This window comes from Streptomyces sp. NPDC020489, from assembly GCF_044386545.1.
In the GTDB taxonomy this organism is placed as follows: domain Bacteria; phylum Actinomycetota; class Actinomycetes; order Streptomycetales; family Streptomycetaceae; genus Streptomyces.
Map to the genome: position 1 here is coordinate 115343 of NZ_JBIRUZ010000019.1, position 57671 is coordinate 173013.

General features: G+C 69.7%; 50 protein-coding genes and 5 pseudogenes (2 of these 55 running past the window's edge). 26 read left to right on the plus strand and 29 right to left on the minus strand.

Going from position 1 to position 57671, the window contains the following annotated elements; genetic code table 11:
* From ACH41F_RS37155 to ACH41F_RS37195, 9 genes are all read right to left on the minus strand, one after another.
* On the minus strand, nt 1–350 hold the beginning of the coding sequence (locus tag ACH41F_RS37155; RefSeq protein ID WP_398839496.1) for an acyl-CoA dehydrogenase family protein. It extends 763 nt beyond the left edge of the window; the window shows 350 of its 1113 coding nt (coding positions 1–350); it begins with the start codon at nt 348–350; its stop codon lies off the left edge, out of view.
* A complete protein-coding gene (locus tag ACH41F_RS37160; protein WP_398839497.1) occupies nt 343–1551 on the minus strand; it encodes an acyl-CoA dehydrogenase family protein in 1209 nt (402 codons plus the stop codon). Before ACH41F_RS37160 ends, ACH41F_RS37155 begins: the two co-directional genes overlap by 8 nt.
* Nucleotides 1548–1796 carry a phosphopantetheine-binding protein gene (locus ACH41F_RS37165; protein WP_398839498.1) on the minus strand — a complete coding sequence of 83 codons (249 nt, stop codon included), beginning with the start codon at nt 1794–1796 and terminating at the stop codon, nt 1548–1550. The genes ACH41F_RS37160 and ACH41F_RS37165 overlap by 4 nt, the downstream gene beginning before the upstream one ends.
* Before the next feature lie 6 nt (nt 1797–1802).
* On the minus strand, nt 1803–3107 hold the full coding sequence (locus tag ACH41F_RS37170; RefSeq protein ID WP_398839499.1) for a type III PLP-dependent enzyme: 1305 nt from the start codon (nt 3105–3107) through the stop codon (nt 1803–1805).
* Complete coding sequence (locus tag ACH41F_RS37175; RefSeq protein WP_398839500.1) at nt 3100–4587, minus strand: class I adenylate-forming enzyme family protein; 1488 nt, start codon at nt 4585–4587, stop codon at nt 3100–3102. Before ACH41F_RS37175 ends, ACH41F_RS37170 begins: the two co-directional genes overlap by 8 nt.
* Nucleotides 4584–5765, minus strand: a complete 1182-nt coding sequence (locus tag ACH41F_RS37180; protein ID WP_398839501.1) for an acyl carrier protein — start codon at nt 5763–5765, stop codon at nt 4584–4586. Before ACH41F_RS37180 ends, ACH41F_RS37175 begins: the two co-directional genes overlap by 4 nt.
* Nucleotides 5762–7192: a TrpB-like pyridoxal phosphate-dependent enzyme gene (locus tag ACH41F_RS37185; RefSeq protein ID WP_398839502.1), complete on the minus strand. Its 1431-nt coding sequence runs from the start codon at nt 7190–7192 to the stop codon at nt 5762–5764. Before ACH41F_RS37185 ends, ACH41F_RS37180 begins: the two co-directional genes overlap by 4 nt.
* The gene (locus ACH41F_RS37190; protein ID WP_398839503.1) at nt 7189–7467 is read right to left on the minus strand and encodes an acyl carrier protein; all 279 of its coding nucleotides are present in this window, start codon (nt 7465–7467) and stop codon (nt 7189–7191) included. The genes ACH41F_RS37185 and ACH41F_RS37190 overlap by 4 nt, the downstream gene beginning before the upstream one ends.
* Nucleotides 7468–7712: 245 nt before the next feature.
* Nucleotides 7713–8504: an alpha/beta fold hydrolase gene (locus ACH41F_RS37195; protein ID WP_398839504.1), complete on the minus strand. Its 792-nt coding sequence runs from the start codon at nt 8502–8504 to the stop codon at nt 7713–7715.
* 416 nt (nt 8505–8920) lie between these two features.
* Here ACH41F_RS37195 and ACH41F_RS37200 point away from each other — a divergent pair, with 416 nt between their 5' ends.
* From ACH41F_RS37200 to ACH41F_RS37210, 3 genes and pseudogenes are all read left to right on the plus strand, one after another.
* Nucleotides 8921–10225 carry an acetyl-CoA carboxylase biotin carboxylase subunit family protein gene (locus ACH41F_RS37200; protein WP_398839505.1) on the plus strand — a complete coding sequence of 435 codons (1305 nt, stop codon included), beginning with the start codon at nt 8921–8923 and terminating at the stop codon, nt 10223–10225.
* A gap of 89 nt (nt 10226–10314) precedes the next feature.
* Nucleotides 10315–11751 carry an MFS transporter gene (locus tag ACH41F_RS37205; protein ID WP_391231467.1) on the plus strand — a complete coding sequence of 479 codons (1437 nt, stop codon included), beginning with the start codon at nt 10315–10317 and terminating at the stop codon, nt 11749–11751.
* Nucleotides 11752–11950: 199 nt separating this feature from the next.
* A pseudogene (locus tag ACH41F_RS37210) lies at nt 11951–12172 on the plus strand (AraC family transcriptional regulator); the annotation flags it as partial.
* 29 nt (nt 12173–12201) lie between these two features.
* On the opposite strand, the gene ACH41F_RS37215 reads toward ACH41F_RS37210, so the two are convergent.
* Nucleotides 12202–12312, minus strand: coding sequence for a hypothetical protein (locus ACH41F_RS37215; protein WP_391231469.1), 111 nt, complete (start codon nt 12310–12312; stop codon nt 12202–12204).
* A 427-nt stretch (nt 12313–12739) separates the two neighbouring features.
* Between ACH41F_RS37215 and ACH41F_RS37220 the strand changes: the two genes are divergently transcribed.
* The gene (locus ACH41F_RS37220; protein ID WP_398839506.1) at nt 12740–13156 is read left to right on the plus strand and encodes a hypothetical protein; all 417 of its coding nucleotides are present in this window, start codon (nt 12740–12742) and stop codon (nt 13154–13156) included.
* A gap of 186 nt (nt 13157–13342) precedes the next feature.
* On the opposite strand, the pseudogene ACH41F_RS37225 reads toward ACH41F_RS37220, so the two are convergent.
* Both ACH41F_RS37225 and ACH41F_RS37230 read right to left on the minus strand, forming a co-directional pair.
* Nucleotides 13343–13500, minus strand: a pseudogene (locus ACH41F_RS37225) (IS481 family transposase); the annotation flags it as partial.
* Nucleotides 13501–13566: 66 nt separating this feature from the next.
* Nucleotides 13567–14328: a DeoR family transcriptional regulator gene (locus ACH41F_RS37230; RefSeq protein ID WP_391231472.1), complete on the minus strand. Its 762-nt coding sequence runs from the start codon at nt 14326–14328 to the stop codon at nt 13567–13569.
* Between the two features lie 69 nt (nt 14329–14397).
* Here ACH41F_RS37230 and ACH41F_RS37235 point away from each other — a divergent pair.
* The 4 genes and pseudogenes from ACH41F_RS37235 to ACH41F_RS37250 all read left to right on the plus strand — a co-directional run.
* A pseudogene (locus ACH41F_RS37235) lies at nt 14398–15653 on the plus strand (MFS transporter).
* A 115-nt stretch (nt 15654–15768) separates the two neighbouring features.
* Nucleotides 15769–16755, plus strand: a complete 987-nt coding sequence (locus tag ACH41F_RS37240) for an LLM class flavin-dependent oxidoreductase (RefSeq protein ID WP_398839507.1) — start codon at nt 15769–15771, stop codon at nt 16753–16755.
* Between the two features lie 37 nt (nt 16756–16792).
* On the plus strand, nt 16793–17404 hold the full coding sequence (locus ACH41F_RS37245) for an HAD family hydrolase (protein WP_398839508.1): 612 nt from the start codon (nt 16793–16795) through the stop codon (nt 17402–17404).
* 230 nt (nt 17405–17634) lie between these two features.
* Nucleotides 17635–17845: pseudogene (locus ACH41F_RS37250) on the plus strand (transposase); the annotation flags it as partial.
* Nucleotides 17846–18198: 353 nt separating this feature from the next.
* Here the strand turns inward: ACH41F_RS37250 and ACH41F_RS37255 are convergent.
* Nucleotides 18199–18609, minus strand: a complete 411-nt coding sequence (locus tag ACH41F_RS37255; RefSeq protein WP_391231480.1) for a winged helix-turn-helix transcriptional regulator — start codon at nt 18607–18609, stop codon at nt 18199–18201.
* Nucleotides 18610–18691: 82 nt separating this feature from the next.
* Here ACH41F_RS37255 and ACH41F_RS37260 point away from each other — a divergent pair, with 82 nt between their 5' ends.
* Both ACH41F_RS37260 and ACH41F_RS37265 read left to right on the plus strand, forming a co-directional pair.
* Nucleotides 18692–19546, plus strand: coding sequence for an NAD(P)H-binding protein (locus tag ACH41F_RS37260; RefSeq protein ID WP_391231563.1), 855 nt, complete (start codon nt 18692–18694; stop codon nt 19544–19546).
* A 510-nt stretch (nt 19547–20056) separates the two neighbouring features.
* Nucleotides 20057–20524 carry a hypothetical protein gene (locus ACH41F_RS37265; RefSeq protein ID WP_398839509.1) on the plus strand — a complete coding sequence of 156 codons (468 nt, stop codon included), beginning with the start codon at nt 20057–20059 and terminating at the stop codon, nt 20522–20524.
* Nucleotides 20525–20845: 321 nt separating this feature from the next.
* Here ACH41F_RS37265 and ACH41F_RS37270 read toward each other — a convergent pair whose 3' ends face one another.
* On the minus strand, nt 20846–22531 hold the full coding sequence (locus ACH41F_RS37270) for a CocE/NonD family hydrolase (RefSeq protein ID WP_398839510.1): 1686 nt from the start codon (nt 22529–22531) through the stop codon (nt 20846–20848).
* A gap of 100 nt (nt 22532–22631) precedes the next feature.
* Here ACH41F_RS37270 and ACH41F_RS37275 point away from each other — a divergent pair, with 100 nt between their 5' ends.
* Complete coding sequence (locus ACH41F_RS37275) at nt 22632–23348, plus strand: TetR/AcrR family transcriptional regulator C-terminal domain-containing protein (protein ID WP_391231485.1); 717 nt, start codon at nt 22632–22634, stop codon at nt 23346–23348.
* Between the two features lie 423 nt (nt 23349–23771).
* Here ACH41F_RS37275 and ACH41F_RS37280 read toward each other — a convergent pair whose 3' ends face one another.
* On the minus strand, nt 23772–24521 hold the full coding sequence (locus ACH41F_RS37280) for an SDR family NAD(P)-dependent oxidoreductase (RefSeq protein WP_398839511.1): 750 nt from the start codon (nt 24519–24521) through the stop codon (nt 23772–23774).
* A gap of 129 nt (nt 24522–24650) precedes the next feature.
* Between ACH41F_RS37280 and ACH41F_RS37285 the strand changes: the two genes are divergently transcribed.
* From ACH41F_RS37285 to ACH41F_RS37295, 3 genes are all read left to right on the plus strand, one after another.
* A complete protein-coding gene (locus tag ACH41F_RS37285; RefSeq protein WP_391231487.1) occupies nt 24651–25085 on the plus strand; it encodes an Rrf2 family transcriptional regulator in 435 nt (144 codons plus the stop codon).
* 43 nt (nt 25086–25128) lie between these two features.
* Nucleotides 25129–25281 (plus strand): hypothetical protein, encoded by a 153-nt coding sequence (locus ACH41F_RS37290; RefSeq protein ID WP_391231488.1) that lies wholly within the window; start codon nt 25129–25131, stop codon nt 25279–25281.
* An 886-nt stretch (nt 25282–26167) separates the two neighbouring features.
* Entirely contained in the window at nt 26168–28033 is a 1866-nt protein-coding gene (locus ACH41F_RS37295) for an exo-alpha-sialidase (protein WP_398839512.1), read from the plus strand.
* 113 nt (nt 28034–28146) lie between these two features.
* Here ACH41F_RS37295 and ACH41F_RS37300 read toward each other — a convergent pair whose 3' ends face one another.
* Nucleotides 28147–28614 (minus strand): hypothetical protein, encoded by a 468-nt coding sequence (locus ACH41F_RS37300; RefSeq protein ID WP_391231491.1) that lies wholly within the window; start codon nt 28612–28614, stop codon nt 28147–28149.
* A gap of 197 nt (nt 28615–28811) precedes the next feature.
* Here ACH41F_RS37300 and ACH41F_RS37305 point away from each other — a divergent pair, with 197 nt between their 5' ends.
* From ACH41F_RS37305 to ACH41F_RS37325, 5 genes are all read left to right on the plus strand, one after another.
* On the plus strand, nt 28812–29657 hold the full coding sequence (locus tag ACH41F_RS37305; RefSeq protein WP_391231493.1) for a hypothetical protein: 846 nt from the start codon (nt 28812–28814) through the stop codon (nt 29655–29657).
* Between the two features lie 374 nt (nt 29658–30031).
* Nucleotides 30032–30241 carry a DUF6207 family protein gene (locus ACH41F_RS37310; RefSeq protein WP_391231495.1) on the plus strand — a complete coding sequence of 70 codons (210 nt, stop codon included), beginning with the start codon at nt 30032–30034 and terminating at the stop codon, nt 30239–30241.
* 256 nt (nt 30242–30497) lie between these two features.
* On the plus strand, nt 30498–32129 hold the full coding sequence (locus tag ACH41F_RS37315) for a hypothetical protein (RefSeq protein ID WP_398839513.1): 1632 nt from the start codon (nt 30498–30500) through the stop codon (nt 32127–32129).
* 41 nt (nt 32130–32170) lie between these two features.
* The gene (locus ACH41F_RS37320) at nt 32171–32527 is read left to right on the plus strand and encodes a hypothetical protein (RefSeq protein WP_391231497.1); all 357 of its coding nucleotides are present in this window, start codon (nt 32171–32173) and stop codon (nt 32525–32527) included.
* 421 nt (nt 32528–32948) lie between these two features.
* The gene (locus tag ACH41F_RS37325) at nt 32949–33611 is read left to right on the plus strand and encodes a hypothetical protein (RefSeq protein WP_398839514.1); all 663 of its coding nucleotides are present in this window, start codon (nt 32949–32951) and stop codon (nt 33609–33611) included.
* 83 nt (nt 33612–33694) lie between these two features.
* On the opposite strand, the gene ACH41F_RS37330 is transcribed toward ACH41F_RS37325, so the two are convergent.
* Nucleotides 33695–34015 carry a hypothetical protein gene (locus ACH41F_RS37330; protein WP_391231499.1) on the minus strand — a complete coding sequence of 107 codons (321 nt, stop codon included), beginning with the start codon at nt 34013–34015 and terminating at the stop codon, nt 33695–33697.
* 606 nt (nt 34016–34621) lie between these two features.
* On the opposite strand from ACH41F_RS37330, the gene ACH41F_RS37335 reads away from it, so the two are divergent.
* On the plus strand, nt 34622–37822 hold the full coding sequence (locus ACH41F_RS37335; RefSeq protein ID WP_398839515.1) for an RHS repeat-associated core domain-containing protein: 3201 nt from the start codon (nt 34622–34624) through the stop codon (nt 37820–37822).
* 522 nt (nt 37823–38344) lie between these two features.
* On the opposite strand, the gene ACH41F_RS37340 is transcribed toward ACH41F_RS37335, so the two are convergent.
* Complete coding sequence (locus tag ACH41F_RS37340) at nt 38345–38800, minus strand: hypothetical protein (RefSeq protein WP_391231501.1); 456 nt, start codon at nt 38798–38800, stop codon at nt 38345–38347.
* A 254-nt stretch (nt 38801–39054) separates the two neighbouring features.
* The gene (locus ACH41F_RS37345; RefSeq protein ID WP_391231502.1) at nt 39055–39666 is read right to left on the minus strand and encodes a sigma-70 family RNA polymerase sigma factor; all 612 of its coding nucleotides are present in this window, start codon (nt 39664–39666) and stop codon (nt 39055–39057) included.
* A gap of 329 nt (nt 39667–39995) precedes the next feature.
* Between ACH41F_RS37345 and ACH41F_RS37350 the strand changes: the two genes are divergently transcribed.
* The 4 genes from ACH41F_RS37350 (at nt 39996) to ACH41F_RS37365 (ending at nt 45950) form a co-directional block, all read left to right on the plus strand.
* Nucleotides 39996–41432, plus strand: coding sequence for a hypothetical protein (locus ACH41F_RS37350; RefSeq protein WP_391231503.1), 1437 nt, complete (start codon nt 39996–39998; stop codon nt 41430–41432).
* Between the two features lie 44 nt (nt 41433–41476).
* A complete protein-coding gene (locus ACH41F_RS37355; RefSeq protein ID WP_391231504.1) occupies nt 41477–42979 on the plus strand; it encodes a hypothetical protein in 1503 nt (500 codons plus the stop codon).
* Nucleotides 42980–43100: 121 nt separating this feature from the next.
* Nucleotides 43101–43622, plus strand: a complete 522-nt coding sequence (locus ACH41F_RS37360; protein WP_398839516.1) for a hypothetical protein — start codon at nt 43101–43103, stop codon at nt 43620–43622.
* A gap of 306 nt (nt 43623–43928) precedes the next feature.
* Nucleotides 43929–45950 carry a cell wall-binding repeat-containing protein gene (locus ACH41F_RS37365; RefSeq protein ID WP_398839517.1) on the plus strand — a complete coding sequence of 674 codons (2022 nt, stop codon included), beginning with the start codon at nt 43929–43931 and terminating at the stop codon, nt 45948–45950.
* Between the two features lie 137 nt (nt 45951–46087).
* Here the strand turns inward: ACH41F_RS37365 and ACH41F_RS37370 are convergent, their stop codons facing one another.
* The 3 genes from ACH41F_RS37370 to ACH41F_RS37380 form a co-directional block, all read right to left on the minus strand.
* Nucleotides 46088–46528: a hypothetical protein gene (locus tag ACH41F_RS37370; RefSeq protein ID WP_391231507.1), complete on the minus strand. Its 441-nt coding sequence runs from the start codon at nt 46526–46528 to the stop codon at nt 46088–46090.
* A gap of 8 nt (nt 46529–46536) precedes the next feature.
* Nucleotides 46537–47205 (minus strand): hypothetical protein, encoded by a 669-nt coding sequence (locus tag ACH41F_RS37375; protein ID WP_391231509.1) that lies wholly within the window; start codon nt 47203–47205, stop codon nt 46537–46539.
* Nucleotides 47206–47707: 502 nt separating this feature from the next.
* Nucleotides 47708–48910: an IS110 family transposase gene (locus ACH41F_RS37380; RefSeq protein ID WP_398839518.1), complete on the minus strand. Its 1203-nt coding sequence runs from the start codon at nt 48908–48910 to the stop codon at nt 47708–47710.
* Between the two features lie 490 nt (nt 48911–49400).
* On the opposite strand from ACH41F_RS37380, the gene ACH41F_RS37385 reads away from it, so the two are divergent.
* Entirely contained in the window at nt 49401–50195 is a 795-nt protein-coding gene (locus ACH41F_RS37385; protein ID WP_398839519.1) for an alpha/beta hydrolase, read from the plus strand.
* 260 nt (nt 50196–50455) lie between these two features.
* Here ACH41F_RS37385 and ACH41F_RS37390 read toward each other — a convergent pair whose 3' ends face one another.
* The 4 genes and pseudogenes from ACH41F_RS37390 to ACH41F_RS37405 all read right to left on the minus strand — a co-directional run bounded on the left by ACH41F_RS37390 (nt 50456) and on the right by ACH41F_RS37405 (nt 52690).
* On the minus strand, nt 50456–50884 hold the full coding sequence (locus ACH41F_RS37390) for a peptidase inhibitor family I36 protein (protein ID WP_391243287.1): 429 nt from the start codon (nt 50882–50884) through the stop codon (nt 50456–50458).
* Between the two features lie 119 nt (nt 50885–51003).
* A complete protein-coding gene (locus ACH41F_RS37395) occupies nt 51004–51594 on the minus strand; it encodes a hypothetical protein (protein WP_391243284.1) in 591 nt (196 codons plus the stop codon).
* A gap of 41 nt (nt 51595–51635) precedes the next feature.
* Nucleotides 51636–52202 carry a transposase gene (locus ACH41F_RS37400; protein ID WP_398839527.1) on the minus strand — a complete coding sequence of 189 codons (567 nt, stop codon included), beginning with the start codon at nt 52200–52202 and terminating at the stop codon, nt 51636–51638.
* A pseudogene (locus tag ACH41F_RS37405) lies at nt 52118–52690 on the minus strand (winged helix-turn-helix domain-containing protein). Before ACH41F_RS37405 ends, ACH41F_RS37400 begins: the two are co-directional and overlap by 85 nt.
* A gap of 1152 nt (nt 52691–53842) precedes the next feature.
* Here ACH41F_RS37405 and ACH41F_RS37410 point away from each other — a divergent pair.
* Complete coding sequence (locus ACH41F_RS37410; RefSeq protein ID WP_398839520.1) at nt 53843–53989, plus strand: hypothetical protein; 147 nt, start codon at nt 53843–53845, stop codon at nt 53987–53989.
* Nucleotides 53990–54369: 380 nt separating this feature from the next.
* On the opposite strand, the gene ACH41F_RS37415 is transcribed toward ACH41F_RS37410, so the two are convergent.
* The 3 genes from ACH41F_RS37415 to ACH41F_RS37425 all read right to left on the minus strand — a co-directional run.
* On the minus strand, nt 54370–55575 hold the full coding sequence (locus ACH41F_RS37415; protein WP_398839528.1) for an IS256 family transposase: 1206 nt from the start codon (nt 55573–55575) through the stop codon (nt 54370–54372).
* 842 nt (nt 55576–56417) lie between these two features.
* Nucleotides 56418–57113, minus strand: coding sequence for a hypothetical protein (locus tag ACH41F_RS37420; protein WP_391243275.1), 696 nt, complete (start codon nt 57111–57113; stop codon nt 56418–56420).
* A gap of 269 nt (nt 57114–57382) precedes the next feature.
* Nucleotides 57383–57671, minus strand: partial view of a hypothetical protein gene (locus ACH41F_RS37425; RefSeq protein WP_391243272.1) — the 3' portion only. Its footprint extends 263 nt past the window's final position; only the last 289 of its 552 coding nucleotides appear in the window; its start codon lies beyond the right edge, outside the window — the gene reads right to left on this strand; it ends in the stop codon at nt 57383–57385.

Genomic DNA, 57671 nt, shown 5'->3' on the forward strand with positions numbered 1-57671 from the left:
GTGTCGGTGGCGGCCAGGGCCACGACGGATGTGCCGTCGAGCATCCGCCGGGAGACCTCTGCCAGGGCAGGCTCGCGTCGGCCCGCCTCCGCCAGCAGCGGCAGCACGGTGGCGGCCTGGACGCAGACCGACAGCAGCGGCCCGGTGCCCTCTTCCTCCTCGGTTTGGACGACGAGGTCGCGGAGCCGGTCAGGTATCACCCCGCGTTCGGGCAGTCCCTCCCGGTAGATTCCGCGCAGGACGCCGGTCGCGCCCAGGTGTGCCCACAGCCGGCGTCCGGAGTCCCGGCCCGTGGGCACGGGCTGCGCCACCGGGGGGCCGCCTTCGAGGAGTTCCGCGAGCTCAGGCAAGGCGCACGTCCGCGTCGAGGAGGGTGAGTTTTCCGTCGGCCAGCAGGAGGCGGTCGTTGCTGAAGTTGAGGCTCGCCGACCGTAGGTCGCGCAGGGTGCGCTCCAGTGCGAGGGGTGAGTCGCGCAGGTAGCCGTGGCGCAGTCCGACCGCGTCCACCAGTTCCTGCACCGCCGAGTGGCACTGCTCGGACGCGGTCACCTTCAGGCCGTTGACCAGGAGTTGGACGCGGGGGCGGGAGACGTCCTGGTGCGTGACCGTGTTCAGGGTGTGGGCCAGCAGCGCGGATACGGCCTCCAGGCGGTGCCGTACCCGGGCGAGCCGGGTGAGCAGCAATTCGGAGTCGAGGCAGGCGCCGCCGCGGGTCCGGGCGGAGCGGAGCATGCCGACGGTGCGGGCCAGTGCGCCCTCGGCCGTGCCCAGCCAGGCGGCGCTCCAGCCGAGGTGAGCGAGGGGTCCGAAGGTGTGCGTGACGATGTCGCGGAAGCGGCCGTGCTCGCCCACGACCTGGTGGCCGGGAAGGATGCCGCGCAGGTGGACCGCGCCGCTGTGGCTGGCCCGCATGCCGTGCGGGTCCCAGCCGCCGGCGGAGGCCACCTCCAGCTGGCTGCGGTCGGCGTACACCAGCGAGACGTCCTGTTCGTTCTCGGAGTCCGGGCTGCGCATGGTGACGAGGAAGCCGTCCGCGTGGGCGCCGCCAGTGACGATCGGCGCGAAGCGGTCGAGGAGGAGGTGGCCCTCGCGCTGTTCGAGGGGCGCGGTGGCGGTGAGGAGTGCGCCGCCCTTGCCGGCTTCCGTGGTGACCGACGCCAGGTACACCTCGCCCGCCCCGATCCGGGGCAGGAGTTCGTCGCGCAGTGGGCCGTCGGCGTGCTGGACCAGGGCGGCCACCTGCTGGCAGTGCATCGCGAAGACCATGGCGAGCGACATGTCCTCGCGGCCCAGTCGCCGGGTGGCGGTGAGCATGTCGGCCACGTCGCCGCCGAGTCCGCCCTCGGCGGCCGGCACGAGCAGGCCGAGCAGCCGGGTGCGGCGCAGCGACTCCAGTGCCTCGACGGGGAACACGGCTTCGGTGTCGGTGCGGCGCGCGTGGACCGCGGTCACCTCCGCGGCCTCCTCGACCAGCGGGGCGAGGAGGAGAGGGGAGCCGCCCGTGTCGGCCGGGTCGGTGACCGGGACGGAGGCGGTGGAGGTGGCGGTCACGCGACCGCCTCGGAGGTGCGGGCGGCGTCCACGGCCCGCCACAGCGAGCCGGCGGTGGCGAAGGTCGACTCGTTGAGGTCGTCGTCGGGCAGCGAGACGTCCATCTCGTCCTCGATGGCGAACAGCAGGTCGACCGACTTCATGGAGTCGAGCCCCAGGTCGCGCAGGTCGGTGTCGTGGTCGAGCGGCTGCTCCTGGAGGCGGGGCAGGTGGTCGCGGAGCACTTTCTCGAAGACGGTGTCCATGGCGGTTCAGTCCTTCCGGGTGAGCGTGAGGCGGGAGATGTGCGGTGCGGCGTCGCCGTCGACGGCGACTTCGAGCGGGGCCGGGTGGCCCAGGAAGGCGAGCAGGCTGGCGGACAGCCCGTAGGCGCCGACGTTGGGGACGGCGAGCAGGTCGCCGGGACGCAGCGGGGGCAGCGGGGCCTGGCGCGCCCAGGTGTCGAGCGGGGTGCACAGGGGGCCGGTGACCATGGTGGGCCGTGCTTCGCCGCGCCCTGCGGCGTCGGCGAGCAGGGTCGGGTTGAGCGGCGGCAGGCGGCGCAGGCCGGCCATGCCGCCGAGATGGTTGATGCCGGACTCAAGGACGGCGACGTCCCGGCCGTGCGACCGCTTCACGTCGAGCACGCGGGTGAGGAGGGTCCCGGCGGTGCCCACCAGGTGACGGCCGGACTCGTACGCCGGGCGGGGTGCGCCGTCGCGCCAGCCGGGTGCGGAGGCGTCGAGCAGGTCGGCGAGTCCTTCGCGCAGGCCGCTCAGGTCGGCCGCCTCACCCTCCTTGGCGAAGGGGGCGCCGAAGCCGCCGCCCAGGTCCAAGGTGGTGTCCAGCCTCGCGGTGTGCGGGGCAAGGACGGTGCGGAGGCCGGCCGCCGTGGTGAGCGCCTGCTGGAACTGGGCCAGCAGGTCGGGTACGTGGGTGAGGTTGGTGCCCATGTAGAGGTGCAGGCCGGTGACCTCGACGTGGGGGCGGTCCCCGAAGCGCTCCGGTTCGTCGGTGATCCAGCGCGTGTCGGCGCCGAACTGGGAGGCGACCCCGGTCATGGCGAGGCCCTGTCCGGCGGCGGGGCGGTCGTCGTTGACGCGCAGCAGTGTCCGTATGCGCACGCCCGCTCGGCCGGCGAGCCGGTCGAGCTGGTCGAGGCCGGTGGGGGAGTCGGCGCAGAACTCGCGGACCCCCTGGTGCAGGGCCCGGTCGATGTCCTGGTCGCGTTTGCCGGGCCCGGTGTAGAGGACCTGCCCGGCGTCCCAGCCGGCGGCGAGCGCGGCGTCGAGTTCGCCGGGGGAGCACACTTCGGGCAGGGTCCCCGCGTCCTTCAGGGTGCGCAGGACGTGGGGGTGGGAGTTGGCCTTGAGGGAGTAGTAGAGGTCGGCCGGTTCGGGGAGAGCCTCGCGCAGTCGGGCGGCGTTCTCCCGGACGCGTGCGAGGTCGTACACGTAGGCGGGTGTCTCGGCGCCCGTGGCCAGGGCGGCGGCCACCGCCGCGGGCAGGGCGTCGGGGAGGGTCCCGGCGTCGGGCCCGGCGGTGTCGGGGCGGACGACGGTGGTCGTGTCAGACAAGGCTGGCCACCTCCTGGGCGAGGGCTTTGCGGTCGACCTTGCCGTTACGGGTCAGGGGCAGGGCGGGCAGCGGTACGCAGCGGCCGGGCACCTTGAACTCCTCGATCTCCTCGCGCATGGCCTCCAGGACGTCGGCGGGTGCGCGGGTGGAGACCACCACCAGGCGGGCGGGCGATCCGTCGGTCGGGGGCAGGACTGCGGCCTGTTCCACGCCCTCCACGCGCCGGGCGGCGGCTTCCACCTCGGTGGCGCTGACCCGGAAGCCGCGTTCCTTGTAGATGTCGTCGCGGCGGCCGGCGAAGTGGACGAGGCCGTGGTCGTCGAGCCATCCGTGGTCGCCGGTGCGCAGTTCGGGGAAGAGCCCGTCACGGCGGGGGAACCGCTGGGCGGTCAGCTCGGGGCGGCGCCAGTAGCCGGCCATGACGTGCGGTCCGCGCACCACCAGTTCGCCGATCTCGCCCGGCGGCAGTCGCTCCCCGTCGGCGCCGGCCGCGTAGATCTCGGTTCCGGGCAGGGCCCGGCCGCAGCTGCCGGGGTGTTCCAGGTCCGCGTCCGGTGGGTTGATTGCGGCGCGTTTGCACTCGGTGAGCCCGAACATGAGCTGCACCCGCAGTCCTGGGACGGCGGCCCGCAACGTGGCGAGGGGCTGCGGGGGCATCGCGGCGCCGGTGTTGGTGAGCAGTCGTAGCCGCAGGCCGTGGTCGGGTGAGCGGCGCACCAGTTTGGCCAGGGTTTCGGCGACGGCGGGCACGGAGGCCAGGACGGTGGCGCCCGCCGCCTCGATGTTGCGCAGCAGGGTGGCGCCGACCTCGGCGGGCAGCCCGAGCCGTATCGACGCTCCGCTCAGAGCGCCGAGGAAGACCTGGTAGAGGCCGTAGTCGAAGGAGAGGGGGAGGGGGCTGTAGACCACGTCGTCGGGGCGGTAGGCCAGTTCGCCCTGGATGGCGTGGACGGCGAACAGCGCCTGCTGGTGGGTGCTCACCACGGCTTTCGGGGCGGCCGTGGTGCCGGAGGTGTAGATCAGGCAGACGGGGTCGACCGGGAGGGGGGTGTCGGCGTGGGGCGCGTCGGCGGCTGGTCCGGGGGCCGGGCCGCGCGGGACGTCGGAGAGGCGGGCGGCGGTGATGCCGCGCTCGGCGGCCAGGCGTCGGGCGTCCTCGTCGTCGGCGAGCAGGAGGACGGGTTCGGCGTCGTCCAGCACGTGGGCCAGGGCTCGCCCGCGAGTCTGTTCGTGCAGCAGTGCGAAGGGGGCGCCGAGCCGGGAGGCGGCGTAGACGACGACGGGGACCTCGACGATCGAGGGGGCCACCACGACGACACGTTCCCCGCGGCGGACGCCGAGGGTGCGCAGCCAGTGGGCGGCCGTACGGCTGGCGACGGCTAGTTCGCCGTGGGTGAGGGAGTCCCGCGAGGTGGTGACGGCGGGTGCGTCCGGCGTGTGGTGCGCCGCGGTGTCGATGAGGTCGTGCAGCAGGTTCACGGCGTCTCCCGGTGGGCGCGGGCGGTGATGCGGCACAGGCCGTCGAGGTCGTGGAGGTTCTCGGGGACGAGGTCGGCGGCGTCGAACTCGATGTCCAGCCGTTCCTCGATCCGCTCGACGATGTCGACCATGCGGAAGGAGCCGAAGCCCGGTATCTCGGTGAGGGCGCGGCCCGCCAGCAGTTCGTCGGCCGGGACGCGGAGCACGGCGGCGGCCTCTTCGGCGACGGCCGTGCGCAGCGCGTGTGTGTCCGAGGAGGTGGTGTCCGCAGTCCCGGCCCTGGCGGTGACCGGGTCGGCCTGCCCGGTCGGCGCGGTGAACACGCGGGCGTCGGCGTGCAGGAGTGCGGGGAGCCGTTCCAGTGGGCCGGTGGGCTCCGGTCGGCCGCGCTGGACGCGCCGGTGGGCGAGGAAGGTCTGTTCGGCCAGCTTGCCCCACGCCGTCAGATGCTCCTCGACCGCCGGTGGGTTTGCGTCGGTGGCGCGGCGCGCGGCGTGCAGTCGCCGTGTCCGGGCCAGCAGCCAGGTCTCCAGGGTGAGTTGGGCGAGTGCCTGTTCCCGGTCGGGGTGCTCCCGGTAGGCGCGCACGTACGACTCGACGGCCGCCGCGGTGGCGGGTACGGCCTCGATGGCGTCCTGCGGGACCCCGGCGCGGGTCAGGCCGTAGACGTGTGCGCCGTCGGGCAGTGCTGCGGCGAGCTCTTCCTCGGTGAGGGTCCAGGTGCCCGGCCGGGCTGGGCCGTAGGGGGTGTCGTTGTGGTAGCCGTCGCGCACCACGGCCCGCCCGGAGGGGTCCCTGTCGAGCAGGAAGCTGTGGTCCATGTGGGAGTGGCCGCGGTAGGGCACCCAGGGCAGGTGGTAGGCGTCGGCGATCACGTACGTGGCGCCGGGGCCCGGTGGAAGGGCTCCGGTGCCCGGCGGGAGCGTGTGACGGTGTGTGAGGGACAGACCGAGTGCCTGGGCGGTGCGCTCGACGTGGGCGTCGGTGGCCGCTTCGACGGTCGGCAGGCGGCCGGGACCGTGGTCGCGGGGCGTGAAGTCCAGGCGCGCGCCGAGGACGAGCGGCGACACGCCGTACTCGGCGCGGGCCAGCCAGGCCAGGTTGACCTGGAGGCAGTCCAGTAGCTCGGCGTGCAGGTCCGCCGGCGGGGCGGTCTGCGGGATGGCGGGGGCGGTCATCGCACCTCCTTGAGACCGACGGTGCCGGCGGTCGGCCGTGCGGCGGTCCGGGCGGGCGGGACCGTGAGGGGGCCTGGTGTCGCGTCGGTGTCCGCCGGTGTGGGGAGGGGGGCGAGGCCCGCGACGGCGTCGGCGATCGCCGCGGGGTCGGGTGCGCGGTCGGTCAGTTCGCCCTCGAGGAGCTGCTGGTAGGCGCCGAGGTCCAGGTAGCCGTGGCCGCTCACGCAGACCAGGACTCCGGTGCGGGCTCGGGGAGCGTCGCCGTCCCCTCCGCCGTCGCTCGCCGCGCGGGCGGCGGCAGCCAGGGCGTGTCCGGACTCCGGTGCGGGCAGGGTCATCTCCGCGGTGGTGAAAGCGCGGCCTGCGGTGAGGGCGGCGACCTGGTCCACGGCGGTGGCGCTGACCTGACCCGCGTGCCGCATCGCGGAGATGAGTTTGGCGGCGCCGTGGTAACGCAGGCCCGCGGAATGGGAGTCGGGGATGGCGTACTCGCTCCCGACGGTGTACATGGCCTCGAGCGGGGAGGATCCGGTGGCATCGGTGCGGTCGTAGGCGTACACGCCGCGGGTGAGCTTGGGAGTTGTGCTGGACTCCGCCGCGATCAGGGCCGGTGCTTCGGTGCCCTCGGCGGCGGCCAGGGCGTGGAAGGGCAGGGCGATGCCGCCGAAGTTGGAGCCCGCTCCGACGCAGCCGACCACGGCGTCGACCTCGCCGCCCTGCTCGGCGAGCTGGTCGATGGCCTCGAGGCCGATCACGGACTGGTGGAGGATGCTGTACGTCTCGCCGCTGCCGATGCAGAACGCCGCGCCGTCCGTGCGGGCGGCGTACTCGACGGCCTCGCCGATGGCGAGCGAGAGGCTGTTGCCCGCCGACCGGCCGGAGCGGGCGACCTCGGTGAGGGGGCTGGGGCTGGAGATGACGCGCGCGCCGAGCATCCGCATCAACACGCCCCGGTACGGCTTGCGTTCGAGGCTGCCGCCGACCATGAAGACGGTGCAGCGCATTCCGAAGCGGGCGCAGGCGGCGGCCAGGGCGGTGCCCCACTGGCCGGCTCCGGTGCCGGTGACCAGCTCCCGCACGCCGGCCCGGTGGTAGTAGTAGGCCTGGGCGAGCGCGGTGTTGAGTTTGTGGCTGCCGGAGATGTTGCCGCCCTCGTACTTCACCCAGATCGGCACCCGGGCGCCCACCGCCTCCTCGAAGGCGCGGGCCCGCCACAGCGGGGTGGGACGGAACCGTCGGTAGGCGTCCACGACCTCGTCGGGGATGTCCCAGTACTCGCGTGACTGCAGGCTCTGGCGGACGAGTTGCATCGGCAGGTTCGCCTGGATGCCGGTGCCGTCGGTGGCGGAGTGCTGGGTGCGGTCGGCGGGCAGCGGCTGGTCGAGGTGGGGAAGGACGCTGCGCCAGCGGCGGGGGACCTCGGTCATGCGGCTGCCTCGCTGCTCTGCGCGACGATCGCGGTGATGTCGGCGACGGTGGTGAAGGACCTGCCGACGAACAGCTCGTCGGAGAGGGCGAGGCCGGTCTCCTCCTCGACCTGGACCAGGAGGCTGATGAGGGTGAGGGAGTTGATGTGGAGGCGTTCGCCGTTGAGCGGTTCGTCGTCCGCCAGGCCTTGCGGGTCGACGGGGGGTTCGGAGGCCGACGCGACGACTTTCTTGACGACGCTCGTGAGGTGGGGCGTGGGGTGTGCGTGCTGCATGCCATTCCTTTGCGGGAGCGGGAATTGGGACGGGCGGGCATCCGCCATACGCTGCGCGCATGACCGGACACGGGGGATGACCGCCGACGGGCAGTCGTGTGTGCCCTCCCGGGCGCAGGCAGGGGTGCACTGCTGCACTGCGCCGGAACAGGAAAAAAAGGGGGAGGGGAGAGGACTACGGGTGGTGGCAGGCCGGCCGCGGCCGCGTGGGTGGCGCCGTGAGGGCGCCGGTGGAGCGGGGTGGGTCAGCGGACGGGAGCCGTGACGGCTCTACATCGTTCCGCGCCCGGCGCATGGCGCCTGGACCGGCCGTTGCTGCGAGACGCGGTGAACTCCTGGATGTGCGCGTTGAGTTGCCGCAGGTGCGGTGCGCGCAGAACGCCGAAGTGGTCGGTGTCCAGGGAGCGGACCGAGACGCCCGCGAGGTGCGGTGACCAGCGCAGGGCTTGCTGCGGGTCGTCACTACCGGTGCAGGTGATCAGCAGAGTGCGGCCGGGATGCCGGCCCTCCGCGCGGTAGAGGGTACGGGCCTTGAGGTGGGCGTCGACGGTGCGCTCCGTGCGGGCGAGAGCGTCCGTGTCCATGTGGGCCTCGGCCTCGCTCAGTACCGTGCGGCGTACGGCGTCGTAGACCTCGGGTTCCTTGCCGAGCGGTGCCGGACTGCTGTCGACGAGCACCAGGTCGGGGGTGTGTCCGCCGGGCAGGCGCCGCGCTGTCTCGAAGGCGAGCAGTCCACCCAGGGACCAGCCGACGAACAGGTCGGGACGCGTGGGGAGGGCGGCCACCGCCTTGGCGTAACGGTCGGCCATGTCAGGTATACGTGTGTCCGGCTCCTCGTCCTCCTCCAGGCCGAGCGCCCGTATGCCGTGGACGGGGCCGTGGCGGGAGAGATGGGCGACGAGGCCCAGATAGGGAAGAAGGCCGCCCCCCAGGGGATGAAAGACGACGGTACTGATGTCGCCGGTCCGCCTTCCCAGCGGTAACAGCAGCGGCCTGTCTAAGACGGCCGTCGTTTCGGTCCTCGCGCTGTGGCTCAAGAATTCCCCTGGCTCTTGACCTGCGGTCGGGACCGGTTGGTCTCGACCCGGTGGTGCGTGGAGCGCCGAACAGCCGCGGTGCCTTCGGACGAGGTGCCGTCCTCCGGATGACCCCGGATCTTCGCTGCCCCGAGTTCACCAGCACCGCTTGCATCACACATCAATCAAGGGTAAATGTGACTCAGGTCACAGTCTTTGGTGGAGGGTGAACATGTGATTCTTCTGCGTGTTCGCGCATCGGCCCACGTCACACGCACCGTCTTCCTCGGGTGCCCCGCCCGCCCACCGGCGGGTTCGTGCGAGATCCCAGCCGACCGGACATGAATCGCGCTCACGGGGAACACCTGTCATATCCGGCGCCATCCCGCATCCGTTCGGATCGACACCCCGCCGCCATGCGGCGAAGAAGGGTCGCAATGTCTCACCTCCTCTTCGTGGAGACCACGGGCCTGGGTGTTCAGGCACTCGCCCACGCGAAGCGAAGCGGTCACACCGTGACCTACCTGCACTGCCCCCTCTACGACTTCACCGCCACCCCGGCCCAGCGCGAGGAAGCCATCCACCTCGCCGACCACACCGCCCCCTTCGCCGATCCCCTGGACGGCGATGCCGTGTACGAGGCGCTCCTCGCCTCCGGCGCGGACCCCGAGAGCGTCGACGCCGTTCTCTCCACGCTGAGCTACGGGGCCCAGGCCGCCGCCGACCTCGCCGCCCGCATCGGCGCACGCGGCACCTCGCCGGCCGGCACCCTCGCGGCCCGCGACAAAGGCGAGTGCCGCCGCATCCTGCGCGAGCGCAAAGTGCCGAGCGTCGGATTCCGCGTGGTGACCGACGCCGCCGAAGCCCTCAAGGCCGCCGAGGAGATCGGCTACCCGGTGATCGTGAAGCCGGTTCTCGGTATCGGCAAGGCCGTGACCTCCATCGCCCGGGATCCCTCCGCCGTACGCGCCCACTTCGCCGCCGCGGCTGCGGACCGGGACGAGCTCACCGAGGGCATGGCTCGGCAACTCGACGAGAGGTACCTGGTCGAGGAACTGGTCTCCGGGGACCTGTACTCCGTGGAAGTCGCCGCGTCCGGGGGACGCCTGGTCCCCCTCGTGTGCGCCAGCCGCAAAGTGAGCCAGGAGAACCCCGTACTGGAACTGGGATGCACCGTCCCGTCCGGGCTGCCGGCCGCCGACGAAGCCGCCCTCGGCGACTACGCCGTCGAGGTGTGCCGCGCCCTCGGACTCGACCTGGGCATCTTCCACGTGGAGGTCATGCACACCCCCTCCGGCTTCCGGCTCATCGAGGTCAACCCACGGCTGACGGGCGGCTCCCTGCCCGACACCATCAGCAGCGTCGCCGGAGTGGACGTCTTCGCCCTCCTCGTCGACCTGTTCCTCGGCCGGCCCTTACCCGACGGGCCGCTGCCCCTGGAGGGCGCGGCCTCACACTCGTTCCTCGCCGCCCTGGAGAAGTCCACCGTGCCCGCCCACCTTCCCGACGACTGGTTCGACCCCTTCCTCCAGCGACTGCACTCCGGGTACGCGCGGGTGGGCGCCGGCGACGTGGTGCCGCCCATGCGCACCAACTTCGACTCGTTCGGCATGCTGCGCGCCCTCGCCCCCACGCCCGCCGAGGCCGAGGCGGCATGTTCGGCGGTCAAGACCGACATCGCGGATCTCTTCGGCTTCCCGCTGCTGGCCGAGCGCACCCGCACCCCGGCCCCGCCGGCGTGAGGCGCGCCGACGGCCGGCGGACCACCGCGGGCACGAACAGCAACAGCGCGTCCGGACACCGCGGCCGGACCTCGTCGAACGGAGAAGAAGTGCCTGACGGCCGCAAACACGCCGACGGCGACGCGACGCCGCCCGGCATCCTGCGACCACCAGACACCACCGCCGTACCCAAGGGGCAGGAGCAGGGGAGTCGGCAGGGGAGTGGGCAGGGGAAGGCCGGTAGCCCGGAGGCCTCCGACCGCGTCGACAGCCCGTCGGCGCCGGAACCCCAGGAAGCGCAGGACGTGCCTACGGGGGTGCGGCAGAGGCGAGGCTTCGGGCTCGCCGTGTACCTCACATCTGCGACGCTCGTCCGCTCGGCGAGCGGCGGCGCCCCCGTCGGGCTCGTCTCGCTGACCCTTGCCCGGCCCGGCCACGGCAGCGCCATGCTCGGCGGCATCCTGGCGGCCCTGCTCACGCTGCCCAACGTCGCCGGACCCTGGCTGGCACGCTGGCTGGAGCAGGCCCGCGACCCGAGAATCCGGCTGGCGGCCGCATTCGTCGTCTTCGGGCTGATGCTCGCCGGGACGGGTCTGACGCTGGGCCGGGTGCCCGTCGGTCTGGTGGGCCTGCTGGTCGTCATCGGCGGTCTTTGCGGTCCGCTGATGACAGGAGGACTCAGCAGCCGGCTCGCGCTGATCGTCGGCGACGACACCCGCGCTCAGCGCAGGGCCGAGGGCTGGGACTCCGCGACCTACGGAAGCAGCAACATCGTCGGTCCGGCAGCCGTCGCCGCGATCACCGCCCTGAGCGGGGCCCTGACCGCGGTCGTCGCGCTCGGCGCGGCGGGCGTGGTGGGCGGGCTGCTGATGTTCGCGCTGCCGAAGGAGAACCGGACCGCCGCCGTGAAACAGCGGTCGATGCCGGTACGGGAGGCCCTCGGCGTGATCGCCCGGCGTGGTCCGCTGCGACGGGTCATGATCGCCACGATGATCACGTCGGTCAGCACCGGCGGCGTGATGGTGATCGCGGTCGTCCTCGGCCGCGACCTCCAGGGCTCGGCCGGAGCGGGTGCCGCCCTCGGCGCCGCCTACGGTGTCGGCAACCTCTGCGGAGCGCTGCTGACGGGCGCCTTCCCGCTCACCGGGGAACCGGAGCGATGGGTGCTGCGCCTGATCGCCGCGAACGCCGTCGCCGTCGGTCTCTGCGCGCTGGCGCCCGGTTACGTCCTGGCCCTGACGACCTTCGCGCTGGCGGGGGCGACGAGCGCGGTCCTGTTCACCGCCTCACTGGCCGTACGGTCGGTGTACTCCCCGCCCAACGCCCGAGCGCAGGTGTTCGTGACGATGGCCGGGCTGAAGATGGCCGCCGGATCGGCCGGCACGGCACTGGCCGGCACCCTGGTCGGCATCGGCCCGCGCCTCGCCCTGTGTCTCAACGCCGTCGTGGTCGCCTCGGCTGTCACCATCGCCCTGACCGACCTCCGTCTTACCGGCCGTCGGCCATCCACTGCGGATTCCGATGACACGTCATCGTCGGCGACATAGCGAGAGCGCCGACCGGGCAGGCGCGCGGCGGCGTCCTCGACGCCGTCCGCGGCACCTTCGCAGGGTGCAAGCAGGTTGGAGTGCTTCTCCTGTCCCGACGGGTCCGGCTGGGTGAAGCGCCCGGGGGAGGGGGCGTTGCCGGTGGCGACCCCTGTCGCAGCGGGAGGCCTGCCAGTGGGCTTTGCTGACGCACGTACGGGCAGTCATCCGTCAGAACCTGCACGCCCCCGAGCTGGCGCCGCTTGTGATAGCCGCCGCGCATCACATCTCGCTGAGCTACCTGCACCAGATCTTCAAGAAGGACGCTCCCGGTGAGACGGTCGCGGACTGGATCCGCGACCTGCGCCTCGAGGGCGCCCGACGCGACCTGGCGGACCCCGACCTCGTATCCACGCCCCTCCACACCATCGCTACTCGCTGGGTGATGGCCGATGGTCCGCGCGTCCGACTTCAGGCGAGCCTGCAGCCTGTGCCCGGAACGGCCGGGGTTCGACTTCCCGAAGCCAGGGCCCGCCGCCAGCGGTTCACCGACATCCGGGTCACCCTGAATTGCCGGGCCACCTCCCGGTCACCGGCCCCGGCCTCGATCAGATCAGCGGCCGCAAGCCGGACCCGCTCACGCCGAACTCGTTCCTCAGCCGTCAGTCCTCGCCATCGGGATACTCATCCCTGCGGCATGGCGCGACCCACGGCAGCCGTCACGGCCGCACGTAACCCGCACCCTTAAAGATCTCTTGCTGCAGGCCCCTTTTCCACCGCTGGCAAGGTCTCTCCGGCGTGGTCGGATTGCATAGGAGACCGTGGACGGATTGCGCACGACAGTTGTTCAGGTCCATGGCAACCTCGATCACGCGCGGCCTTCACCCCCGGATCGGCCAATCCGTCCGCTCACCATTGCGGTGAGGGAGGGGGAGAGGGGTGACCAATCGCACATCCTGTGCCGTAACTATTCCCGACCATCGTATGCAATTCAAATAGAGGAATCAGCATGAGGAATCGTTCCATTTTGGCCTTCGCCGGTTGCCTACTGCTGGGAGCCATAGCCACCACCGGCACGGCACAAGCGGCGCCGGCCGAAGAATGGGCGTCCTGCATCACCAATGGTGCTGACGGCAGTTCAAACGTCAGATGGTGGGGCGGCATAACCGAGGAAGTCAGCGTGAGCCTCAACGTCAACGACCTCAGAGCGGACGGAAATCATGTTGCAGTTCGGCTCCTGACCCACGATTCCAACGGAGATCGCCACAACTGGTCGTGGCATCACTGGTACGGCGGCAAGGATACCGGTCACTATTGGGACACAACGGCCCAAGATTCCAGCCAGGGTATTCGCGATGCGGGAGTTCAGGTCGCCCGTTTCGAAGGGGATAACCTCCTCGACTCGTGCACGTCGTGGGGCAACTAACGCTGATGTGATATGCCAGGGGGGCCACTACCTGGTCGCCCTCCTGGCATATATATGGCCACTACGATGCGCGTGGCTGGAATTGACGCCAGGTGCGCGTGGCATTCTCCGGAAAGACTCCCACTCGCCCGCCAATTCGCCCCGCGGTAGCGAGGCAGTAGCTGTCACGGTGGGCCCACGGAGAGGGATGACCTGCCCCATGGGCCGGTCCAGCTGGGCCAGGCGGTTCAGGCCGTGGCGTACCAGGAGCCGGTGCACGGTCGAGGCGGGCAGGCCCAGGCCCGGTCCGAGCCGTGCGCAACGACCGCCGCACGGTGCGGGGTCGTTCGTGGCCTCCTGGAGCGCCCCGCCATCATGAGCGATGAGACGGCCGCCTCGTTCATCCGTGCGTCGACGACCGGGTCGCGAAATCACACGGTCCGGACGACGGTGCCGCCGCCTTCGAGTGCGGTGACCTCGTCGACGGCCGCGGAGGCGTCGGTGACGAGGGTGTGCACCAGGGCCGCGGGGCCGACATGGGCGTAGGCCGTGTGGCCGAGCTTGCTGCCGTCGGCAGCGGCGATGACGCGGCGCGAGGAGGCGATGGCCGCCTTCTTCACCGCGGCGTCGTCCAGGTCGTAGGCGGTCAGGCCGTCGGCCGCGCTCAGCCCGCAGCAACCGATGACGGCGGTGTCGAAGCGGAGGGCGGCCAGGGAGGCCAGGGTGAGGGGGCCGGTGAGAGCCCCCTCGGCGGCGCGGGGCTGGCCGCCGGGCACGACCAGGGTGGCCGGGCCGGGAGTGCCACCGAGCAGGTGGATGGCCTGCAGGGACAGCGGCATCACGGTGACTGGCCGCTCTCGCAGGAGACGGGCGACCTCCAGGCAGGTGGTGCCGCTGTCCAGTAGGACGCTCTCGCCGTCGGCGATGAGCGCGGAGATCTCGGCGGCGATCCGGCGTTTGGCGTCGAGAGCCTCGTGGGCGCGCAACCCGAAGGGGGGCTCCGCGCCCCGGAGCAGCAGGGTGCGTGCCCCACCGCGGACGCGTTCGAGGACACCCTGGGCAGCGAGGGTGTCGAGGTCGCGCCGGATGGTCATCTCCGAGGCGCCGGTCAGCTCCGCCAGTTCCTGGACCGTGGCACCCCCGGAATCCCTGACCACCTTCGCGATCAGCCGGTGCCGGTCTGCGTTGTTCATACCGCGATTGAACACCACCGTAAAATGAACAACAACACTGTTCATTAGCGTGCTTTCCGAACACGACAAATGTTCGCTAGGGTGTTCGGCATGGAACGTTCCCTGCGAGCCGCCCGCGTGGCGACCTACGTGTACTTCGTCCTGTGCGGCGCCTTGATGGGCACCTGGGTGGTGCACATTCCTGCGATCGAGGAGCGCGTCGGCGTCAGTCACGCCACGCTCGGCGGCCTGTTGGTGGTGCTCGGGGCCGGGGCCTTCGTGGGCATGCAGGTGGCGGGCCCTCTCACCGACCGACTCGGCACCCGCACCGTGGTACCCGCCGGCGGCGCACTGTGCGCCACGACCCTGGTCCTGCCCGGCCTCGCCCAGGACCTGTGGACGCTCGCCGCCGCGCTGCTGGTCTTCGGGTTCTGCAACGGCTGCCTGGACGTGAGCATGAACGCCCATGCCGTACACGTGGAGAAGGCGTACGGCCGCCCCGTCATGTCCGGCTTCCACGCCACGTTCTCCGTCGGCGGTGTCCTCGCCGCGCTCGTCGGCGCGGGGGCGGCGGGCATCGGCCTGAACCCGGCCGTGACCATGGCCGTCACGGGGCCGTGAGCGTCGTGGTCGCCCTGGCCGCCCAACGTGCCCTGCTGCCTGCCGCTCCCGCCGTCGGGCGCCCCGGCTCCGCGAAGGAGACCGGCACGTCACCGGCCGTCGAACGCCGCGGCAGCAGGGGTCGGGTCTGGCTGCTGGCGGTCCTGGCGCTGATGGTCATGCTGTGCGAGGGCGCGGCCAACGACTGGAGCGCCCTGCACATGAAGGACGTCCTGGGTGCGCCCGCCAGTACGGCGGCCTTCGCGTACGGCACCTTCGCCGCGGCCATGACCGTCGGCCGACTGCTTGCCGACCGCTGCGCCGCCCGGTTCGGTCCCACGGCGATCCTGCGGTACGGCGCGGCCACGGCCGCCGTGGGCATCACCCTCGTGACCATCTGCCCCTGGATGACGGCCGTGCTCACCGGCTGGGCGCTGTTCGGCCTGGGTCTGTCCGGCTGCATCCCGCAACTGTTCAGCGCGGCCGGGCATCTGGACCCTTCCGCCGCCGGGGCCAACGTCTCCCGCGTCGCCGGACTCGGCTACGTCGGCATGCTCGCCGGCCCCGCCGTGATCGGCTGGCTGACCCACCTCGTCGCCCTCGACCACGCCTTCGTCCTGTTGACCGTGCTGTGCGTGACCACCGCCGTGGGCGCGGGCATCCTGCGCGACCCCGTCGTCGTCCGACAGGGCGGGAGGGCGGACGACCGCACCCGTGAGTGCGAGACGGCAGCCGACACCCGCTGACCGCTTGTGCGGCACGGTCCCTGACAACCGTGCCGCACAAGCCCATGTCTTCCCGGTCGCCATGGGCCGAGGAAGGAAGACCTGAGCAGACCTCAGCCGACCGAAGGAGTCCTCGGTGTCCGAGTCCCCCGCAGTGCCCGTCCGCGGCAGCGTCGGTGTCATGCTTCCGCTCGATCTCCCCGTCGGCGAGGTGCTGCCCTATGTGCGGCGTGCCGAGGAGCTGGGGTTCGACCAGGTCTGGGTCGTGGAGGACCTCGGCTGGCGCGGGGGCGTCGCCCAGGCCGCTACCGTCCTGGCCTCCACCACGAACCTCACCGTCGGGATCGGCATCATGCCCGCCGGCGCCCGCAACGTGGCCTTCGCCGCGATGGAACTGGCCACCCTCGCCCAGCTCCACCCGGGCCGGCTCATCGCAGGCATCGGCCACGGCATGCCGGCCTGGATGCGCCAGGTCGGGTCCTGGCCCGCAAGCCCCCTGACGCTCATCGAGGAGTACGCGAAAGCACTCCGCCTGCTCATCGCCGGCAAGCCGGGTCCCGCGAACGGCCGGTACGTACGCTGCGAGGGCGTGGTACTGACCGAGATCCCGGACATCGTCCCCCCGGTGATTCTCGGCGTCCGCGGCCCCAAGTCGCAGGCCGTCGCGGGCGAGGTCGCCGACGGCCTCCTCCTGGCCGAGCCCGCCGCACCCGGCTACATCACAGCCTCCCTGCGCCACCTGGGCTCCGCCGCGCACCCTCGGGAGATCGTCGTCTACGACGCCGCAGCCGTGGACGACGACGAGGAAGCCGCCCTGGCCCGTGTTCGCTCCGTCCTGGAGTCGGTCGGTGAGCCGCAGTGGGCCGCGCACATCGACCCCCTGCCCTTCGCCGAGGAACTGCGCGCACATCGCGCCGCCAGCAGCGACGCCCGGCAATTCGCCCAGACGATGCCCGCCGACTGGGTCCGTGCGCTGAGCATCGTCGGCACCCCCGCCCAGGCCCGCGCGGCGATCGACGCCCGCCACGCGGCCGGCGCGACCAGTGTCGTTCTCGCCCCGGTGGGCCCCGACCGCCTGGCCGCTCTGGACTCACTCGCCCGCGCTCTGCCGCACCGGCACTGACCCGAACGCCCCCGGACCCCCACGAGAACGGACCCGCATGTCCACCGACCGCCGCCGTATCGTGCTCTTCGACCTCTTCGGGGTCATAGCCCGCCACCAGCGCCCGGGCGCCCTCGAGAAGATGGCCGTCCGCTGCAACACCTCCGTCGACGCCTTCACCACGGCCTACTGGACCCACCGCCCGCCCTACGACGCCGGCCGGCACACCGCATGCGCGTACTGGACCGAAGTGTTGTCCGCGCTCTCCCGGCCCGCCGACGCCGACACAATCGAGGAGCTGCGGCTCACCGACATCGACAGCTGGTCCCGCGTCGACGAGAGCATGGTCGCCCACGTGCGAAACCTGCGGGAGCGCGCCCGGGTCGCCCTCCTTTCCAACATCCCCGCGGACCACGCGGACGCCTTCCTCGCCGCCCAGCCCTGGCTCCATGACCTCGACCACCTCGCCTTCTCCGGAAGAATCGGTGCCGCCAAGCCCGACCCGGCCGCCTTCCAGCACTCCGTCATCGCCCTGCGGTCCGCACCCGCCGACTTCCACTTCGTCGACGACCGCGAGGAGAACGTCCGCGCGGCACAGGCGGTCGGCATGAACGGGCACGTCTTCCAGAGCCAGGACGACCTCGCGGCCGCCCTCGACGCGTGGCTGTGAACCCGACGAGCGACGCTCCCTGTCTCGCGTCGAACCCGGAGGTTCTCGCCACGAGGAACACATACGGCGTGTCCCCCCGCACGCTCCTCCGCTCGGCCCTCCACCCGATGCGCGAGCCGGTCAGATGTCGCCACCGTTGGGGGCGCCACCGGCGTCCACCGTTCCGACGGCGTCGCGAATCTGCCGCCTCAAAGGCGACGGCGTCCACGTTCCCGGAACCGACAGGGCCCGGTTCTCCATTGGCCGGCGAGGGCGGGCCGCTGCAGCAGTTGACCAGGACAGTTCTGGAGTCAGCCGTGGAGGGCGAGATCACCGGCCATCTCGGCTAGGACAAGCACGTCCCGGCGGGCAAGGACGGCGGCAACTCCCGTAACGGCACACGGTCCAAGACGGGTGCTGACGGACGTCGGGCCGGTTGAGACCGACGCGCCTCGCGACCGGAAGCGCGCCATGAATGCCTTCCTCCTGGCCTTCGACGGCCGTCTCACCGCAGGCGAACTCTAGCCACACCAAACCCAGTTACACCGCTCCCTTTACGAACCCGGGGGACGGCCGCGTCCCAGGTCCTGTGGAGCGCACCAGACCTGCTCTGCATCGCCGGCCCGGCGACTTCACCCGCTACGACGTACACGCCCCGCGCGAGCACCGCCGATCGGGCTCCCGTCGTCGTCTCGAACCCACCACGCGGTACGAGCTCAGGCGGTCTCACGACGTAAGAAGGCCACTGCCTGAGCCGCGCCTGTGTGCACTCGAGCGCCGGGGGTTCGATGTCGGAACACCTACGTCTCGGGTGGTCAGTGCGCGGCGTCGAAACGGGCGCGTGCGGTTTGTACGTCGCTTTCGCGGGCGAGCGCCCATTGCCCGAGTGTGATCAGGAGTTCGTGCAGGGAACGACCGAGTTCGGTCAGGGCGTACTCGGCCCGGGGAGGTGTGTCGGCATGAAGAGTTCGGCTGATGAGTCCGTCGCGTTCCAGCGACCGCAGCGTACGAACCAGCATGCGGCGGCTGAGGCCCTGGACCGACCGGTCGAGCTCGTTGAAGCCGTAACTGCGTTGTGCCAGCAGCGACAGCAGCAACGGGCTCCACTTGTCGCCGATCCGGCGCAGCAGCGCCGTCGCCGGACACCTCTCGTGGTCGTCGACCGTGACCGGCACCGTGAGGCCGGCGACGGGTTCGTGTGCCGCAGTTTCGTGGAGGGGTGACATCAATGTGCCTTCTTACGGGACCGACGCGCCGTCACTCATCATCAGGCTACACACACGGCACAAGGAGCTTGTCTTGATCGCAGTGAGCGGAGCCTCGGGAAATCTGGGCCGTTCGACCGTCCGTCATCTCCTCCAACGCACCGACGCCGCACGGGTGTTGGCGCTGTCCCGTACCCCCGACAGGAGCGTCGGCCTGGGCGTGGGCACGCGGCATGGCGACTTCGACGAACCGGACGCGCTGGTGCGGGCCCTGGACGGGGTGGAGCGACTGCTGATCATCAGCATCGCTACCGACGACCGGCTGCCCAGGCATGCCCGGGCGATCGACGCTGCCGCGAAGGCGGGCGTGGGCCACGTCGTCTTCACCTCTCTCACTCGCGCCGGCGACCCGGGCCACCCCAACCCCCTCGTCCCCGACTACGGGGCCACCGAACGGCTGTTGGCGGAATCCGGACTGCCCTTCACGGTGCTGCGCTTCAACGTATGGGTCGAGATGCTGACACTGGTCGGGGTGGCACCCCGGGCCGTGGCCGCGGGCGTCCTGCCCAGCAACAGCCGAGACGGACGCATCGCTCACCTCACTCGCGATGACAGCGCCGCAGTGGCCGCCGCCGTCCTGGCCGAGGGCAGCAGCCAGGGAGAGATCCTCGAGGTCACCGGGCCACAGGCAGTGACCGACGCCGATGTCGCCGCCGCGCTCAGCGAGGCCACCGGCCGCCGCGTGCGCTACGAGGAGGTCTCCGACGCCGATCACCCCCAGCGGCTCGTGGACCACGGCTTGCCCGAGCCCTTCGCCCACGCCTGGAGCGCCGCCGGCATCGCCAAACGTCATGGCTGGTACGACATCACCACCCACACGGTCCAGCGGCTCACCGGCCGCCCGGCCACGTCGATCACCGACTATTTCGCGGCGCACCGCGCCGAGTTGGTCAGCTGAGCCGGGCGCCGAAGTATCTGCACGGCAAGCCCCGTTGCATGAAGCTCATGGCTGGGTGAGGACCGGGGTTCGGAACGGTTCGAAGGTGGTCCGGCCGTACACGGCCCTCTTGAGCGTCTTCAGCAGCCGTCGGGCCTTGGCGCCCACCTGACCCCCGCGTCGCCCGTTGCCAAGCGCGGCAGTTGGCCGGGCGTGGGACATCATCCAGGCGGGGGCACGGCCTCCCGGTTGTGTCCCGGTAAGTGGTGGGGGTGCTGCGCGTCCCGTGGTGTCAGTGGCGGGGGGTTAGGTTCTGCTCGTGAGGGGCTGCCATATGGCGGACCACGGTACGGGGAGGGCGGCGCGATGGGCCGGGGGGAATGCACAGGGCGGGCTGCGCTGGATAGCCGATGACTATCCGATCAACTTCACGCTCACCCTGAGCGAGAATTTTTCGCCGCGCGAGCTGCTGCGCAGCTAGGTGCCCAGGAGCAGCATATTGTCCCGCTGACTCGCTCTGCGGCACATGAGTTGCTGACCAGGGACGAAGAGGACCACATCAGTGAGCTTGAGTTCCTGGACTGGGACGAAGCGGCCGTTGCCCGCCTCATCGAGGGGGGCTTTCTGCCTGTTCCGCCCAGCACCATCGTCCGGGCGGGCGCGGTGGCGGGTTGGGCGTATGCGCTGGAGGAATTCCACCCCCATACAGCCAGCTACCTCGCGGCGCTGTCCCGGCGGGGGCGGGCGTTTTCTATCCACCGCAGCGCCAAGGGGTTCAGCCGGATCGGCTATGCCCTCCACGGCGAGCTGGTGACGTCCTTCGAACCCGGCCTGCCGCACCTCACCCATGGGGCACCAGCCGACGAGGCGCTCGGCTTCGTTCACCACGGACACGAGGCGGGCGATGTGGCCTTCCTCCGGTTCCTGGAGGACGAGCTGTGCCTCTGCCTGGCCTGGGAGGAGACGGAAGCAGAACTGCTCGCAGTCGCATTCACCTGACGCCAGCATCCGATGGCCACGGGGGCTGTTCGTGCCGTGGCCACCACGTGCAGCGCAGCGTCCGGAAGATGGCCGCCCCGCCACAGATCCACACCAGTGAGGGGCATCTTCGTGTGCCTCGCCGGCATCGCGAGGACGCGACGGCGAGTTCCTCGGGCTCGGATCTTTCGTTGCCAACGCCCGCAGGAGGATCGCCAAGCGTGGCCCAGGGTGGCCGCTGCGTAACCCTGACTTGGTTGGCGTGCACGGCGAAGAGGGCAAGGAGGAGCGAGCCGGGCCGAACGGCCCGGTTCGTCGTCTGTTCCCCGGAGGGCTGGCGAATTACCCGAGCGCAGAGCTGCTGGGAAGTACCAGTGTCGAGTGCGTGTGGAGCGTGATGTGCACCGGGGTGAAGGTGGTGGCGTCTACCGGGGTCTCACCGGTGCCGGGATTGCGGGCGTAGCGTGGGTGGGCGCCTCCGCTGATCTGCCAGCGTATGCGGTGGCCGACGGGGAAGCGGTGGGCGGTGGAGCTCATCGGCACAGTGACCTGCGAGGGCGTTTGTTCGGCCGTCCGTAGTCGGCCGAACCCGTCGCAGATGTTGACGGAGCGGCCTTGTGGGTCTACGTCGCACAGGCGTGTGAAGACATCGGCGTGCCCGGTGTCCGTGGAGATGGTCAGCCGTGCGGAGACGGGGCCCAGGATGTCCACGGGCTCGGTCAGTGGTGGACCGGTGAATGTCAGGACGTCGTCTCGGGCCTCCAGAGTGGCGTTGTTCCGGGGACCGGCGGTGCGGGAGAGCAGTGGGCCGCCCAGCGAGGGGGTGGGGTCGGCCGGGTCGTAGCGGAACGCCGCCACGGGTGCGGACTCTGCGGGGGCCTGCTGGGTGAGGTACCCGCCGGGCATGGGGTACCACGAGGTGGCAGCCGCGGCCGGCGGCCAGTCGTCGAGGTCCCGCCAGGTGTCTTCGCCGCCGATGTGCACACGTACCGTGGTGGGACGCAGGCCGGAGGGATCGGCGTACAGGTGGGCGCGGAGCCACGCGAGGCTTTCGGCGAACACCTCGGGCCATCCTTGCTGCAGGGCCGAGGTGTGGGTCCAGGGACCAACGAGCAGGGCGGTCTCACATCCGGCTTGGCGCAGCCGGTCGTACTGCTCGAAGGTCTGGTCGGCCAGTGCGTCGTGCCATCCGGTGATCAGAGCCGTGGGCACGCGGAGCCGCTCCGCGGACTCCGCCAGTGAAGCGCCGTGCCAGTAGGCGTCCTTGGCGTCCGGGCGTGTCATCACGTCTTCCAACCAAGGCAGTTCGCTACCGAAGGCTGACACGTATGCCCCACGGAGGGGCTGTGCGGTGGTGATGTCGCGCAGGCGGCGCTGCAAGCGCAGCGTCGCCTTGAGGAACGGTGCCATGCCCTGGTGCTGGTAGTTCATGCCCACGCCCACGGCGAGGGCGTTCTCCAGGCGAAGCGCACCGCCTGCGTGGAACAGGGCGTAGGGATCGTGCAGCCCTACTTGCACCACCATTGCCTTGAGTTCTGGCGGTGGGTCCAAAGCGAGGGCCCATTGCACGTAGCCCAGATAGCTGGGGCCGACGGTCCCCAGTGTTCCGTTGAACCAGGGTTGTTCGCGCAGCCAGGACACCGTGGCCTGGCCGTCCGCGGCCTCGTTGCGCCACAGATCGAACATGCCGCCCGAACCTCCGGTGCCCCGGCAGCTCTGGAGGATCACGTGGAAGCCCTGTTCGGCGAAGAGCAGGCCGAACTGGGGTGACCACGGCAGACCTCGGCCATAGGGAGAGCGGACCAGGATGGTGGGGAAGTCGCCCTGGTCGCGCGGGAAGTAGTGGTCCGTGATCAACGGGCTGCCGTTGGCGGCCGGCACCGACAGTCCCGGCTCCCATCCGACCTCGTGCCGTTTCGCCGGCAGACCTCGCCAGGTCGCCCTCAACATCCGGGAGGACAGCGGCGGTCTTCCGGCGGGTGGCACCCAGGCTGGTCTGGCTACGGCATCGGGCGTGCGTGATGGCATCGTTCCCCTCCTCTATTCTCGTACGACGTACGAGAATAGAGGATGCTTGGATGACCTGGACAAGAGCCCCCTCAACAACCAGGGGAAGGAGTGCGAGGTCATGGCCAGCGACGGAAAATCCGGTGCCGAGAGCGTCGGTCCCGAACAGCTCTGGCTGCGCCCCACCGAGCCACGCAGGGGCCGCCGGCCCTCCTTCAGTCGGGAGGCGATCACCGCGGCGGCCGTCACTCTGGCGGACGCAGAAGGACTCGATGCGGTCACCATGCGGCGGGTGGCCGCCGAGGTCGGGGCGGGCGTCATGTCGCTCTACAGCTACGCCCCCGACAAGGAGACGCTGCTGGAACTGATGGTCGACCACGTCAGCGGCGAACTCACGGTCACGAACCCACCGAGCGGCGACTGGCGTGCCGATCTGAAAACCGTGGCCCACTTGCAGCGCGCCCACATGCTGCGCCACCCGTGGCTGCCCGCCGCCTTGTCCACCCGTCGCGTTCCGGGTCCCAACACGCTGGCCTTCCTGGAACACGTGCTTGCCGTCCTGCGGCCCACCGGGCTCGACGGTGCGGCGAAGCTCGAGGTCTTCTCCCAGATCACCGCATTCGTGGCCGGGCACGTCACCTACGAGATCGCGCAGGCCGCAGTCTCACGATCACCGGACCAGACCGCGGCCGAGGGCCGCTACCTCGCGGCTGTCGCCGCCGACGGCCGCCACCCGGAACTCGCCGAAGCCCTTTCCGCCCCCGGACGGCCCCTCACTCCCGACGCCACCTTCACCCGGTTCCTCAACCGCCTGATCGACGGCCTCGATACTGACTGATGCGCCACAGCGCGACTGGCGTCCCGCCCGCGGCGCCTGCGAGGAACAGGCCGTCGGCTTGTCCACGGCCACGGCCATTGCGAGGGCTGCCGCCAGCGTTGTTTTCGGCGCGCGGCAGCCCGACTACCCACTGGGTAGGGCCTGCGTGGGCAGTGCGCGGAGACGAAGGCGTCGTGGAGTTTCGGTACGTCGCTCCCAGCGGGCCGCGAGGCGTTTGTAGCAGGGCGAAGGTCTGCCCGGTGACTGGCCGAGCTTGCCCAGGCCCTTGACGTTCGGGAAGCCCATGCAAGAGATCCGTGGCTGGATGCAGCGGCGTCGCAGCTCATGCGCACAGCCTTCGATCAGTACGCCTTGTCCCGGGTCGGCGGCCGTGCGCGCCCCGAAGGTGCGATGTCCCTCGGGGCGCGCGGCAGGGGTTCGGGTTCAGGCGTTGTAGCCACCATGGGCGTCCAGCACCGCGCCCGTGACGTACGACGCGGCGGGGCTCGCCAGGAAGGCGATCGCCGCGGCGATTTCGTCGGGGTGCCCCATGCGTTGCAGGGACAGTGAGCTGACCAGGGCATTGAGGGTCTCGGGGTCCGGCGGTTGCATGCCGCCCTCCATCAGTCCGGCCTCGACGACGTTGGCCGTGATGTTTCGGGGCCCGAGGTCGCGTGCGACGCCCATGGTGTACCTCTCGATTCCGGACTTGGTCGCCGCGTAGTCGGCAAGGCCGGGGGCGCCGACCCGGGAGCCCAGTCCGGAGCTCACCGTGATGATGCGGCCGCCTTCGCGCAGCACTCGGGAGGCGGCCCGGATGGCGGCGATCACGCCGAGGTAGTTGGTGGCGTGCATACGGTCCAGTGCGGCGGTGTCGGCGTCTGGATCGTCCACGGTGCCAGCCACGGAGATCGCCGCGTTGTTGACGAGGATGTCCAGGCCGCCGAAGTGCGCGACCACGTCGTCGATCAGTACGGCCGCCCGGCTCGTGTCTGCCTGGTCGGACTGGAAGGCGACGGCCTTGGCTCCCTTGCCGTGCACCTCGTCGACGACGGCCTGCGCCTGTTTCTCGGACCTGACGTAGGTGAAGGCGACGTCGGCGCCCTGCTCGGCCAGCAGTCGTACGGTTGCGGCTCCCAGTCCGCGTGACCCCCCGGTGACCAGGGCGACCTTGCCCGTGAGTGGCTTGCTCATTCTTCTCACCTCGTTGATTTGCCCTTTCCGGCAGTCGCAACGCTAATTGTTACGACAGGCCTGTTGCAACCTTCGCTGTTACGACGGCGCTGTCGTAACATGAAGCGTTGCGGCCGGGAGGAGGGGTTCATGAGCGCCAACAGCAGGTTGACCATCGCCGCCCACGCGCTGGCCTGGATCGGCCTCTATCAGCGCCAGGGGCATGAGGTCGCCACCTCCGAGCAGATCGCGACCAGCGCGAACACCAACCCCGTGGTGATCAGGCGACTGCTCGGCGAGCTGCGCAGGGCCGGACTCGTGGAGTCCCGACGGGGCGCGGGCGCGGGCTGGTCGCTGGCACGCGAGCTGGAGTCGATGACCCTGCTGGACGTGTACGAGGCAGTGGAACCCGGCCCGCTGTTCGCAATGCACCGCACCACCCCGGACCAGAGATGCGTGGTGGGTCACGGCATCCAGCCGGCACTGCAGGGCATCTACGAGGGCATCGAGGAGACCCTGAGACAGGAGCTGGCCCGCGTCACGCTCGAGAACGTCCTCCGGGACGTACTCGCGGCACCTCGTTAGCGTCCACGTTGCGCCTTGACATCACCCAGATCCGATCCGGTGCATGCTGGATCCCGAACTCCTGGAACGGATCACCGTGCGGCGCGCGGAGCTGGACGAACGTGAGGAACTGCTCGCCAAGGAGTTGGCAGAGGTGCGGTCTGAGCGAGACGAATTCGCAGTCGCGGAGCGGGTTCTTGAGCGGGTGAGCGAGTAGCTTGCCGACGAACGCGCCTGGGCCGCGCCGATGCCTGGACAGGTGGGCGGACGCGCCGTGATGCTGAACCCGCACCGCACCTCAGGCGTAAAGGAGACCCCCTCTTCCGCTGGACTACCAGCGCATTCTCGTGGACTCATGCCAATGACCAAGAAGTCACTTCTCGCCACGCTCATCTGGACCGGCATCGGGTTGGGAGTGATCGGAATCGTCCTGACCATCATCGATTGACTACCGCCGACACAGAAACCCGCCGCTGGCCTACAGGTCGGCGACTTGACGCAGGCCCAGGAAGGAGCGCAGGCGCACTGCGGCTTCGTCGGGCTCATGCGTCGTGACTAGGGACACCGCCGAAATAGCGGAAGCTCGCGACGTGCGCTTCCGTCCACGCGTGCTGGTTCAGGTACACCACCAGCCGGACGAACATGTGCCGCGAGCAGGCAGCACTCTTCACGAACGCCCAGGCCCGATGGCGCTTCCCGGACAGCGGATCGACCCACCTGGGACGCATGCAGAGTCCCGTCCAGCCCCCGCCCGCCACCGCAGCAGCGCGCCGTCCTCGAGACCGTGGCCGCCGCGATGGCGTAGCCGGGCCGTCGGTGCCGTTCCGCCCACCGTTCCGCCCACCGGGCAGCCTCCCTTCTTCGTCCGGGGACGTCCCCGGCGTCGCGCGCCATCAGCGGCCAGCGGGTTCGGGGTAGCGTCGGCGGCAACACGCTTCCCGGGGCGCGTAGAAGCACGCCAACGAAGATCTCTCGCTGCACATCATCGGTGGACTGTGAGGCGTCACCGACACCCTTGACGCGCCCGTCGCACACACTTCCCGCCCTGACGGTCCGTCAGGCATACGATGCCTGATGATCGGATCGGAAAGGGCAGGATCCCCATGTCGGCATGGCTTCAGGCACATCTGGGACCCGCCCTCGCGGCGGCCCTCACCACGGTCGCGCTGGCCGCGTCCCCCGCTCCCGCGCATGCCCGACCGGACACAGTGGCGGCGGAGTTCGAGCAGCGGGTCCTCTTCGATGCCTCCAAGGACCCCGGCTACGCCTGCTTCCGCATCCCGGCGATCGTCAGGACGGTCGAGGGGACCCTGCTGGCGTTCGCCGAGGGCCGCGTCCTCAACTGCGGTGACGCCGCCGACATCGACATCGTCCTCAAGCGCTCCACGGACGGCGGACGCACCTGGGGCCCGCTGCGGGTGGTCGACGAGGGTGGCGGCGACACCCACGGCAACCCCGCCCCGGTCGTGGACCAGAGCACCGGCCGCGTCCTGCTCGCCGCGACCTACAACACCGGCCGCACGGACGCTCAGAACTGCTCGGTGCCCTGCGACCGCGTCCCGCACCTGCGGTACAGCGACGACGACGGCCTGACCTGGTCGACACCGCGCGACCTGCGGGCCCAGCTCCGGCCCGCGCACTGGAACTCCTGGTATGCCACCGGCCCCGCGCACGGCGTCCAGCTCACCCGTGGCCCGCACGCCGGGCGGTTGGTCTTCGGCGTCAACACCGAGACGTGGGACGGCAGTCGGGTCACCGCCGCCCACGCGGCCCTCGCCGTCAGTGACGACGGCGGCGAACACTGGAGGGTCGGCGCCACCGACTCCTGGCTCGTCCCCGCGGACGGCACCGTCCGGCAGAGGCCGTCCGAACTCACCCTCACCGAGCGCCCCGACGGCTCGCTGCTGGTCAGTGGCCGCGAGCAGAACGGCATCGACCCCGGCCACCGCACCCAGGCCGTCAGCCTGGACGCCGGCGACAGCTTCACCGCCCCCTTCACCGGCCTCCCGGACCTGTACGCGCCGCAGGTCCAGTGCGCGACGCTCGCCTTCGGCGAGCGGCTTCTGCTGTCCTGCCCGGGCGACCCCGACCGCCGCCGGACCATGATGGTCCGCTCCTCCTTCGACGGCGGCCGCACCTGGGACAGCGTCGACCGGGGCAGGGTCGTGACCACCGACTGGTCCGGCTACTCCGACCTGGTGCCGGTCGACGACGCCACGGTGGGCCTGCTGTACGAGGGCGGTGCCGTCGACGCCCGTGATGAGATCCGCTTCGCCCGCTTCACCGAGGAGTGGCTGGGGACGCCCCGGGGCCCCGACCCGACCACCGCCGACCTCGCCCCCGGAGCCCGGCCCGCGACCGTGCTCGGCGGCGCCCGGCGGACGGCCGGGACGCGGGGCGGCGCCCTCGAATTCGACGGCGCCGACGACGCCGTACGCCTGCCCCACCGCGATCGGCTGCTCCTCGGCGGGAAGGACTTCACGGCGTCGCTCTGGTTCCGCCACACGGCGACGGCCGGGGAGCAGCCGCTGCTGTGGATGGGCGGGGTGGGCGACAGCCAGCCGCAGGTCTCGCTGCGTGCGGACCCGGCGCGCGGCCGGATCGAAGCCGGGATCACCGTGCGGGAGGGCGCCAAGACCGTCCGCTCCGCGTCTGTGACCGCAGCCGGCGCCCGCAACGACGGACGGTGGCACCGGCTGGTCCTGCGCCGCGGCGGCGCACGTCTGACCCTGTTCGTCGACGATACGGCGACCAGCACGGTGGACGTGTCCGGTTCCGTCAGTCGCAACTCGCCGTTCGGGGTGCACATCGGGCAGCGGATGGACAGCCGCGCCTTCTTCACCGGCGCGATCGACGACGTCCGGGTCTGGGACCGGGCGCTCACCCACGCCGAGATCACCGCCGGTACGGCGTCCCTGTCGGACACCGTTCTGTGGCTGCCCATGGACGAGGTGAGCGCGGGGCAGTGACGGGCCGGAACGTGCCCGAGGACAGACGAGCACGACAACGGACCGGAGTCGGGGTCGGCCGACTCAGTCGGGCACGATGCCGGACGCAGCGACGCGAGCGGAGAGCGCCGGAGTCACCTCACGCTGAGCGGTTCGGCCTCGTGGGCCAGGTCGGTGAGGGCGGCACCACGTGCGGGGCAAGGTGCAGGGCAGTGTCCAACCGCTTGTGGGGATCGAGCTCCTGGAAGATGAAGTGCGTCCAGGAACGCATCCCTGGCGATCACCACAGCATCGGCCTGCTGCTGAAAGCGGTCGGCGCTCTTCTCGTTCAAGTCCAGGTCGCCGGTTGCGGCGACGAGGGCCTCCGCGGTGGCGATGACGTGCACGCTGCCGCACAGCCGTACGCCCTGCAGGGCGCCGATGAGTTCGCTGCTGACTTCCCACGCCTGGGGCAACTGACTCAGCAACACCTTGTTCGCCGACCGCCCGGCCTCACGCCGGAGGTGGGCGAATTGGTAGGCGCGGCCGAACGAGCGCGCGGAGGCGTCCAGCAGCCGCCGGTACGCCTCCGCACGGTCCTCGTTGCTGCCCAGCCGGGGCACGCCTGTGGGCCGATACCGTCCGATCAAGCGCTGGCCATGCTGCCCGTGGCCTTGATGCCAGCAGCGGCCATGCCCGGCGTTATGAAGGTCATGCCCGGTTCTACCACCTGTCGGTTCCAACGCCGGCCGGAACACTACAGCAGCCGGACCAGGCGGGCGGGAAGCAGAGAGGGAGCGGAGTAGGAGAGAGTAGGCAGGTGAGCAAGACAAAGAGCACCAGCAGCAAGGTCAAGCGGATCCGCCGTCAGCAGACCGCTGAGGAGCGCCGTCGCCGGGCGCAGGAGTACGAGGGTGTGCCCGCGGACGTCGTGGAGCTGTTGGAATCGCCGCATGTCCTGCCGGAGTGGAAGGTGTTCTACCGCGCGTTTCCCACGGTCACCGCGGCTGTCGAGGCCGTACGGCGGGGCGACAGCGTGGAGCTCTACACCAGTGAGCATGAGCTGTTGCTGCTGCGGGTGACCCTGGTGGAGGGCGACCCGGTGGTGGAGATGCGCTTGTACGTCCCGTTCGGCACCCGTGATGCGCTGTGGAGCGGGCTGCTGCACAGCGACGATCAGGACGACGCCGTGCAGCGGATGATCAGCGTGCTGCCTGAGCTGCTGCCGGAGGATGCCCGTGTCGAGGGAGTCGACTGCGTTGCCGAAGGGCCGCACCCTGGGGCGAGGTTGCCCCGTTTCGCGTACCGGTACCGGATCCCCGTCTCGGGCGTGGATCGGTGGAATGAGCTGTGGGAGGAGGCCCGCCGCTTCGAGCCCCTCCAGGACGCCGTCGGCCGGATGGACCCCCGTGCCGCTGGCCACGCGGACGCCGTGACCGTTCTGCGGCGGCACGGTATCCCGGCGGTCAGCTGCGATGCCTGCGGGCATGCCGTGACGAACCGTCACCCTGCATGGCCCGGTACGTGGGTTGACTTCCAGGTCGATGAGTACGGGCCACTGTGCCCCGCATGGGATGACTCAGCCCTGGAGACGGAAGACGAACTGGACAGCCTCGCCATCGGCGGCCCTCACCGAGTCGATGAAGCGGCCCTGAACACACGGTAGGCGCAGACCAGCCCAACTCCCACGCCCGTGCCGCCGGTCCCCTCTCCACTGGCCGACGCCTCCGGAGGACGCTCGGCCGCACTGCCGACCGCGTCGGCGGGGTGATGCGGCGAGCCCAATTCGCGCAGACGGCCACCTCGGAACAGGGCATTGCAACTGGGCGGTGAGGGAGGCGGCCCGCAGGGGCACCTCGGCGCGGAAGTCGGGCCGGGTAAGGCGGGCTCCGGCCATGCTTCGCAACAATCAGCAGTGATCAGCACCCTAACCGGCGGCCTGGGTGTCCCAGGCGGGACTCAAAGGGGCCGCCCCCACTCGGTCGGGTGAGGACATGGCAAGGGCGGAACCCTCCCAAGACGCCGGGCGTAGGGCCGTGCATGGACCCCATCAACGAGGCGCACGCGGGTGAGCCCGGCCTCCTGGTCGTCGACGTGGCGGCCGCTGACGACGCCACCGCCGTCACCTGCCAGCGGCTGCTCGCCGAACGGTGGGCGACGGCGGCAGCGGAGCGGACGACGCGGGATGCGGGGGAGCCAGGCGTCCGGCTGTGCTGCTACCTGGACCTGTCCCAGCCAGTCGGCTCATAGCAGCGGGGCTTCTGTCAGCGCCCAGGGCCACACCCCCTGGCCCAGTGCCATCTACCAGGGGATTCATCACGTTGTCAGCCCAACCACCTTTCCTCAAGGGCAAGTTGGAAAGGGGTCCCTGGCGCCAGATTCCTTTGCTTGGTCAAAGGATTCGATGGTTGTCGATCCGGTCCCCCCGGACGGTCCGCCGCCCTATGCTGATGGTTCGTCAACAACACTGTTGATGCGAGGTTTCGCACGCATCGGGGGACGCGGCGTGAGTACCACACCACCGCACGCCAGCGAGGCGACCAGGCTGCTCTGCGCGGGCACCTACCTGGATCCGCGGTACCGCGACCAGGTCATCGAGCAACTGCATTTGAACGAACAGCGGATCGTGGCGCCTTCGCTGGGCCTGGACGCGGCCCGCGTCCTCGCCCACGCCCTGCGCGCCCGCCGGCAGGAACTGCTGTGGGCCGGGCTGATCCTGGGCCTGTGGGTGGTCGGGCTGCCGCTGACCGGCGGACTGCTGTTCATGTTCCTCGTGCCCAGCCTGATGCTCGCCCTCGCCTCCCGGATCCGGGGCCGTGCCGCGCAGCCGCCTCTGTACCGCTGGCTGCCCGCTCTCTGGCTCCGCTGGTCGGGTCGGTTCACTTTCGCGCTGTTCCTGCTCGTCACCCTCGTCGCCGCGTTCGGGGCCGGGAAGGAGGACGATCCGTACGACTCGTCGAGCGGCGACGTGGACGGCTGGGTCGACGCGCTGTTTCGCGCCCTGGCCGCGGCGGCCGGAGGTATCGAGGTCTGGCGGGCCTGGCTCGTGCTCGTCCTCTTCGCGCTGATCGCCCTGTGCATCGCCGTGCAGCGCGGCCGGTTCGCCCGCGCGCTGGACGCCGAGCTGTCCCCGCGGCGCTTCCCGGACACCGCTGGCGACCCCGCCGAGCAGGACGAGTCGCCGCGGTTCCAGCGCCTCAAGGAGCGCATCCGGATCGAGCAGCACGCCCCGCTGGTCATGTACCACGAGCAGCGCCCCTTCTGCGGGGCCGGGCTCGCCTTCGACACCTGGGTGATCGCCGTCGAGCTGAAGCCCGACAAGGAGAAGAAGCAACTGCCCCTGAACAACCGGGCGATCCTGGAGAAGATCCGGCCGCTGCTCGAACAGCTGCGGCTGCCCTCGGAGTTCGCGGGGTATCCGGTCCGGGACCGGTTGCGTCGGCTGGAGATCGACGAGTGCGTGTTCCTGCCCGTCGAGGGGCTGCGCCGGCGCGAGGAGGCGCCGTACCACCCGCAGGTCTTCGAGGAACACCGGGCCCGCGCGGTCGAGGAGGGCGGCGAGCGCCGCCGGCACTTCCTGCGTGTGCGCGTCGGCGGCTGGGAGGAGGAATTGGTCGTCACGGTGTTCGTGCGCGTGCACACCCAGGGCCGGATGCTGATGCTGGAGATCGCCCCGCATGTACTGCTGCCGGTCCGCGAGGACTTCAAGGACGCCGACCGCACGGCACACAACCACCGGCACAACAACGTGCTCGGCAAGGCCGTCTGGGCCCTGGTGCGGGTGCCCGGGTCCGCGGTGCGCTCGCTCGTCGTCCTGGGTCACTGGCTCGGCTCTGTGTGGCGGCTGCTCACCGGCGGGTACGCGGGCGCGCTGCCCGATGGTCCGGCGCTGTCGGTGCGGGAACTGGGCTCGGCGGAGGACTCGTCGCTCTTCCAGGGGATGGACCGCACTCGCTACCTCCGGAGCATCCAGGACCGGGTGGCGAACGGAGTGACGACCGCGCTGGCCGAATGCGGTTACGAGACCGGCGAGTTCGTCCAGAGGGTCGTGCACAACTATGGCATCTACAACGAGGGCGACGTGCACAACAGTAGTCTCGCGGCGGGCGACGGGGCCACCGCGATCTTCAACTCATGAGCGGCGGCACGGGGCCGCGTCACGGAAGGGGGCCGGTATTGATGGCCAGGGACGAACCGGGCATCCACATCAGCGGCGGGGTGCACGGCAGCGCGTTCGCCGTCGGCAACCACGCGCGCGCCGAGATGAACCAGGGCGCGGCCGTCCCGCGGGACCAGGCCGCGGAGGAGCTCCTGATCGCCGTACGAGAACTCCGCGCGGATCTCACGAGGTTGCGAGCGTCCGAGGCCACGGCCGCCCTCGACACGGCCCTCGCGGAGACGGAGGAGGAGATCGTCACGACCGGCCGGGCGGCGCCGACGCGACGTGAGCGGCTGCGTCAACTCCTGGACGACTCGCAGGCGTTGGTGGGTCTGGTCGCGTCGGCCGGGGCGGTGGCCGGGTTACTGGGGATGTAGGCCGGCCTGCTGCCGGCGCGGAGCGAAGGGGGACGGGATGGGCGGGGCGCGGTACTGGAACGACGAGACCCAGCGCTGGGAGGAAGGCGACGGCGGGGGCGGGTCGGCGGCGCCGACGCCACCGCCGCCGAGCCGGCCAGGGTATGCACCGCCCTCGCCGAGCGGGCCGTGGCAGGCATCGCCCCCGTCCCCGTCCCCGCCAGCGCCCCCGCCTCCTCCTTCGGCCGGCTGGCCCGGAACCGGTGAGGGGAGCACTTGGCACGGGCCGAGAGCCCACGACGGATCCGACGGCGTCTGGTCGCCGGACGAGCCGATCGTCGGGCAGCCCGCGTTCGTCCCGGGACCGGCCCCGGCGGCCGGCGGCGGCAACCGCCGGCTCGTGTGGTCCGTCGTCGGTGGAGCCGTCGTTGTCGGGGTCGCCGTGGCACTGGTGCTGACGACCGTCGTCGGGGGCGGTGACAAGCCGTCGACCGCGACGAGTTCGTCGCCGGTGGCCACCGTCTCGCAGCAGAGCGATCCGTACACGGCGTCGGAGTCGGCATCGGCATCGGCATCGGCGGAGCCGACCGTGGGGGCGTCCGCCTCGGTGCCCGAGCTGGACGCCGGGTACGAGCTGTACGACGACCAGGAGGGTTTCCGCGTCGGGCGCCCCGTCGGGTGGTCGCGCACGACCACGCCGTCACAGTTCGGCATCGCGGTCGTCACCTACGACAGCCCCGACCGCGAGCACCGGATCCAGGTGTACCAGGTGGAGGAGGCCACCCCGCAGGCGTCCTTCGACGAGTTCCTGTCCGACCGGGTCGGGAAGGCACCCGGCTTCCGGGAACCCGACCTCCAGCCCCTGACCGACGGCCGGTTCACCGGCCTGCGGCTGGAGTACCTCGCGGATTCCGTCAAGGACGCCCCCGACGTGGGCGTCTGGCACGTCTACGACGCGCGGTTCGTCGTGGAGGGCGGCGACAGGTTCGCGGTAGCCGTCTACGGCCCGCAGGCGAACGGCGGCACGGACGAACTGGAACTGCTGGACACCGCGCTGGAGGGCTTCTGCCCACCACACGTCTGCGAGCCCGTCTCCCTGGACTGAAGAGTGCCGCGCAGGGAGCTGTGGCGGGCGCCGGCGATCGTGTCCCGGATCAGGCTCGGGTTTGCGAAGGCCGAACCGCCGGTTCAGGCGGCATGTTCCCACTCGTCCCGGCGAGGGTCTTCGTCGTCGGCCGGCGGGTCGTCGGCGTTCTTCTCGCAGGCTCGCAGTGCCGCCCAGGCGAGGGCAGCCGCACCGGTCAGGAACCAGGGTGTGGGCCAGGTGTAGGTCCACCAGGGGGCGCGGGGGTCGAGCAGGAGGTCGGCGGCGGCGGTCGCCATGGCGGTGGCGAGGCTCCAGCACAGCAGGCGGCCGGTGTACTGGACGGCGCGGGTGAGCCGGCCGGGGGTGGTGCGGCGTGGGCTGCGCGCGCGGCATGCGGGCGTGGGTCTGCCCGGATCGGTCATCGCGGGAAAGTCCTCTGCTCGAGCGGCGGCTGCTGCCGCGGATGCGGTCGGGCTCACCGGACGCCGTAAGTGTGCATTCGGTGAAGTGCCGTGCACAGGGGCGTTCTTGGGGCGGGCGCGGCCTACGAGACAACTTTCCTTCCGGGGCGTTTGTGCATGAACCAGGACGCAGTGTGTCGTCTCATGCGGTCGACGTCAGAGTTGAGCGGACTGAACTTGTCTGGAATCCGGCGGGTAAAGGCGGGCCGGGGCGCGCAATTCGGGAAAAGGAAGCGCTTTCAGTCAAGTCACGTGTCATATCCAGGGCAGGAACTGAGTATTCCTCAGGTTTTGGGCGCAGGTTCGTACCCGCTTGCCCTGTTCTGGCGACCTGAAGAGGTAGGGCCGATTCCGGCCCGTATCAGAACGCGTTCGGGGGGCACATAGCGCCGTTTTGTGTGTCTCCTGTGACAGCTTGTGCGTCGTCTGTGACCGCTGGGGTCACGGTTTCTGACTTCCTGTGGGGGGAAGCTGATGCAGTCACGTGCTGCGCGCACGCCTGGTCGGCGTGCCCGGAGATCATCCAGAACCATCCTCACCGCCGCCATCGCCACCGCGGCTTTAGTCGTGGCCGCCGCACCCGTTGTGGCGGCCCCGTCCGAACCCGAACTGCCCAGGCAGGAAAGCCCGTGGACCAGCCCGACGAAGGTCGACAAGCCCGCGACGCCGACGGGCGTGACGAAGGCCCCGGTCTCCGAGGCGGAGGCCGGGGTGCCGGCCGAGGTTTCCGCTTGGCGGGCGGCGCAGAAGGCCCGCACCACCGGCACCGCGGCCTCCTCACGCAACGCCGCTGTAGCCACCCCGTACCTGCCGGAGGGGCAGGGGCAGGTGCCCTGGCACCGCATTCTCGACACCCGCCTCGACGATGCGCTGGTGGCGCGGGTGAACCTGTCCAACGGCAACCTGATGCTGGCAGCCACCGACTTCGACATCGCCGGCGTCGGCCACAAACTCCAACTCGCCCGCACCTACAACTCGTTGGAAGCCCCCTGGGGCAAGGTCTCCCAGCGCTGGTGGCAGGGCTACGAACGCTACCTCCAGGTCAACGACGGCGAGGTGGACGTCTTCGACGCCACCGGTGACCTGCTGCGGTTCACCGCGAAGACCGGCGGCTACACCACCCCGACCGGCTACTCCAAGGACCTGACCAAGAACGCGGACGGCACCTACACCCTGACCGACCGCAAGTCCGGCAGCCGCGACACCTACGACGCCAACGGCACCCTGACCAAGGTCAGCGACAAGAACAAAGGCACGATCACCGTCGAGCAGCACGACGAGACCGGCGAGCACAAGGGCTTCAAGCTCACAGAGACCCGCTCCGGGCGCTGGATCGACCTGGTCAAGACGTACCCGAACCAGTGGCAGGCCAAGGACCACACCGGCCGCACTGCCGTCTTCGACCTCGACCCCTCCGGCTATCTGGCCAAGGTGACCGATACGGCGGGCAAGGCCACGGCTTACGGGTACGACGGGGACGGCCGGGTGACAAAGGTGACCACCCCGGAGGGCACGGTCACGGTCTTCACCTACGACGACCACAACCGCGTCACCTCGATGCTGCGCGCGACGGAGTCCACGAGCAGCGGTCACACCGGCCCGACGTGGCGCTTCGACTACTCCGCCGCGCCGGCCGCCGCGGGCACGACGACGGTGACCGATCCGGACGGCGACGACACGGTGTACACGTACAACGCGGACGGCGAGGTCACCAAGGTCACCGACCCGCTGGAGCACTCGCGCCACACCAAGTACGCCAACCACCTGACCCAGACGGCCACCGACGCCATGGGCACGGGCGCGGACGGCACTGGCGGCAACGTGACGACGTACGGCTGGGACGCCCGCAACAACGCCACCTCCGCCAAGCTCCCGATGGGGGCGACGGCGTCCGTGACCGCGTACCAGACCGTCGCGGGCACCGACCTGCCCAACGACTTCACCAGCGCGGACGGGCGCAAGGACAGCTTCACGTACGACACCAACGGCAACACCATGTCGGTGACCACCTCAGGCACCGCCGGCGCCACCCGCTCGTACACCTACAACAAGGCCACCCCCACCTGCGGCGGCTTCGAGGGGCAGCGCTGCACCGCCAAGGACGGCAACGGCAAGACCACCTCCTTCACCTACGACGCCAAGGGCAATCTGTCCAAGGTCACCCCGCCCGCCCCGCTGGGCACCACCACGTACACCTACGACGACCTCGGCCGCGTCGACACGGCCACCGACGGCCGCGGCATCAAGACCGTCTACGTGTACGACACCCGCGACCGGGTGAAGAAGGTGTCCTCGACGAACGCAACCGTCACCTTCGACTACGACGGCGACGGCAACCTCAAGTCCCGCACGGACGCTTCCGGTACCACCGGCTGGGACTACGACGAGCTCAACCGCGAGCGCCTACGAACCCTGCAGAACGGCGCGCAGACCGCCCTCGCCTACACCCCGGGCGGCGAGGTCGACTACTACACCGACCCGACCGGCAAGACGGATTACACCTGGGACAAGGCCGGCCGCCTGGACTTCCTGACCGACCCGGCCGGCAAGAAGACCGACTTCACCTACGACAACAACGACAAGCGCACCTCGACCGTCTACCCCGGCGGCACCACCCAGTCGTTCACCATCGACAAGAGCGGCCGCCCCTCGGCCATCAAGACGACCGCGGGCACGACGACGCTGGTCGACCTGGCCTACAGCTACGCCAGCGCGGGCAAGGACACCACCAAGATCCGCACCCGCACCGACAACGCCACCGGCCGCAAGACGAGTTACACCTACGACAGCCAGGAACGGCTGTCCTACGCACTGGAGGCCGACTCCGCCGGCACCCGCACGGCATCCTGGCTGTACTGCTGGGACAAGGCCGGCAACCTCACCGCCCAGGACGGCACCGCCGCCACCTGCCCCACCACCGCCACCTGGACCTACAACGACGCCAGCCAGCTCACCGCGCAGAACGGCTCCACCACCGGCTGGTCCTACGACAAGGCCGGCAACGAGACCGCCGGCGGACGCACCGCCGCCACCGCCCGCAGCAACGAGACGTGGACGGATTACAGCCAGCTGTCCGCCATCACGCACGGCGGCACAAACCACGATCTCGTGCATGCCGGAACCGATAACTCCGAGCGTACGAAGCTGGGTTCGACGTGGTTCCACCACACCGCGCTCGGCCTCGCCTCCACGACGACCAACGGCGTCGACACCGGATTCATCCGCGAACCTGCGGGCACGTTGAATTCCATGACGACTGGGGGGAAGTCCTACTACTACCTCACCGACGCCACCGGCAACGTCCTCGGCCTGGTGGACGACGCGGGCAAGCGCACGCACACCTACGCCTACGGCCCCACGGGCCTGCCGCGCGGGACCATCACCGAGGCCGTCTCCCAGCCGTTCCGCTACAGCGGCACTTACCTGGACCCGACGGGCCTGTACAAGATGGGCGCCCGCTACTACGACCCCCAACTCGGCCGCTTCACCCAACCCGACCCCTCCGGCCAGGAAACCAACCCCTACCTCTACGCTGCCGGCGACCCCATCAACAACAGCGACCCCTCCGGACTCTTGTGGGGCGAGATCGGTGGGGCGTTGAAGTCGAGGGCACAGAGAGTGGGACGTTGGGTAAAGCCAGCACCCGGCTTCGTCGCTGTCTGCTATGGCACAAATTCCTTGCTGGATGAAGACGGCAATGACTGGAGTGAAGAGATGGGGGATCTGTGGGCTTGCGCTGACCCTACTGGCGGATTCATCCCAGATTAGGTCGAGTGAATTGCAGGAGGGCAGTTCGCAGAAAGAAACTTGTCCTCCTGTGTACCCCTCCGCTATCCCAAAACCGTGAAGGTGATCGAGTCGTGACTAACTCTAAAAAAATTCAGATCGCTCTTTGGGTGATCGTGATCGTGGCTGGCATCATCGTTGGAATCCGGACGGTCGATTAATCTCCGTCTTTCTCGACGGGGCGTAAGTTCGACCGCTACAGCGACTCTTACCTCGACCCCACCGGCCTGTGCAAGAATGCGCGCCCGCTATGACGACCCGCATATCGGACGCTTTACCCCTCGTGGCCGGTGCGGCGTGTGGTGCTGCCACCGCCGGGGCAGCTTGTCTCGCGGTTGGACAGCCACGGTTCCGTATCCGCACTCGGCTGTCCTGCGGGAGTGAATCACTCGCTCCGCAGGGCATGGAGGTATCAGCGGAGCGAGAAACTCCCGCTCCTGATCGGGAGTTCATGGCGGCGTACCACGTCGCCATGAACCCCCATCCGGTGATCAGGAGTGACCCCTAGCTATTCAGCGGGTCACGCTCCGGTTCGCACGCGGTCATCCCGCCCTTGAAGGGGAAGTAGGCCTCACTGCGCATGAGCTTGCTGTCGTCCTTGGACGTGGCCGGGTGGTTCTCGATGCCCAGGGAGTCGCCGGGGTGCAGCGTGACACTCATGACGGGCATGTCGTGGGGAAGGGTCTGAGTGTCCCTCGGGGTGCCGGTCCTGGGCAGGTCGAAGATGGCACTGACCCCGACGACACCCAGGGAGGTGCCGCGCGTCGGCGCGCATCGATACCCGGGCTTGAGGTCGTCGATGGTCACGTGGATCCCCGCGGCCCGTAGTTTGGCGGCGAGTTCGTTCTGGGCGTCGGGGCCGATACCCAGCTCGTGCAGGCTGAGGGTGATGCCTCCGTCGTCGTGGCGCTCCAGCGAGTACGCCGGTGAGACGGCGGGCGAGCCGGGTACCAGGGTCACTGCGAATCCTGCCAGCGCGCAGGCACCTGCGGCGATGACGAGCCGGGGACGGGTCACCAGCCGGCGCCGAGGACCCTGTGTCCGGGGCCGGCCCCCCGCTCGGGCCCCGAAGGCACCTCCCGCCCCGTGGCCGGTCGTGGTGTCCGCAGCCCCGCGTTCCAGTGCCCCGTGCGCGTCGGGCGCGGTCCGCTCGCGTCGTGTGATCTCTTCCTGGAGTTCCGTCAGCAGACGGTCCTCGAATGTCGTCCCTGCGGTCATGCCTGTCCTCCTGTTCCTCCGTTGACGAATGACAGTGACGTGTCGCGCGGTGGCACTCCCGGGGGCGATCCCGTGGCCTGCGGGCGCAGGGCCTTGCGAGCGCGGTGCAGCCGGACTCGGGCCGTGGTGCGGCGGATGCCGAGCGCCGCTGCGGCCTCGGTGACCGTGAGCTGGTCGATCACGATCAGTTCCAGCACCGCCCGTTCCCCGGGCGGAAGGCGTTCGAAGGCCGCCAGCGCACGGCGTGCCGCGCTCTGCGCGTCGAGCTTGTCCTCCAGCCGGGCGATGTCGTCGGCTTCCAGTAGCCGCCGCCCTGAGACCCGCCGGACGCGATCGGCCTCCCGGGCCACCCGGCGGTACTCGCTGGAGACGACGTTGCGGGCGATGCCGTAGAGCCACGCGGTCTCGCTGCCCCGGGAGGGGCGATAGGTGTCCGCGGAGTCCAGGACCGCGAGGAAGATCTCGGCGGTCAGGTCGGCCACGGTGTGCGCGTCGGTGACGCGCCGGGCCACGAACGACGTCACGGCGTCTACGTGATGCCGGTAGAACTCCTCGAAGAGCTGTGGGTCGCGAGCCGCCTCGGCGGGCCCGCCCCGGTTCCCTGTCACTCGGATCCCCTCGTCGTTGCTTGCGCTTTCGTCCGTACTTGGCGCAACAGGCGGCAGGCGTTACACGGACGACACGTCTGCGGCCGCGGCCCATCCCCCCTCGCTTGAGGAGGTGCGGATGTGCGAGGTCGAGGCTTCGGTCTCCCCACCCACACGGTCACCCGGACCCGGCCCCCAAGGCATCCTGCGCTCAGCGCAGAACGCGACCGGTCGTATCGCTCGGAGAAATTTCGCCCACCTGCACAACCCTTTCGCCGTCCGGTGAGTCTTGCGGGCACGTCTGTGACGGTGTCATGTCACATCCCGTGTCGCGTTCTCTGGAGTTGCCCGTGCGCAAACGCACTCTGCTGATGTCCGCCACCCTGCTCGCCTCAGGCCTCACACCGCTGGCCATGGCGAGTGCCGAGGCCGCTGTCGGCACATCGGGTGACGTGAACAAGGACGGTTACCGCGACGTCGTCATCTCCGCTCCGGACGCCACCGTGGCGGGCCGCCCGAAGGCCGGGGCGGTGGTGGTGCTCTATGGCACCGGGCACGGCATCGATCCCTCCAGACGCACCGTACTGACGCAGAACTCGGCCGGCGTCCCGGGAACAGCCGAGTCCGGCGACCGGTTCGGCGCGGCCGTCGTCGTGTCGGATCTCAACCGGGACGGCTACAGCGACCTCGTGGTCGGCTCACCCGGCGAGGAGGTTTCGGGGGACGTCGGCGGTGGCTCGGTCACCGTCGTCTACGGCACGTCCTCCGGCTTGACGAAGGCGAAGCCGGTCGAGGACCCGTGGCCGTCGTCCCACGACGCCTACGGGCGGACTCTCGCCGTGGGGACCTACGACGGCCTGAACCCCGTCAACGACGGCAAGCTGTCGATCGTCGTGGGCGCCAACGACGCCGAAATCACCTTCATGCCCGCCGACCTGTCCGGGCAGTCGGGGACCTCGGGCAACGGGTTCGCCTTCAACCCCGCCCACGGCATCGTCGCGCTCACGGCGATCGACCTGCCCGCCAGTGACAACGACCGCCTGATCGTCCACGGCCGGGGTGTCGGCGACGGCGGCTGGGGCTACGACGGGACCGGGGACGACCCACAGACCCATTTCGCCGACCCGGCCGGGTTCGAGGATGCGGAGCTGCCCGCCGGTACCACCTCCGCGGTGGGGGACCTGGACGGCAACGGCTCCCTGGACCTCGCCATAGGCCATCCCGAGGACCCGTCGCAGAGCCCGGACACCGCGCTCGGCGGGAAGGTCACCATCTACTACGGCGCCGGATACTCGGGCTCGTCGAGCCGGGTGCAGACCATCACCCAGGACACGGCGGGCGTCCCCGGGGCCGGTGAGGCCAAGGACCGCTTCGGCGCTTCCGTCGCGATCGGCGACACCGACAAGGACGGTCGCGCCGACCTCGTGATCGGCGCGCCGGGCGAGAACGGCGCGAGCGGTGCCTTCACCGTCGTACGCGGCACCGCCGACCTGCTGGACACCGCCCACGCCCGCACCTGGTCGCAGAACACCGCGGGTGTGGCGGGCAGTTCGGAGGCCGGTGACGCCTTCGGATCGGCCGTGCGGATCGTCGACACCAACAAGGACGGTTACGGCGACCTCGTGGTGGCCGCCTCCGGCGAGAACGGTGGCGCGGGAGCGCTGTGGTCGCTGCGCGGCTCCGCTGCATCCGTCACCACGACCGGCTCCACCAGCGTCAGCACCGGCGCACTGGGCCTCGGGTCGGCCGGCGCCACGCACCTGGGAAGCGTGGTGACCGGTCCGTGACGCACCCCCGCCCCGCCCCGCACGCCCCCGAACCCGGAGCCCCCATGACGCCCCACGCGCACGCCCGCCCCCGCCGCAGGTCCTCCTCGCGCCTGCTGTCCGCCGCGATCGCCGTCAGCGCGACCACCACGCTGACCGCTGTCGTCCTGCCCGCCGGACCCGCGGCAGCCGCCGCGCCCTACCGCGGCGCCAACACCCCCGCCGTGCAGGACGACTTCAACGGCGACGGCTACCACGACCTGGCCGTCGGAGCCCCCGGAGCCGCCAACGGCACGGTGGACGCCGCCGGCGCGGTCGTCGTGCTGTACGGCTCGGCGAACGGCATCTCCGCCTCCCACCGTGCGGTCATCACCCAGGCCACCACCGGAGTCCCCGACAGCCCGGAGGAATGGGACGAGTTCGGCCGCGCGGTCACCTCGGCCGACCTCGACCGCGACGGCTACGCCGACCTGCTGATCGGCACACCCTCCGAGTCCGCCGGCACCATGGAGGGCGTCGGCTCCCTGACCGTGGTGTGGGGAGGCTCGGCCGGCCTCAAGGGCGCCGCCTCCATCTCCCCGCCCACCGGACTGGACGAAGGCTGCGGCTTCGCGGCAGGCCTGGCCGTCGGCGACGTCACCGGCGACGGCGCACCCGACATCGCCGCCACCGGCAATTGCGGCGCCACCACCTACACCGGGCCGTTCACCCGCACCGGCGCCGCGGCACAGCGGAACTTCGTCAACGCCCTCGGCACCAACCGCGGTGTCGTCATCGGCGACGTCGACGGCGACGGACGCGCCGAGCGCTTCTGGCTGCCCGGCCCCACCGACGGAGACGTCAGCGGACCCGTCCACGCCGAGAGCCACGACGGCCACTACACCGAACTCCCGCTCGCCGACGGCCTGTCGGGCCAGATCGGCGACATCAATGGTGACGGCTACGGCGACCTGGTCACCGGAGTGCCCTACGACGCCTCCCTGCAACCGGGCGACACCCCCGCCCACCGCGGCGGCGAGATCCAGGTCCTCTACGGCAGCGCGCAGGGCATCACCCCCTCACAGAAGCCCCAGGTCATCCACCAGGACACCGCGGGCGTGCCCGGAACGGCCGAAAACGGCGATCAGTTCGGCTCCTCCCTCGCCATCGGTGACGCCAACGGCGACAAGTACGCCGACGTGCTGGTCGGCACTCCGGGAGAGGCCATCGGGTCCGCCCAGTACGCGGGCGGCGCGACCCTGCTCCGAGGATCAGCCGCCGGTCTGACCACCACCGGTGCGAAGGCCTACACGCAGAACACCAGCGGCGTACCCGGGACCGCCGAGAGCAGCGACCAGTTCGGCGCCGCCACACACCTCGTCGACGTCACCAAGGACGGCAAAGCGGAGGTGATGACGGGCACCCCCGGCGAGAACCACGACGGCGCCCTGTGGACCGCCCGGGGATCCGCTTCCGGCCCCCTCACCAGCGGCTCCACCACCATCAGCGGAACTGCCGCCGGCCTCAAGTACAAGTACACCGACATCGAATTCGGCGCGGCACTCCCCGCAGCCCGCTCCACCATCTGACCAGCCGAACAGCGACCAGCGGTGGCGGCGTGCCCCGGAGCCGGGCCGCCGCCACCGCGGCTCTTCGCTCGGCTGCAACGCCGCGGTGTAGGGCGTACGGACGTGCTCTAGGTTGACCCACGTGAGCGAGCGGGGACGGAGCTATCGATATGTCGGGCCGGCCGAGCTGGAAGCGGCGGTCCGGCCCGGTGACGGCGGGCGTCGCATCGGCTCGGCGGCCGACTTCAGTGGCTGGATCAGGGAGCAGTCGGCGACGGAGCTGACCGAACCGTTCACCTTCGTGGTCGGCCTCGATGGCGTCCTTCGGCTGGCGCCGCGGCGAAGCGAGCACGTGGCCTGCGCCGGTGGCGACATGGTCCTGAGCGCCGGCGAGATCAGCTTCATGCGTGAGGCGGACCAGTGGACCGTGGGCGAGGTCAGCAACCAGTCCACCGGCTACTGCCCGGACGTCACCTCCTGGACGGAGGTCGCCCGCGCCCTGGACGCAGTAGAGCTCCGGCGGCCCTCCGGCTTCACCCACGAGGTGGTGTTCCGGCTGTGCCCCGACTGCCAGGAGCACAACATCGTCCGTGAGGACGACTTCGTCTGCGTCTTCTGCGGCAGCGATCTGCCCACGGCGTGGAACGCTGACTCCACGGCGTAACGCCAGGGCGGCACCGCCGACGAACGACGATCGGACGCCGATAGCCCGCGCTGGGACAGGACGTTGAACTCCGCAGTCCGCCGACATTCCACCCGCAGCCCCGCCCTGGGCCGCCCATGGGAACCCCGGCACTGCGACCACGGTTCCGACCGGTTGATCACCGACCGGCAAAGCCGGGCGCCCCCACCTTCCCAGGGCTTGTGACCTGCGGCTATCGTTTCGCCGCTGCCGTACGGACGCACGTGAAGCCGTCCATTCGCCTTGGGGGAGGGGATCGGCAGCCATCCATTCGCCATGGGGGCACATTTGAACCTGCGTACGCGCCGCAGATCCGCGGCGCTCACCACCGCCGCCGCACTCGCGGCAGGCCTCATCGCCGCGCTTCCCGCGCCGGCCGACGCCGTTCCCGCCAACTGGCCGGCCACCGACGGCAAGCTGCTCTACACGGACGTCGGCGACGAGATGGCGTTCGTCCGCCCCGACGGGTCGTCGTGGGCCCAGTTCCACCCGACCGGACACCAGGGTGCCTGGTCCGCCGACGGCAGCCAGATCGCCTTCGTGAACCCTCATGACGACCATCTCCGGACGGCTTGGGCAGACTCCGAGGACACCGGTGTCGACATCGCCATGCCGTCGGGCAGCGGCTGGCATCCCGCCGATCCGACCTTCTGGTACGGCGGCGGCGACATCGTTTTCACGGCCGGCGGCCGGCTGCGACTGACCGCGGCTGACGGCAGCCGCACACCGAAGGCCCTGTTCGGCACGGATGTCGACGGCTGCGACTCCGAGCCCAGCGGTGCGGTGAACGGCATGCTGGCCTTCGTCCGCACCGGCACGAGCTGCGGGACCGCGGGCGCCCCTGCCGTCTGGGTCTACAACGGCCGCTCCGGGGCGTTTACCAAGCTGGCAGACGACGCCAAGGACCCGAGCATCTCCCCGGACGGCCGGTCGGTGGCCTTCACCCGGTCGATCGACGGGCACCGGCAACTGTTCAAGGTCAGCACCGACGGCACCGGACTCACCCAGCTCACCACGGACGCTGTGGACCACGATCGGCCCGCCTGGTCCCCGCAGGGAAACCGGATCGCCTACGACGCCCACATCTCGGGCGACCCCTACGTCGCCGACGGACCCCAGGTGCGCATCCACGACCTCGGCACGGGCACGCAGACGCGGGTACCCCAGGGCACCGGCACCGACGTGGCCTGGCAGCCGCTGAGGAACAACGCGATCTCTCGGGTCTACGGTTCCGACACCTATGGCACCAACATCGCGTCGTCCAAGTGGACCTGGAACACGGTCGGCGCCGGCGCCACCGGCCTGCCGAACGCGAACGCGGCCGTCCTCATCAGCAAGTCCGACGCCGCCTACGCCTCCACCGCGACATCGCTGGCGGGCAAGAAGCGGGGACCGGTGCTGATGACCTCCGGGACGGGCCTGGACTCCTCGGTGCAGACGGAGCTCAAGCGCATGCTGCCCAAGGGCAAGACGGTGTACCTGGTCGGCGGCACCAAGATCCTCAGCAGCGCGGTGGCGACCAAGGTGACCGCGCTCGGGTACGTGGCCAAGCGGCTGTCCGATGCCTCGCGCTACTCGACCTCGGTGGCCGTGGCCAAGGCCGTCACCAGCACGCCGAAGTACGTCTTCCTGGCGACCGGCACCGACTACCACAACGCCCTCACGGCGAGTTCCGCCGCCGGCTCAATGGGCTCAGCCGGGACCGCGACCGTCCTGCTGACCGAGGGTGCGACCATGACCGCGTCGGTCTACGGGTACCTCAACAAGTACAGTCCCGCCACAACGAAGATCATCACGGTGGGGACCGACAGCGAGTCGGCACTGACCAAGGCGTACAAGGCCGGGAAGATGCCGAACTGGCCCGGCTCGTTCAACTACTACCGGGTCACCGGCGCCACACCCCAGTCGAACGCCATGCGACTCGCTGACATGTGGTGGTCGCTGCCGTCGAACGCCGCCGTCGCCTCCGCGGGAAGCTGGCGGGATGGTGTCTCCGCGTCCTCGGCGATGACCACCCACGGCCCGCTGCTGTGGACCGACGTCACCGCGCTGTCGTCCGACACCAAGCGGTACCTGATGCGCATGTCGTCGAGCATGTACCACGTGGCCGTCTTCGGCGGCTCGGGCTCGGTCGAGGCCCCCGTCATCCCCAAGATCGGCGCGGCCATCGGCGTAGGCACACACTACGTCTACACGCCCTACTACAAGGGCATGGCCCCACAAACCCCGACCACGCAGACACTACTCGGTGCCACCGGACCGATCCCGACTCCGGACCTCGCGCCCCTCCGGGTAGCGACCACAAGGTAGCCCTCACGGCCGACAGGGCCCCGACCGGTAGAGCCGGTCGGGGCCTTCACCGCAGTCGCTCGGCGGATGCAGCAGGTACACCCGGAAGGCCCCGATTCTCGGAGTAGACGGGACTCAGGCGACCGTACCGAACTCGCTCAGGGGGCGGTCTGGTTGGCGGTGGGATCCGTGGCCTGGCCGGGCACAGGTGTGGCGGTCTGGGGTTGAGTAGGGGCGTTGCGCAACCAGCGGCCGCCAGCGAAGTGGCTCAGGATGTCCGAGCCGAGGACCTTCTTCAGGACGAAGATCGAGGCGATGGATGTCACTGGGATTCCACACAACAGGACGCAGGCGTAGACGTGGTCGCGCAGCACCATCTGGTATCCCACGAGAAGGTAAGCGCCAACGATGGCTGCGGAGACCAGCGATCCGAATGCGGTGGTGGCGCCTTCGACGTAGATCCGGATGCGTTCGGTACGGGCCGGATAGTTGAGGGCTTTGAGCGCGAACTTGAGTTGCTTTTTCGTCGTGCCTTTCAGCTTGCGGGACAGTTCGATAATGACTTCGAGTTGAGCTTTGGCCTCGTCGTCGATAGCCAAGGGCGGAGTCAATGGGCCTCGCTGGTGTCGGTCGTTGTCACGTCGGATGCCAACCTGCGCAGGACACGGGCCAAAGGGTGCTGGGGCCCGGCGACAGCCATGACCCGCGCGAGCGACAAACTGCGCTCCCGGCCGCCCGCCTTGGCGGCGTGCGCCTCGGCCGGCTGTTCCGCGTCCGCGTACTCGGTCACGATCGTGGCGAGGATGGCGCTCGTCAGTTCGGGACTGTTCTTGCTGCGCTCGATGAGTTCGCGGTCTTCCAGATCGGCCACGCGCTCCCGGGCCAGTCCTTCCAGCAGCTCTTTCATGTGATGGTGGTGCAGTTGCTGCTGGGTGGCGCGGCGGCTGATGGAGCGGCGCAGTCCGGCGAAGAAGGAGATGATCAGTGAGGTGGCGGCGATGGAGGCAGTCGCTACGACGATCAATGGCCACTCGATGCCGAAAGCCAGCGGTGGCACGCACAACGCGGTCAGTACCGCGGAGACGAAGCTGACGCGCACCGTGGCGATCCGCAGTACGGGCAGATCGTCGGGAACCGCGGTTGCCTCGGTCGCGGGCAGCCGGTCCAGCTCGGCCAGCAGAGCCTCGGCGCCTTCGGTGAAATTGCGCGGTGTGACAGTTGTGCGCGGGGGGCGCGCGGGAAGTACTCGTGCGCTCGGATCGAGGATCGCGAACATCCCAGTGAGTAGACTTTCCTGATTCATCAGCACCCCCCGAGGCTCCAGCATATGTACCCACCGTTCATCATCGACAACCCTGAGTGAAATTTCAGGGCGTGAAGCCAACGTAGCGAAGTGGGTCGAGGTTGCGGGCTGAAAGCCGAAGAGTTACTGCTGGCAAGAACTGGCAAACGCAACTCATTTTCGAAGAAACCTCACTGCCCCCGTCCACTGCTTCGCTTTTGATTGCAAAAGACAGAAACTGACCGCAAGGGTCCGCATCACGATCGCTGACCTTGCGGCGCACCACTGCCGGAGCTGTGACCCACGCCGAACTGCAGTGGGTCGCCGCGCCCGGCCCCGCAGTGCGACACCCACAGCACCCCACGGAACCCGTGCTGAGCTGGCACCAATTCTGCTGGTGTGAACTTCGCGTTGTGCGGTGGGGAAGGGGGCCAGGTGTACCGGGTTCTCGCCGAGAGTGGGCCGGCCATGGGGGGGGGTGCCTCTATGTCTTTCGTCAAGTGAGGCGTGGGGTTCTGGGTTCGTAGAGGGTGCCGTCGCGGAGCATCGCGAACAGCACGTTGATCCGCTGGCGGGCCAGGCGGAGGAGTGCCTGGGTGTGGGTCTTGCCGCGGGCCCGGCAGCGGTCGTAGTAGGTGCGGGAGGCGGGATCGTGCAGGGCGGCGAACGCGGACAGGAACATCGCGCGTTTGAGTTGTCGGTTGCCGCCTCTGGGCGCGTGTTCGCTGTGGATCGAGGTCCCCGACGACTTTGTCGTCGGGGCGAGGCCGGCGTAGGAGGCCAGGTGGGCGGGGGTGGGGAAGCTGGTGCCGTCGCCGACGGTGACCAGCAGAACAGCGGCGGTCCTGACCGCGACCCCCGGAATCGGGGTCAGGACCGCGGAAAGAGGGTGAGCCTCCAGCAGCTGCCCGATCTGCGCTTCCAGGGCCCGTCGCTGTTCGTGGACGGCCGCGAGCGAACCGGCCAGGGACGGGATCACGAGGTCGAGGGTGCCGGTGCCCGGGACCACGACGGTCTGCTCGTCGAGCGCGTCGAACACCTCGTCGATCAGCCGCTGGGCCATGCGCGGAGCCTTGGGCCGGATCACCTCAACCAGCCTGCGGCGTCCGGCTTTCGGCAGGGCGGCCGGGGATCCGTGGCGTTCCAGCAGCCAGGTCACGGCGGGATGGTCCAGGCGCGGGCCCAGGACCCGCTCCAGGCTGGGGTGGAACTGGGTGAGCAGGCCGCGTATCCGGTTGGAGGTGCGGGTCGCCTCGGCCGCGAGGTCCTGGTCGAAGCCCACCAGAACGGTCAGTTCGGCGGTGATCTCGTCGGTCAGTTCCAGCGAGCGCAGGGTGTGCGGCATGGCCCGGGCGGCGTCCGCGATCACCGCGGCGTCCTTCGCGTCGGTCTTCGCCTCGCCCGGGTAGAGATCGGCGATCCGCCGCATCGAGAGTCCGGGCAGGTAGGCGACCCTGCAGCCGGCGGCCCGGGCGACCGTCAGGGGCAGGGCTCCGATCGAGGCGGGCTGGTCCACGATCGCCAGCACGGTGCCGGACTTCGCCGTCAGCTTGTCGAAGACGGCCCGCAGTTTCGGCTCGCTGTTGGGCAGCTGCTTGTCGAAGACCTTCTTGCCGGCCGGGGTCAGCCCGTGCCCGTGATGGGCGCTTTTGCCGACGTCCAGGCCGAGGAAGACGCCCACGTCGTCGATGTCGTCCAACCCATCCTCCCGAACAGGGTTCATGTGGTGCTGGCCCAGGCGTTGGCGTCGTGCGCGCATCCACGTTATGCAGACCTGCCGCCGACAAGCGGCCCGGCGTTGCACCAGGCCAGGCGGTAGTCGGACCTCTCATCAGCGTCTCCCACGGCGCCTCTCGGGCCCGGTGGCACCACCCCGCAGGTCATCGGTTCGACAGGGGGGACCAGCCATGCCGGGCCCGGAGGCCAGCGGCCCTCTTGCAGGACCGCGAAAAACATAACGGGGGAGGGGGGCCGTACGACCGACCCGGCGACGTGGCTGCGTACACCGGAGAACCTGAAACGGCTTGCCGCCGTCACTCGCACGGCCAATGCCCGCCGCCGCGCGTTCGAGGCCCGGCCAAGGCCGGAGCAGCCTGCCGATACGGTCAAGCCCGCCGACCAGCAGCTGACCGACAACGCCTGGCCCTACGTATCAGGTTCTGCCCACCAGACGGACGCAGGGGACCGGTGTGCCCTGGCCGCATGACGTGCACGTCGCGCTCCCCCCGTCGTACGAGCACGGTGACCGCAGCTACCCCGTCCTCTGGGTGACGGATGCTTCCCTCAGCTTCCCGCTCGTCATCGGCCTGATGAACTGGCTCCACACCGTGCAGGAGATCGCCGAGCTCATCGTGATCGGCCTCGGCGCTCCCGCCGAGAGCGATTCCGCCGAGTTCGGCGCGCGTCGAACACACGACTTCTATCCGATGCCGAGATGGGTGAATGCAGGACCCGGCGGCGCACGCATGGAAGCACTGTCCAGCGAAACGCCGACGGGCGGTGGCGGCGCCGATGCGCTGCTGTCGTTCCTGGTCGACGAGTTGCGCCCGCGGCTGGCGACCGAGTTCCGGTTCGACGACGACCACGGTCTCGTGGGCTTCTCCGGCGGCGGACACTTCGTCGGCTACGCGCTTCTCTCCCGGCCGGCGGCCTTCGGCCGCTATTTAACCAGCAGCCCTGCCCTCAGCGGATGTGAGGATCTGCTGTTCGCGCTGGAGGCCGACTACGCCATGACTCACGACGACCTGGCGGCGAAGGTGTTCCTCGGCGCGGGCGAGGCGGAGCTCACCGATCCTTATGTGGCCGCCGCCGACATTGTCGGGTCGATGACCCGCATGTCGCAGCTGCTGCGACTGCGCGACTACCCGTCCCTGGAGCTCACCTCCCGCCTGTACCCCAGGCAGACCCACGGGTCGGCGTTGTCGTATGCGTTGAACGAGGGCCTGCGCACGCTGTACCCCCTCACCACTCCCAGCGTCGGATGAGCAGATCCACAGCAGCGTGGGCCAGTGGCGCCGTTCACCGGAACGCCCATCCCGCCCAAGGCCCGGAGACCAAGGGCGGGAGGGGTGCAGTCACCACGTGATCGCCTGGGCGATTGCGAGTCGGCCATGTCGACGAGCCAGTTGGTCGCCCTGCTCCCGGATGGACAAGAGGCTACCGACCATGGCCCGCTTTCTGGCTGTGACCAGGCGCCATTTGGAACAAACCCATCTGCTCCGACCAGAGCGGCCGGGAGGAGGGGTCAGCAGTTCTTGACGTACCAGATGGGGGCGTAGTCGTAGTAGAGGACGAGCCAGTAGTCGTCGGGCCCGTTGGAACCGGGGGCAGTGCTGACGACAGTGTGATTGACGTCCATGAACCAGGCTTGCTGGCCAGGAGTCTGACGGTTGACCCAGGAGCCCCAGCCGTTCCAGCTGTTGAGGCTGTACGTACTGCAGTTGTAAAGGTCGAACCTCGTCCCGGTCTGATTCGGGCCGGTGTACAGACACAGGTTGCCGTAGGCGCAGTCCTTGCCGCCGTTGTTGGCACTCGGGTGGCCGGTGACGCCGATGATGGACGCACCGCTGTTGTCGGCTGCGGGCGCTGTCGTCGTCGCCGAGGCAGTGCCCGAGAGGCCGATGAGGAAGGCCAGAGAGGCCGCTGCTGACGCGGCCGCCTTACGTAGGGCCATGGTGAACTTATCCCCGTTTTCGATGGCGCCTGGCCTCAGGCCAGGCGCGTGTCGGTCAGTTCCGACTCTTCGGTGTTCCGCCGGAGGCCTCGCCGAGAGGCCTCCGGCGGACCCGGAGATCAGCGAATGCCGATGTAGCCGCCGCCGTTCATCTGGGCGACTACCGTGACCGTGCCTCCGGCGACCCCGCTGCAGGTCCACGACCTGGGCGGATCGATCGCACGGTAGGTCCCGTAACACTGGTAGGAGCCTGCACCGTTGATCAGGTCCCAGCGGTGAACGGCCGTGCCGCTGCCGTATTCATCGAGGTCGATCGAGATGGTGCCACCGGGGAACCCGGTGACCTGGAACGAACAGGTCGGCGCGGGTGGGCAGTTCCTTGTCGCCAGCACGGTCGTCTCTCCAGCGGCCGCGGGTCCGGCGAGCGTCGTGCCCACCAGTGACACTGCGGCGACTGCTCCCCCTGCAAGTTTCGTGCGGAGCTTCACGTGTATCCCCACTGATTCGACGGTCAGGAGTCGCGGGTGGCCACCGCTGATTGACTGGTTGACGGTTGTAGCATAAGAGGATGCGTGCAGTGGCCAACAGTGCCTCACCGGCCAATCGGCAGCGCTTTCTGCGCCGGAGGGCGGAATGTGCTGAAACACGTCGAAGAGTCCGTCTTCGAAGATCACCGGGTGGTGGATCATGGTGGGGCGATACGTCGTCATGAACTCACTGATCAGGAGTGGGAGTTACTGACTTCGGCTCGTCAAGGTGATGCGGGTTCGTCGAGGGTCAGGCCGGTTCCGGCTATGAAGCCGTCGAGGGTGTCGGGCCGGTACTGAAGGCGTTTGAGCCGGTTGCGGACGAGTGCCTCGAGGCGGTCGAGAGCGACAACGGCGAGGTTGGCCAGGCTGCGTCTGACGTGTGCCCATACCCACTCGACGGGGTTGAGGTCGGGTGAGTAGGCGGGCAGCAGGAACACCGCCAGCCACTCGCGCTCGGCGATCAGCTCACGCATGGCGTGGGAGACGTGGGTGTTCAGGCGGTCCCAGATCAGCACGATCGGTGCCTTGACGAGCTGGTGGACGCCGTCGACGAGTGCGATGAAGTCCCGCTCGCCCATGCTGCGGCGCTTTCCTTTGCCCGCTCGGTGGGTGCGCAGACGGTGGCACAGCCGGGTCCGCGAGCCCGGCCGCATCGCGATCAGCCCGGCCACCGACAGACGCCCAGAGCGGCGCCCACTGACAGTCACGACCGGCGTGCGCCCGCGCCGGCCCCAGGTTCGACCTCGGGGCGGCTTCCGGGTGAACCCTGCTTCATCCTCGAAGCAGATGTAGCCCCCGCAGGCCGCCCGGACTCTTTTACCTCGGCCCAGGTCACCTCCTTTCACGCAGTGACGGCCTGCTCGTCGCGTTCTGCGACCCTGCGTGCGGGGACCTGCGGACTGAAGCCGAGCCGGTGCATCAACCGGGTAGCTCCGGAGACGCTGTAGGAGACGTGGAACTTCCTGCCGATCAGCGTGGCCACCCTCGCCGCGGTCCACACCTGGTCCTCCACCCAGCCGTGGGCGGCAGGGCCCTCATCGAGGTACGCGGCCAGTTTCTCCAGACAGCGTGGCGACAGTCGGCAGCGAGATCCGCTCGGCCCACGGGAGGCCAGAGCCCGCACGCCGCCGTCCCGCCACAAGTGGTGCCACTGGTAAGCCGACTTCGGGCTCACTCGCAGGCGCCGTGCGACCTCCGGCGGCTTGATCTCCTGCTCGAACAACTCAGCCGCCTGCATCCGTACCGACTCCCGGCGGCGACGCCCCGCAGCGGTCAACCCGCCCCCATCACCGTATTTCACACACCATGGGATACAGCCACCACTCCGAGCCCATCAGAAGCTTCGCCAAGGTTCACCCTGACGAGCCGAAGTCAGTAGCGTGGACGGGCGGCTGGCGGGCGCGCAATGCCTGACCAGAGGTTTCCTGTTGCCGCTTCTCCGGGCGTGGTCAAGGCGGTGGATCGGCTGGGCTGGGACGCGCAGCATGTCCACCCCGATCTGGCACTTGTCCGCCTCCGGCGTCGTCCGCGCATCATGGCCATCTGCCCACCGTCCGGCAGCGCAGGGTAGCCATCCCCTTGGGGTGCGCCGCCCCACCCCACAGGATGCGTAGGGTCGTTGACTGGCGCGGCGCGCACTGGTCAACGACCGGTGTCCGCTTTCGTCGTACAGACTCCTGGCAGCTATGGCCGCTCGCAGTACTCGTCTCCGCGCTGGACGGCGCACCAGACGAGGGCGTCGCCGAGACCGTCTGCGTCAAGGAGTCCGACCTGCACCCATCCGGCCCCTCCGGGCACGTCTGCCTCGAGTTTGATCTCCCGGGCAACGGGCCCGTTGCACACTTGGCCCGTCTTTCCGGCGTCCAGGAGTCCGGTGTTCGCCAACGCGACTGCATCTCCGTGACGGCATCCCGTGCCGCTCAAGCCTCGGATTTGGCCCCGGACGGTGACCGACCGGTTGTGGAAGTCGACTGTGCCGCGGAAGTACGTCGCGCCATATTTGAGATCGAACGAGGCCAGCTCGTCAGCAGCCGCGCTGGGCGCGCCAGCCAAGGTCAATCCCGCGGTGGCCACGAGCGTAGCTGCGATCGCAGTCGCTCTTCTCGCTGTGACTCTCATGGCTGGAAGCAAGTCAACCCCCTATTTTCTGCACCGTTGTTGAGAGCTCTCGGCCGCCGAGTCCGGCCCAGTCCAAGCTACAGGTCTGTCGCGTAATTGCCTGGTCATGAGCGGAGTGAATGCCGGCCACAGGCGCGGCCCTGGGAGGTTGGCGCCTCCGCCCGGTCCTCCGGGGCCGGCCCCTGCACCACACCGGGTGCCGCTGCCATCCCTGACGCTCACCCGGGCCAAGGCCGTCCGGCAGGGCGCCGTGGGACGCCGTGATGGCGCCGGGTTGGGCGCGCAGGGACGGCCGGGTCACCCCGGCCGGGTGATCGGTACGCATACCGGCCGGGGCCATGCGACGGACCGGCTGGCGCCGCTGCTGCTGGTGTTGGAGGCGCGAGAGGACGGCCGGGTCCGGCAGTGCGGCGGCGACTCGGGCCTGGCGAAGAAGTCCTTGATCTTCTCCTTGTAGGAGCGCTTGTCGTCGCTGTCGTCTGTGTCCGGCGGGCCCTTGGCGTCGTCCGTCCCGGTGCCGTCCTTCGCGGTCCTGTCATCAGAGCTGTCGGACGGCTTCTGGTTCGGGGGGCTCTACGAGTCCGGTGCAATGAGCTGCGGGAGATCTCGAAGGAGACCGGGACGACGCTGCCTGAGTGGATGCCCCGCCGCCCGCGGTGGCGGCTCCGGGGGGCGGGGTCGTTATCCGAAGAAGAGAGCGACATTCTTGTCGACGCAGATACGCAACACGGCTACCAGCCGCTGAGCGTCCTCGACGTGTCGTTCCATGCCCACATCGCGAGACTCTTCCCACCCAAGGGTGTGTCAATTTAACGGCTGATCTTGTTTGTTGAGTGGTCAGTTGTTGCTCGGGGTCAGGCGGCCCTCGAAGGCGATCTGGAACGCGTTGAGAGGCGCCTTCCAGCGCATGGTCCACCGCTTGCGGCCCTTCCCGGTCGGGTCCAGGCTCATCAGGGCCATGTAGATGCACTTGAGGGCGGCGGCCTCGTTGGGGAAGTGCCCGCGGGCGCGGACGGACCTGCGGATGCGTGCGTTGACGCTCTCGATCGCGTTCGTGCTGCAGATGACCTTGCGGATCTCGACGTCGAAGGCGAGGAAAGGCACGAACTCGGCCCAGGCGTCCGACCACAGCTTCACGATCGCCGGATACTTCCGGCCCCAGGAGTCCTGGAACTCTAGGAAGCGCTCCGTCGCGGCGTCCTCGCTGGGTGCGGTGTAGACGGGTTTGAGGGCTCCTGCGACCTTGTCCCAGTCCTGGCGGGCGGCGTATCGGAACGAGTTCCGCAGCAGGTGAACGATGCATGTCTGGACGATTGTGCGAGGCCAGACGGTCTCCACGGCCTCGGGGAGTCCTTTGAGCCCGTCGCAGACCAGCATGAGCACGTCGTCCAGGCCGCGGTTCTTCAGCTCGGTGAACACGTGCAGCCAGTACTTGGCTCCCTCGCCGCCGTCGCCGGCCCAGATGCCGAGGATGTCGCGGGTGCCGTCCACTGTCACCGCCATCACCACGTAGATGGGACGGTTCGCGACCTTCCCGTCCCTGATCTTGACGTTGATGGCGTCCACGAACAGGACCGGGTAGACGCGGTCGAGGGGACGGTTCTGCCATTCGGCCATGCCCTCCATCACTTGGTCGGTGATGGTGGAGACGGTCTGCTTGGACACCTCGGCGCCGTAGACCTCGGCGAGATGAGCCGATATCTCTCCGTGCGTGAGGCCCTTCGCGGACAAGGAGAGCACCATCTCGTCGATGCCGGTCAGGCGTCGCTGTCGCTTCTTGACGATCTGCGGCTCGAAGCTGCCGGCCGTGTCGCGGGGGACCTTCACTTCCACCGGCCCCACGTCGGTCAGCACGGTCTTGGCCCGGCTCCCGTTGCGGGAGTTGCCGCTGCCCCGGCCGACAGCATCGTGGCGTTCATAGCCGAGGTGATCGGTGATCTCACCTTCCAGAGCAGATTCCAGGACCCGCTTGGTCAGCTGCTGCAGCAGCCCGCCCTGCCCGGTCAGCTGCAGACCTTCAGACCGGGCCCGTTCCACCAGCATCGCGACCAGTTGCTCGTCAGACGCGGGCGCAGGCTGCCCGGCGGGGGCACTCTCGACAGGTTCCACGTTCTCCAACTCCACGGCGGTGTCAGTCACTTGACGTCTCTCCCATGATCGTCGGATCCGCCGTTAGATTTACACTCCCGCCTTTCCGGGGACCGCATCCTGGAAGGCCCTGGACGATGTACGTGCCGCCAGGGGGGTGTGCCGAACATCGTCAATGACCCACTTGCTCAACGATCAGATCTATTGCTCAGCTTCCTTGGTGCTGCTGACGCTCTCGAAGTCGCCGCACGTGCCTGGCGTACTGCCCAGCGTGCGATCTTTGGGCGCGGTCGATTGAGAGTGCCTGGGAATCTGCCGCGTGCTCGTACAGCTCAAGCTCGTAGGAGTCCGTGTTCGCCTCGACAAGTCTTGCCAGGGCATCCCGGTCCTGCTCGGCTGTCGGACGCGTTCGTACCTCGTTCCTCCACAGCTGACCGCTCGCCTCGGCTTCGTCCATCTCGCCAATATATGTGCGGGCGGCAGTGCGTGACGTTCGCCCGGAGCAAGATCTCGCGGTGCCCTGGTTGTGGGGCTACTACCGGTTCCGCCCTGGACTGGCTGTACAACGCGCAGCCTGTCCGGGTGAGGTACCGCGGGTCAGGTGCGGGGGGCGCATCGTACTGCTGTGGTGATGGCAATGCCGGGCAGTGCGAGGGTGACGGCGGAGAGCGTGTATGCCAGCCAGGGCGCCATGGGTGTCCAGTGGTTCCAGGGGATCCCGACGGCGCTCCCGCCGGCGACGGCGAGGAGTCCTCCGACGGCTACGGCTGTCCTGGCTGCGATTCGTACGCGGTGGTTCAGGTGGATTTCGTCGCGCCAGTGGGCAGGCCATTCAGCCGCGGTGATGCCGTTGGGCAGCGGGGTGGGCGCTGCCGGGGCAGTGGGGAGGGCGCTGCCGGGGCAGTGGGGAGGGGCTTCCACCAGACGAAGAAGATGGTGGCCATGAAGGCGAGGCCACCGCCATAGATGAGTGCATTGGCCCAGGGGCTGACCTGGCGCTCGAGCACCGAGTTGTTGAACCCGTCGGCGGACACGATCACCATCAACATGGAGAACTGCGCGGCGAATTGAATCAGACCACGGAAGAAGCGGACTTCACCGTGCTTGTTGCGGTCGTATGCCGGCAGGAGCCAGGCAAGGGCGACCACGACGATCAGCGCGTCTGTGGCGAGGATGGCCCCGGAGAACAGCTGTTCCGTGATGGCGCGGGAGCACACGAGTTCGCCGGCGGTAAGGGCGTACAGGTAAGAGGCTGTCGCGAGGCCGATGAAGCAGGGGAGGAAGAGCTTCAGGCCTCGTGAGGCGTGGCCGTCCCCGCCGGGAGCATTCTTCTGGCCGATCACGGTCACCAGGCCTGCGAAGACGAAGCCGGCCATGATGCCGCAGAACGCGCTCATTGCCCCGGCCGAGGCGATGGAGCTCCAGTCGATGCCGTCGGTACCTAAGAGGCAGGTGTCGGGAGTGAAGCGCGGGTGCTCCCTGAGAAGAGTCATAGCCGCTGATGGTGACAGCCTGGCTCCTTCTGCACATCCGAGTCAGCGCAAATAGTGACAATGCGACGGAGCTACTTGACGTGACGACGTGACGTGAGGTCGCCGTGCGAGGGGCAAACGCCGCTCCCGCTCGAAGATTGGGGGCCTGCCTGGGTGATGTCGTTCTGCGGTACATAACACTTCCAGCCAGCGTGACGCTCACGGTGGTGAGCGCGGTCGCGCCTCCCATCACGCTCCGAGTGCGGAGCGGTCTGAAGGGCTGGTGAGGCTCAGCCGCTAACCCGTGAGGTGTCCAGGGACCGGGCGAAGTCGGCGAGGGCGTGGAAGTCATTCTCCCGTAGGCCGATCCGCGGGTTGACGTGGTGGAGGAGCCCGGGGCCTTGGTGGTGGGTGGTCACGTAGGTCTGATCCAGCTCGCTCTGCTCGTCGTCCACCCAGGCGAAAGGACGGCCGCCTGCGTAGTTCACCAGCGGTCCGGTCTTCCAGTGGACTCCGTCAGGGCGTTCTTGGAGTAGGGCGTCGCCGAACTCGACGAAGGGAAGTTCCGGGAGGCCGAGA

What these genes read in the sequence shown, in the direction of transcription:
- ACH41F_RS37165 (WP_398839498.1), bottom strand. Translation starts at nt 1,796, where the DNA reads ATGGACACCGTCTTCGAGAAAGTGCTCCGCGACCACCTGCCCCGCCTC.
- ACH41F_RS37180 (WP_398839501.1), bottom strand. Translation starts at nt 5,765, where the DNA reads ATGACCGCCCCCGCCATCCCGCAGACCGCCCCGCCGGCGGACCTGCAC.
- ACH41F_RS37185 (WP_398839502.1), bottom strand. Translation starts at nt 7,192, where the DNA reads ATGACCGAGGTCCCCCGCCGCTGGCGCAGCGTCCTTCCCCACCTCGAC.
- ACH41F_RS37190 (WP_398839503.1), bottom strand. Translation starts at nt 7,467, where the DNA reads ATGCAGCACGCACACCCCACGCCCCACCTCACGAGCGTCGTCAAGAAA.
- ACH41F_RS37200 (WP_398839505.1), top strand. Translation starts at nt 8,921, where the DNA reads ATGTCTCACCTCCTCTTCGTGGAGACCACGGGCCTGGGTGTTCAGGCA.
- ACH41F_RS37220 (WP_398839506.1), top strand. Translation starts at nt 12,740, where the DNA reads ATGAGGAATCGTTCCATTTTGGCCTTCGCCGGTTGCCTACTGCTGGGA.
- ACH41F_RS37230 (WP_391231472.1), bottom strand. Translation starts at nt 14,328, where the DNA reads ATGAACAACGCAGACCGGCACCGGCTGATCGCGAAGGTGGTCAGGGAT.
- ACH41F_RS37245 (WP_398839508.1), top strand. Translation starts at nt 16,793, where the DNA reads ATGTCCACCGACCGCCGCCGTATCGTGCTCTTCGACCTCTTCGGGGTC.
- ACH41F_RS37255 (WP_391231480.1), bottom strand. Translation starts at nt 18,609, where the DNA reads ATGTCACCCCTCCACGAAACTGCGGCACACGAACCCGTCGCCGGCCTC.
- ACH41F_RS37270 (WP_398839510.1), bottom strand. Translation starts at nt 22,531, where the DNA reads ATGCCATCACGCACGCCCGATGCCGTAGCCAGACCAGCCTGGGTGCCA.
- ACH41F_RS37275 (WP_391231485.1), top strand. Translation starts at nt 22,632, where the DNA reads ATGGCCAGCGACGGAAAATCCGGTGCCGAGAGCGTCGGTCCCGAACAG.
- ACH41F_RS37280 (WP_398839511.1), bottom strand. Translation starts at nt 24,521, where the DNA reads ATGAGCAAGCCACTCACGGGCAAGGTCGCCCTGGTCACCGGGGGGTCA.
- ACH41F_RS37285 (WP_391231487.1), top strand. Translation starts at nt 24,651, where the DNA reads ATGAGCGCCAACAGCAGGTTGACCATCGCCGCCCACGCGCTGGCCTGG.
- ACH41F_RS37290 (WP_391231488.1), top strand. Translation starts at nt 25,129, where the DNA reads ATGCTGGATCCCGAACTCCTGGAACGGATCACCGTGCGGCGCGCGGAG.
- ACH41F_RS37295 (WP_398839512.1), top strand. Translation starts at nt 26,168, where the DNA reads ATGTCGGCATGGCTTCAGGCACATCTGGGACCCGCCCTCGCGGCGGCC.
- ACH41F_RS37310 (WP_391231495.1), top strand. Translation starts at nt 30,032, where the DNA reads ATGGACCCCATCAACGAGGCGCACGCGGGTGAGCCCGGCCTCCTGGTC.
- ACH41F_RS37320 (WP_391231497.1), top strand. Translation starts at nt 32,171, where the DNA reads ATGGCCAGGGACGAACCGGGCATCCACATCAGCGGCGGGGTGCACGGC.
- ACH41F_RS37330 (WP_391231499.1), bottom strand. Translation starts at nt 34,015, where the DNA reads ATGACCGATCCGGGCAGACCCACGCCCGCATGCCGCGCGCGCAGCCCA.
- ACH41F_RS37355 (WP_391231504.1), top strand. Translation starts at nt 41,477, where the DNA reads ATGACGCCCCACGCGCACGCCCGCCCCCGCCGCAGGTCCTCCTCGCGC.
- ACH41F_RS37375 (WP_391231509.1), bottom strand. Translation starts at nt 47,205, where the DNA reads ATGTTCGCGATCCTCGATCCGAGCGCACGAGTACTTCCCGCGCGCCCC.
- ACH41F_RS37390 (WP_391243287.1), bottom strand. Translation starts at nt 50,884, where the DNA reads ATGGCCCTACGTAAGGCGGCCGCGTCAGCAGCGGCCTCTCTGGCCTTC.
- ACH41F_RS37395 (WP_391243284.1), bottom strand. Translation starts at nt 51,594, where the DNA reads ATGACGACGTATCGCCCCACCATGATCCACCACCCGGTGATCTTCGAA.
- ACH41F_RS37415 (WP_398839528.1), bottom strand. Translation starts at nt 55,575, where the DNA reads ATGCTGGTGGAACGGGCCCGGTCTGAAGGTCTGCAGCTGACCGGGCAG.
- ACH41F_RS37420 (WP_391243275.1), bottom strand. Translation starts at nt 57,113, where the DNA reads ATGACTCTTCTCAGGGAGCACCCGCGCTTCACTCCCGACACCTGCCTC.